The organism is Streptomyces sp. APSN-46.1 (assembly GCF_022815725.1).
Lineage (GTDB): Bacteria > Actinomycetota > Actinomycetes > Streptomycetales > Streptomycetaceae > Streptomyces.
Map to the genome: position 1 here is coordinate 293,401 of NZ_JALGRF010000005.1, position 55,200 is coordinate 348,600.

Below are 55,200 nucleotides of genomic sequence, written 5' to 3' on the forward strand. Positions count from 1 at the left end.
CGAACGCAGTCGTCCGCTGATCGGCGTCCGGCTTGGCGGCGGTACCCGGCTTGGCGGATTCCGACGGCTTCGTCTCGCCCGGCTTGGCGGCCGGCTTCACCGCACGGAACACCGCCGTACGCTCACTGTCCGACGGCTCATCAGCAGAAGCGGAACCCGGCTTCACAACACCGAACGCAGTCGTCCGCTGATCGGCGTCCGGCTTGGCGGCGGTACCCGGCTTGGCGGATTCCGACGGCTTCGTCTCGTCCGGCTTGGCGGTCGGCTTCACGGCGCGGAACACGGCCGTACGCTCACTGTCCGCCACCGGCGCGTCGGCAGCAGCCGAACCCGCCTTCGCGGAAGGGGAAGCGGAATCCCGCTCTGCCGGCTTTTGGTCGGACTCCGCCGGCTTGTCGGCCTCCGCCTTGACGGCTGGCTTGTCGGCCGGCTTCACGGCGCGGAACACGGCCGTGCGCTCGCTGTCCGCCGCCGCCTCATCGGCCCCCGCGTCATCGGAACCGTCGGAGCCGTCGGAGCCGTCACCGTCATCCGCGTCACCCGCGCCGTCGGCGTCATCCGCGTCATCGGAGGACGACGCGACCCACGCCGCCACCGCCTCCCGCAACGGGTCACCGGCCTCCGACTCCGGTTCGGGATCCCGCGGCCGGAACACCGACAGCCTCGGGTCGCGCCCGTCCCCCACCGCACCTTCATCTACCGACTTGTCGGGGGACTCGCCCGCCACCAGTTCCTCCTCGATCGCCGTCCGGCTGCTGTCCGAACCGTCTAACAGTGTCCCGTCTAGGGGGCATCGCCCACCCGCTAGACGAGAACGACATAGCTGATGGTTCCCCCACAAAGCGTCCAGGCGCTCTCGACAGATGAATGTGAGAGGCGTCACCCTGTCACTCATCCACGCGGGGAGGCATGGATGGGCAGGAGCCGCAGAACAATTCCGGAGGAGCTTCTGCTGCTCGCCTTGGACCCGACCACGGGAACCACGGCGCAGCCGCAGTCGCTCGACCTCGGCCTGGCCGGGGCACAGCTAGTGGAGCTGGCTCTGGCGGGACGGATAGCCCCTGATGGGGATCGTATCGCCGTGGTGATGCCACGGCCGACAGGAGATCCGACTTTGGACTCCGCACTGGAACTGCTGCGCAGACGCGGCAGCCCGGTGCGGGCCGTCCACTGGATAGGCGGACCCCGGCTGGGGCTCCGTCAGATTTACCTCGCTCATCTGGAGCGTTGCGGCATGGTGCATGCCGTCGCGGGACAGATGTGCGGAGTGTTGCCGACAACTCGCTACCAGGCGACGGACACGGAGATCAGCCGGGAGATCCGAGCCCGGCTCGACACTGCGATCCGCACCGGCGTACCGCCGGACCCGCGGACCGCGGCGCTTGCCGCACTGGCCCACGCGGTCGGACTCGGCAAGCACCTGTACCCCGGCAACGAGGGGCGGTCGTCCAGGTCCCGGCTGCGGGACCTGATCCGGCACGACCCGATGGGCGGTCTCGTGGCGCATGCCGTCATGGACGTCCAGAACGGTGTGGCGGCACAGCCACGCCGCGACCGCGCACCGGCACCGTCGGCCGCCCGGGCCACGGCGAGCGGTGTTCCGCTGCAGCCGCGCCGGACGGGTGCGATGGCCCGCGCGGCGGCACACTGATCCACGCACTGAGTCACGCGCTGAGCCGCGCACCAATCCACTCGCCGGCCAGTCGGCACCACCCGAACAGCAGTACCCGTACCACCCGCCACACCGCCTGCCACACCCCTTGACCCACGGCAGGCGCACGGCGACACCAGCACCACCGCAACGCCGTCACCGCGACCGACGTCCCCCAAAGACCCGGTTCCGGAGACGCCAGCGCGCGGGGTGGCGAGGCCGGTCACACCGGTCCCGCCGCCCCGCGCGTCTGCTTTTCCCGGCCGTTCTCCGGCGGCGCCGCGCCCTTCGGTGGCAGTCTGCTGAACGTCAGACACACACAGCGAGACAGAACCGACAGAACCAGAAGAAGAAGGCGGAGGTGCCGTTCAAGTGGCGTCCAATGTCAATCCCACCGTCCGACGCCGCCGACTGGGCATGGAGTTGCGCAAGCTCCGCGAAGACAAGGGCATGACGGCCGAGCAGGTCGCCGAGCGCCTCCTCGTCTCCCAGTCGAAGATCAGCCGACTTGAGAACGGCCGCCGTTCCATCAGCCAGCGCGACGTCCGCGATCTGTGCGACGTGTACGAGGTCGAGGACCGCAGGCTCGTCGACTCCCTCATGCAGATGGCCAAGGACTCCCGCCAGCAGGGCTGGTGGCACGCCTTCGGCGACATCCCGTACAGCGTGTACATCGGACTGGAGACGGACGCCGCCAGCCTGCGTACGTACGAGCCCCTGGTGATCCCCGGGCTGCTCCAGACCCCGGAGTACGCCCATGCCCTGGTCCGCGGCGCGTGGCCCGAGACCGCCCCGGCCGACGTGGACAAGCGCGTCCAGGTCCGCATGGCCCGCCAGAAGCGGCTCTCCGAGACCGACAACAACAACCCGGAGCTCGGGCCGCTGCGCCTGTGGGCGGTCATCGACGAGGCGGCGCTGCGCCGGTACGTGGGCGACACCCAGCTGATGATCCGGCAGCTGGAGTACTTGATAGAGCAGTCGGAGCAGCCGCACGTCACGGTGCAGGTGATGCCCTTCACGATGGGCGCGCATCCGGGCGTGAACGGCCAGTACGCGATTCTGGAATTCCCGGACGCTTCGGACTCGACCGTCGTCTACATCGAGGGCGTGACGAGCGATTTGTACCTGGAGAAGGCCAACGACGTTCAGAAGTACAGCGTGATGTACGAGCATCTGCGCGCGCAGGCCCTCAATGTCGACCAGACCCAGCAGTTCATCTCGGGAATCATCGACCACTATGCGGGCAAGGGGTAGTAAATCCGGAGGTAGCGACCCCAGTGGGGCGGGGCTTTGACGAGGGGAGCCGGTACGGTACACCGTCACTCCCCGGCCACGAAGGCTTGAATGGAATATGCCACTCGGTCGGGTGAACGCCCCCTTCGCCCGTCGAGTGCTGCGGGTAGCGTCGATCACGTCGGTCGGAGATACGGCCGACACGTCACCGGAACTACTCGCTGAACCGGAGAGAAACATGGCTATTCGTCAGGGCGCCACGGAAAACTGGACCAAGTCCTCCTACTCCGCGAACGGCGCCTGCGTCGAGGTCAAGTCCCCCGTCACGGAGGCGATCGCGGTGCGCGACTCGAAGGTGCAGGACGGCCCGTCCCTCACCTTCGCGCCGGGCTCCTGGACCTCGTTCGCCACCGCCGTCACCGAGGGCCGGCTGGGACGTCTCGCCTGAAGATCCGGGCGAACAACGTCCCAGCCACCGCCCTACGCACGATCAGCGCCATCAGCAGTACTGACTGGAGCCCTCTCGTCCGGCCCGCCGTCCTGGCCGAGGGGGCTCGGCCATGTTCCGCGGCCGCCTGGGCTGCCGGGGCCGCCTGAGCTACCGCTGCCGCTGCCGCCGCCCCCGGCTACCGCCGCAGCCGGTCCACGTACCGGTCCGTCCCCGGAACCGTCGGTACGAACGGCGCCACCAGCTCCACCCGCCCCAGCCCGGCCCCGGCCACCTCCGTGTCCAGCCCCTCGAAGCGGTCCCAGCACGCGCGGGGGTCGGCCTCCAGGAACCACAGCAGGGTCAGCCGGGTGTCCACCCCCTCGACCTGCTTCACGTAGGTCATCCTGTCGCCGGGCAGCGGCGTCGGCCGGAACACCGTCACCATCGCCGCGGGAGAGCCCGCCAGGCGCTTCGGCAGCGCGCGCGAGCGCAGCCGGTCCAGCAGCTCCGCCCGCTGCTCGGGCCCGTCGGCATCGACGACCTGGAGGACCAGCCCCTCGTACGGGTGATCCAGGGCGTGGAAGTCCCGCGGACCGGCGGCCCCGTCGCGGTAGACCGTCGCCACGTGGTCCTGGAAGGCCGTGAAGACGTGCGTACGGTCCTGGTAGACGCGTCCGTCGCGGTTCAGCCGCTTGTTGATCCCGACGGTCCACTTCATGTGCTCGTCGTAGCGGCCCTCGGTCACCCAGTACGTGGAGAGGTAGCACCCGGCGGTGACCGGCTGCGCGACCGCCGACTTCTCCGGGTAGCGCAGCTCCTGGAGCTCCCGGGTGGCCACCCAGCGGCGGCCGGCGTACATCCAGGGCATGGCCATCGCCCCGGCGTAGTAGTGGTCGTCCTCGTACCAGCGGTTGTACGCGTATTCGTGGCCCGGGTGGGGTTCGACCATGGTGATCAGCGCATGGCCGGGCCTGACCCCGTACGGCCCCACGGCCGCGAGCTCGGCGTACGCCTCGACACGGGTGTTCTGCTCTTCTGTCGCCATGGGACCGGTCTAGCTGATGCGGCGTCAGTTGGGGAGGGGCGCGGAGGGGGCGGGAGGGGCGGCCCCTCCTTCTCGCCCCTCGGAACCCGGCGCTAGGGTGCCTCCACATCACATTCAGGGGGGAAGCGCTTGATGCGCACAGCAATTCTTCGCGGGCTGACCGCCGGGCTCGGCCTCGCGATGACCGGCCTCGGCCTGGCCGCCGCCACCGCGGCGCCGGCCCGGGCCGCGGAGCCCAATTACTCGAACTGCCCGGCCGGCTATTTCTGCGCCTGGACGAACGAGGACGCCACCGGGCCCATGCTCAAGGTCAACACGGACCAGCCGACTCTCGGCGCGTTCGACAACAAGATGTGGGCCACGATCAACCGCACCAACAAGATCGCCTGCCTCTACTCGGAGCCGAACTACAAGTTCGGCACCTACTGGTCGGACAACCCGGACCAGGCCGGCGGCGGTTCTTCGGGCCCCGCCGAAGCCGATACGAGCTCGATCAAGTTCGTCCTCACCGAGCGCGAGTGCGGCCTCAACGCCTACCCGGACTGGCGTTCCGAGGTGTCGCCGGCCAAGGCCGGCTTCGGCGACCTCAACAACGACCGGCGCGCCGACGTCCTCGTCCGCGACAAGGTCGGCCGCCTCTGGTTCCTGCCCGGCGACGGCACGGGCAAGAAGGTCGGCACCGGCTGGAACGCCATGAGCGCCCTGACCCGGCACGGCGACTTCAACAGGGACGGCAACGAGGACCTCCTCGCGCGCGAGGCGTCCACCGGCAAGCTGTGGCTGTACCCGGGCGAGGGCGACGGCTGGCTGAGCGACCGCGTGCTCATCGGCCGCAGCGGCTGGAACGGGATGTCGCTGATCACCGCGTTCGGCGACCTCACGGGCGACGGCCGCGGCGACCTGGTCGCCCGCGAGACCTCGACCGGCAAGCTGTGGCTCTACCCGGGCACCGCCTCGGGCGGCCTGGCCGACCGGATCCTGATCGGCCGCAGCGGCTGGGGCGCGATGAACGCCCTCGTCGGCGCGGGCGACATGAACGGCGACGGGCGCCCCGATCTGCTCGCGCGCGAGGCCTCGACCGGGAAGCTCTGGCTCTACCCGGGCGTGCGCGGCGGCGTCGGCGACCGTGTGCTCATGGGCCGCAGCGGCTGGAACGTCATGGAGGACTTCATGGCGGTCGGCGACTACTCGGGCGACGGCATCAACGACCTCGCGACGGTCACGAACGACAAGTACACGGCCGACGGCTGGTCGGTATCGGGCCACCCGGGCTGGCTGCTGAAGTACGCGGGCCAGGGCAACGGATACCTGGAGGACCGCAGGCAGGACGACGGCGACTGGTACTACCTGAACGGCGCCTTCTAGCGGTACGGAGCACAACGCGCGCGGCCTGCGGCACGCGACGCGCGCCACGCGGCCCGCGCCCGCCAATTCGGTGGGCGCGGGCCGCAGTTCGTTTCCGTATCACTTGGCGGACAGGTAGGTGCCGTCTGCATCTTTCGGCGCTAGGCTGCGACTGTTTTTCGCCACCGAAGGAACGGAACGAAGGAAACGAAGGAGTCGTCATGCCGCCCGCGCAGCCGCCCCTGTTCGCCACCCGCGCGACCTCGGTGGGAGGTTCGGCCGTACGCGAGATCCTCGCGGTCACCGAACGCCCCGGGATGATCTCCTTCGCCGGCGGCCTCCCGGCGCCGGAGCTCTTCGACACGGCGGGGCTGCGCGCCGCGTACGACGCCGCGTTCACGCACTCGGCCCGCCGGGCACTGCAGTACTCGACCACCGAGGGCGTCCCGGAGCTGCGGGCGGCCGTGGCGCGGCGGCTGAGCGGGCGGGGGCTGCCGACGCGCGCGGACGAGATCGTGGTGACCACCGGCTCCCAGCAGGCCCTCGGCCTCATCGCCGCGGCACTGGTCGAGCCGGGTGACGCCGTCCTGGTCGAGAACCCGACGTACCTGGCGGCCCTCCAGTGCTTCCGCCTGGCGGGGGCCCGTGTGATACCCGTCCCCTGCGACGAGGAGGGCATCCTCCCGGACGCCCTGTCGGAGATCGTCGCCCGGGAGCGGCCGAAGCTCCTCTACACCGTGCCCACCTTCCAGAACCCGACCGGCCGCACCCTGCCGGCCCCCCGCCGGGCGGAGGTCGCGCGGATCGCCGCACGGCTGGGGCTGTGGCTGCTGGAGGACGACCCGTACGGGGAACTCCGCTACGAGGGGCCCGACGTGCCGTGGCTCGCGGCGCACCCGGGGGCGGAGGACCGTACGGCCCTGCTCGGCAGCTTCTCGAAGGTCCTGGCGCCGGGCCTGCGACTGGGCTGGCTCCGTGCCCCCCAGGCACTGCGGCGGGCGGCGGCGGTGGCGAAGCAGGCGGCGGACCTGCACACCTCGACGGTGGACCAGCTGGCGGCGGCGCACTACCTGGCGGAGACGGACCTGGACGCCCACATCGCGATGGTCCGCGAGGCGTACCGCGCACGGCGCGACGCCCTGCTCTCGGGCCTGGGCGCGGCGCTCCCGGCGGGGTCGGCCTGGAACCGCCCCGAGGGCGGCATGTTCGTCTGGGCCCGCCTCCCGGAGGGCCACGACGCGACGGCCCTCCTGAAGTCGGCGCTCGCCCACGACGTGGCGTACGTCCCGGGCGCCCCCTTCTTCACGGGCCCCCCGGACCCCCGCACGCTGCGCCTGTCGTTCACCACCCACACCCCGGCCGAGATCGCCGAGGGACTCAGCCGGCTGGGGCGGGGGGTGCGGGGGGAGGGGTGAGGGGTGAGGGGCTTCGCCTGGGCGGGGCCTCCGCCCCCCCAACCCCGCCCCGCCGTCGAAGCCCGCCGCGCTCAACCCGACGCCCCCGCCCCCGCCCCCGCCCCGCCCTTCCCTCCTCCGCCCCCACCGCCTACTCTGACACACCGTCAGGTTCCGCCCCGCCCCGCCCCCGCCCCGCCCCGTCCCGTGCGCCCCCAGGAGGCCCTTGCCATGACGCCGCCGACGCCGACGCCGACGCCGCTTCTTCGAGGCAAGACCGTCGTCGTCTCCGGCGTCGGGGCCGGGCTTGGGCATCAGGTTGCCGCAGCCGTGGTGCGGGACGGCGGGAATGCCGTGCTCGGGGCGCGGACCGAGGCGAATCTGGCCAAGGCCGCCGCCGAGATCGACCCCGACGGGGCCCACACCGCCCACCGGCCCACCGACATCACCGACGAGGCGCAGTGCGAGGCCCTCGTCGCCCTCGCGCAGGCGCGCTTCGGCGGGGTCGATGCCGTCGTGCACGTCGCCGCCTGGGACTCCTACTTCGGCGGGCTCGAAGACGCCGACTTCGGCACCTGGCAGCAGATCATCGATGTGAACCTGCTCGGCACGCTCCGGATGACCCGGGCCTGCCTGCCCGCCCTGAAGGCCAACCGCACCGGCGGGTCCGTCGTCATCATCGGCACCCAGTCCGCCGTCGCGTCCCCCTCCCAGGTCCAGCAGGCGGCGTACGCCGCCTCCAAGGGGGCGCTGACCTCGGCCATGTACTCCATGGCCCGCGAGCTCGGCCCCCACCGGATCCGCGTCAACACCGTGCTCCCGGGCTGGATGTGGGGTCCTCCCGTCCAGGCGTTCGTCACCTTCACCGCCCACTCCGAGGGCGTCCCCGAGGCCGAGGTGCGCGCCCGCCTCACCGAGCGCATGGCGCTGCCGGATCTCGCCACCGACGGGGACGTCGCCGACGCCGCCGTCTTCCTCGCCTCCGACCGGGCGCGGGCGATAACCGGCCAGTCCCTGCTGGTCAACGCCGGTGAGCTGATGCGGTGAGCGTCCCCGTGCCCGTACCACAGGATCGTATGCTCGGCCCATGACCCCTCCGCCCTCCGGTGCCGCCCCGACCGACAACGCGATGCGCCGCGCGCTCCGCCGTGCCCGTGACGGCGTCGCGCTCGACGCGACCGAGGCAGCCGTACTCCTCCAGGCACGCGGCGAGGACCTCGAAGACCTCGCCGCCTCCGCCGCCCGGGTGCGCGACGCCGGCCTCGCCGCCGCCGGGCGCCCCGGCGTCATCACGTACTCGAAGAGCGTGTTCATCCCGCTCACCCGGCTGTGCCGCGACAAATGCCACTACTGCACCTTCGCCACCGTCCCCGGCAAGCTTCGCCGCGCCGGCCACGGGATGTACATGTCCCCGGACGAGGTCCTCGACATCGCCCGCCGCGGCGCCGCCCTGGGCTGCAAGGAAGCGCTCATCACCCTCGGCGACAAGCCCGAGGACCGCTGGCCCGAGGCGCGCGAGTGGCTGGAGGCCGAGGGCTACGACGACACGATCTCCTACGTGCGGGCCATCTCCATCCGGATCCTGGAGGAGACCGGCCTCCTCCCCCACCTCAACCCGGGCGTCATGTCCTGGGCCGACTTCCAGCGGCTCAAGCCGGTCGCCCCGTCCATGGGCATGATGCTGGAGACCACGGCGACCCGCCTGTGGTCCGAGCCCGGCGGCCCGCACCACGGCTCCCCCGACAAGGAGCCGGCCGTCCGCCTGCGCGTCCTGGAGGACGCCGGGCGCTCCTCCGTCCCCTTCACCTCCGGCCTGCTCATCGGCATCGGCGAGACGTACGAGGAGCGCGCCGAGTCCCTCTTCGCGCTGCGCCGCACGGCCCGCTCCTACCACGGCATCCAGGAGCTGATCATCCAGAACTTCCGCGCCAAGCCGGACACGGCGATGCGCGGCATGCCGGACGCCGAGCTGGACGACCTCGTCGCCACCATCGCCGTCGCCCGGCACATCATGGGCCCCTCGGGCTGCCTGCAGGCCCCGCCCAACCTGGTCGACGGGGAGTACGCGCGGCTGATCCGCGCCGGCATCGACGACTGGGGCGGCGTCTCCCCACTGACCCCCGACCACGTGAACCCCGAGCGCCCCTGGCCCCAGATCGACCTGCTGGCCGAGCAGTCCCGGGCCGCCGGCTTCGAGCTGCGCGAACGGCTCTGCGTGTACCCGGAGTTCGTCCAGCGCGGCGAGCCGTGGCTGGACCCCCGGCTGCTGCCCCACGTACGGGCGCTCGCCGACCCGGAGACCGGGCTCGCCAACGAGGCGGCGACGGTCGAGGGCCACCCGTGGCAGGAGCCGGAGGAGGCGTTCGCCGCCACCGGGCGCACCGACCTGCACACCGCCATCGACACCGAGGGCCGTACGGGTGACCGGCGCGAGGACTTCGACCACGTCTACGGCGACTGGGAGGCCCTGCGCGAGGCGGCGGCCCCCGGGATGGTGCCCGAGCGCGTCGACACCGACATACGGGCGGCCCTCGCGCAGGCCGCCGACGACCCGACGAAGCTCACCGACGACCAGGCCCTGGCCCTGCTGCACGCGGACGGCCCGGCGCTGGACGCGCTGTGCCGGATCGCGGACGACCTGCGCAAGTCGGTGGTGGGCGACGAGGTCACGTACATCGTGACGCGGAACATCAACTTCACCAACGTCTGCTACACCGGCTGCCGGTTCTGCGCCTTCGCGCAGCGCCGTACGGACGCCGACGCGTACACCCTCTCCCTCGACCAGGTCGCCGACCGCGCGGCCCAGGCCTGGGACGTGGGCGCGGTCGAGGTCTGCATGCAGGGCGGCATCCACCCGGACCTGCCCGGGACGGCGTACTTCGACATCGCGCGCGCGGTGAAGAAGCGGGTCCCCGGCATGCACGTGCACGCCTTCTCGCCGATGGAGGTCGTCAACGGCGCGACCCGTACCGGGATGTCGGTACGGGACTGGCTGACGGCGGCCAAGGAGGCGGGGCTGGACTCCATCCCGGGGACGGCGGCGGAGATCCTGGACGACGAGGTGCGCTGGGTGCTCACCAAGGGCAAGCTGCCGACGGCGGACTGGATCGACGTGGTCACCACGGCGCACGAGCTCGGGATCCGCTCCTCCTCCACCATGATGTACGGGCACGTGGACCAGCCGCGGCACTGGCTCGGCCACTTCCGCACCCTGGCCCGCATCCAGCAACAGACGGGCGGCTTCACGGAGTTCGTGACGCTCCCGTTCATCCACACCAACGCCCCCGTGTACCTGGCGGGCATCGCCCGCCCGGGACCGACGGTCCGTGACAACCGGGCGGTGACGGCGATGGCCCGGATCCTGCTGCACCCGCACATCACCAACATCCAGACGAGCTGGGTGAAGCTGGGCGCGGAGGGCGCGGCCGAGATGCTGCGCTCGGGGGCGAACGACCTCGGCGGGACGCTGATGGAGGAGACCATCTCCCGGATGGCGGGGTCGAGTTACGGCTCGTACAAGTCCGTACGGGACCTGGTCGCGGTCGCGGAGGCGGCGGGGCGGCCGGCGAAGCCCCGCACGACGCTGTACGGGGAGGTGTCCGAGGAGCGCCGACAGGCGGCCCGCGCCTCGGACGGCCACCTGCCGGAGCTCCTGCCGGTGCTGGACTGAGGGACAGGCATGGCGTGAGCCCGGCCGGGTCGGTCCGGCCGGGCTCGGGCTCGGGCACGGCTGAAAGTGTTCGCATTCCGGCCGTTCTCCGGTCAGTTACACGCACCGTGGCGCTCCCCTTCCGGATACGACCGGACATGTCCATTACAGTGCGCGCCAGAGCCAGCGGGGGGATACGGCATGGACACGACGACAGCGGCGACGGCCGCCAAGGAAACGGCAGCGGCGGGGGCCACGGCATCGGTTGCGACTGCGGTCCTGACCGCAACCGCGGCTGCGACCGCGACCCCGTCGGGAATGACCGCCACTGCCACCGCCCTGTGGGGCCGCACCGAGCAGCAGGACTTCCGCAGCCGCGTGCGCGGCACCCTCCTCGGCTCCGCCATCGGCGACGCCCTCGGCGCTCCCGTCGCCGGCCTCTCCCTCCACGGCATCCGTGAGACCCACGGCCCGGAGGGCCTGGCCGGACTCGCCCCCGCCTACGGCCGCCGGGGCGCCGTCACCGCCTCCACCCAGCTCACCCTCTTCACGGTCGACGGCCTGATACGGGCCCACGTGCGCCGGGACACCGGCGCCTGGCACCCGCCCACCGACGTCCACCGCGCCTACCGCCGCTGGGCCGCGACCCAGCACGACTGGGGCCCCGACGAGCGGCGCGAGGACAACGGCTGGCTGGCCCAGGAGGAGTGGCTCTACGCCCGCCGCGGCCCCGCCCCGGCCTGTATGACCGGCTTCGCCGACGACGTCCTCGGCACCCTCGACCAGCCGAAGAACCCCACCGCCCGCGACGCCGCGGCCACCACCCGCTCGGCCCCCTTCGGGCTGCTGGTCGGCTGGGATCCCGCCCTCGTCCTCCAGCTCGCCGTGGAGTGCGCCGCCCAGAGCCACGGCCGCCCCACCGCGTACCTCTCCGCCGGGGCCTTCGCCGTGATCGTCCACGGCCTGACCCGGGGCGAGCCCCTGCACGCCTCGGTCCAGCGCGCCCTGAGCCTGCTGAGCACCCGGCCCGCCCACCAGCCCGTCACGGACGCCCTCCAGCGCGCGGTCACCGCCGTGACCGGCGCCGCCCCCGGCCCCAACGTCGTGGAGTCCCTCTCCCCCGGCGACGGCCGCGACGCCGAGGACACCCTCGCCGTCGCCGTCTACTGCGCCCTGGTCGCCGAGGACGTCCCGCACGGACTGCGCCTCGCCGTGAACCACGGCGGCGACTCCACCGCGACCGGCGCGCTGTGCGGGGCCCTGCTCGGCGCCCTCCACGGCGAGACCGCCCTGCCGCCCGCCTGGCTCGCCGACCTCGAAGGCCGCGCCGCGATCCTGGAACTGGCCGACGACTTCGCCCTGGAGATGACCCAGGGCCCGGCCCTGCACAGCCCGGCGATCTCGGCCCCGGGCTGGCTGTCCCGCTACCCTCGGGGCTAACGCCGGTCGCCTCCGGCGGTGTTCGCGTGGCCGCAGCGCGGTCGGCGTCGCCACCGCCCCGCACCCCGGGGCTCCGCCAGCGGCAGCGACGGCGCCACCGCCAAGCCCACCGCCGCCCCGACGTGCACCGGCACCTCCGCCGGCTCCGCCCCGCACCCGGCGCCTCACTGGCCCGCGCCCACCGGTACCGGCCGCAGCAGCCGCCCCGTGAGCGCGGCGGTCACCGCCCCGGCCGGGGCGGCCGTCGAGCAGCCGCCCGGCCGCGTTTCCCGGGCAGTCCGGCCCCCCGCCCCCGGGCTCCGCCCCGAACCCGGCGCCTCACCCGGCACGGCCGGATATGCCGGCACGGCCGGATCCGTCAGGCCGCACGCCTCCGGCCGTGTTCGCGGGGCCGCAGCGCGGTCGCGGCGGCACCGCCCCACGCCCCGGGGCTCCGCCCCGAACCAGGCGCCTCACTCGGCCCGGCCGGAGCCGCCAGACCCGCGCGCCTCCGGCCGGGGTCGCGGGACCGCAGCGCGGTCGCGGCGGCACCGCCCCGCACCGCGCCCCGAGACGCCGTGCCCTGCGCCACCGCGCCGCGCCCCGGGGCTCCGCCCCGCCCGGCGCCTCACGCGCCGGCGCGGCCGGATTCGTCAGGCGGCCCGGGGGACCACCCACAGCGCCTCGCCCACCGCGCACAGTTCCCCGGCCGCCGTGGCCAGGGCCGTGCCCACCCTGTACTTGCGCGGGGCGCTCTCCCGCATCCAGGCGTACGAGACCAGGCCCGCGCCCACCGGTACCGGCCGCAGCAGCCGCCCCGTCAGCGCGGCGGTCACCGCTCCGGCCGGGCGGCCGTCGAGCAGCCGCCCGGCCGCGTTCCCCGGGCAGTCCAACGCGCCCCACACCAGCTCGTACGGCAACAGTCCCGCCGGCGTGCCGAGTTCGGGTCCCGGGGTCCACGCGGTGGCGACCACGTCCCGCCCGGCCACCCGGCCGCAGTGCAGGCGCAGCCCGGTGTCCGGGGTGCGGTGCAGCCCGCACCCGAAACAGTCGACCTGCCCCTCCGGCGGAGCCGCCCGGTACGCCTCGGCCGCCACCGTCGCCTCCTCCCAGGACGGGACCGCGGGGAGTTCCCCGGCCTCCCACACGGCCGGGAGCGCGGCGGCCAGGAGCAGCTCGCCGTCCATCAGCGCGCTGCCGCCTTCCGGGGTCTCGGCGAACGTCACCGCCGTCGCGGTCGGCACGGGCCGCCGGAAGTCCACCCGTACGGCCCCCTCGGCCACCCGACCGGGCACCTGTAGGGCCTCCTCGGCCATCCGACCAGGCACCGGTACGGCCCCTTCGGCCACCCGGCCGGGCACCCCTACGGCTCCCTCGGCCATGCCACCGGCCACCCCGCCGGCCACCCGGCCGGTCACCCGACCGGCCAGGACTCCCGCCACATAGCCCCCGAACGCGACACCCGGATACCCGCGCAGCCGCTCCGGCACCGTGATCGTCTTCGCGTCCGTCCAGCCGCCCATGTCCACCACTGCCCCACTCGCCCCCTGCCGCGTTCGCGCGGAACGCCGTACGTTGGCCGCCTCACGTCTCGGAGGTGCCATCACCCATGCGGATCGCCACGACCATCTTCCTCACCGATCGCACCATCTCCCCCACCAGTCTCGCCCGCACACTCGAAGAGCGCGGTTTCTCCGGCCTCTACCTCCCGGAACACACCCACATCCCCGTCACCCGCGACACCGAAGCGCCCATGGGCGGGGAGCTCCCGGACATGTACGGGCGCACCCTCGACCCCTTCGTCACCCTCGGGCAGGCCGCCGCCGTGACCGAGCGGCTGCATCTCGGCACCGGCATCACCCTGGTGGCCCAGCACGACCCGATCGGCCTCGCGAAGCAGGTCGCCACGCTGGACCACCTCTCCGGCGGCCGCTTCACCCTCGGCGTCGGCTACGGCTGGAACGTCGAGGAGGCCGCCGATCACGGCGTCGACTGGCGCACCCGCCGCGAACTGGTCCGGGACCGGATGGCGCTGATGCGCGCGCTGTGGGCCCCCGAGCCCACGGCGTACGTGGGCCAGTACTCCTCCGTCCAGGCGAGCGCGGCGTACCCCAAGCCGGTTCAGGCCCCGCGCGAACTCGGCCCCGGCCAACCGCTGTACGGCCCGCGCACGCTGCTCGGCGGCGCGGCCGGCCCGAAGCTGTTCGCCGCGATCGCCGACTACGGCGACGGCTGGCTCCCCATCGGCGGGGGCGGCCTGACCGAGTCCCTCCCGGTGCTGCGCGAGGTGTGGGAGACGGCGGGCCGCGATCCGAAGTCGCTCCAGGTGGTCCCGTACGCGGTGCGGCCCACCCCGGGCAAGCTCGCCCACTACGCCGACCTCGGCATCGAGGAGGTCGTCCTCCAGCTCCCCTCCGGGCCGGAGCCGGAACTCCTGCGGGTGCTGGACGACTTCGCGCAGTACCTCTGACGGCGGCGCGCGGGTCGCCCTGGTAACTTGGCCTGCTTCGACGATCAACTCGCCTTCACCGGGGGACTACTTCTCGTGCTCAACAACATGCGTGTCTGTGTCGCCGCCGCCGGAGTCGCGGCCGCCCTCCTCCTGACCGGCTGCGGCAGCGACGGCGCCACCGACAAGAAGCCCACCGGCGCCCAGGCGGGCACCGGCGCCGCCGGAAGCACCGGAGCCACCGGCGGCGACGCGAAGCCCGGCAGCCTGGAGGGCGGCTGGATCTCGATGAACACCCCGGGCAAGGGAGTCGTCCTCACGGTCAAGGGCCCGGTGGCCATCGTGATCGAGACCGAGACCGGTGTGACCTGCCAGGGAACCGCGACCGGCAAGGACCTCACCCTGCAGTGCCCCTCCGGCGGCAAGCGCACGAAGGGCAAGGTCGAGTCGGTCGACGCCACCAGCCTGAAGGTCGCCTGGGACGGCGTGGGCACCGACACCTTCCAGAAGAGCGAGCCGGGCAAGCTGCCGTCGTTCCCGCCGGTCCCGAAGTAGTCCCGCCCCGGACCCGAGCTCGCGGCCCTCAGGGCGCCGCGAGCTCGGGTATTCCGTCCACCAGCACGACCACGCCGACGACCTCCCCGGCGGCCGAACGCCCCACCCACACGGGGTAGGTGCCGTCACCGCAGGTCGCGGAGGCCACCAGCTCGGCGCCGGAGGGCTGATCCGAGGTGCGCAGGATGTACATGGAGTCGGTGAGGTGCTCGCCGGCGTCCGGGTCTCCTTGGACCAGCGCCTTCTCGAAGAGCTGCTGGAGCGGCTCCCAGGCCCCGGCATCGGCGAAGCAGCCGGTCGCGCCGTCGGTGTCGAAGCCGAATATTCCGTCCTCGGCGAGGAGTCGTACGTCGTCGTCCGGGCCGATGGCCATCTCCCAGGACGCGGCGGGGGTCTCGCTCACGCGCAGCCGGACGGCCGTGGTGTCCGTACGCTCCACCCAGCCCCCGGTCCACTCGCTGTCGTAGCCGAAGGTGACACGCGCCTCTTCGAGTGCGTACTCCCCCGGCGGGACCGCGATGGTGATCTCCAGCCCGTCATCTTCCGAGGGGTCGGCGACGGCCAGCAGCCCGCTCGGCACCCGCAGCGTGCCGCACCGCTTCGGCTCCGCCACGGTCATCTCGGGGTAGTAGTCGGTAGACATGCGCGTACCCGGGCGGAACAGCGCGTCGATCGGCCCCGGCCGGGCCGGGCGGGGAGCCCGCCAGCACGTGGCGGGCTCCTCCCCGGCATCGGCCGCGACGGCCTCCGCCGCACGGAACTCCATCGGTTCCGTCAGCCCGTGCACCGTGGCCGAGAGCACGGGCCAGTCCCCGAACGCGGGCCGTTCCATCCAGCGCTCGTCATCGCGGACGGTGGGCACGGTGACGTACGTGCCCCCGCCCTCGCCTTGACGCTCCTCCGTCCGCCGGCCCTTCCCGTCCGGGAAGAGCTCTACGGTGATCCGCGGGCACGCCTTGTCGAACTCCGCCATCTCCGGGCCGGTGTATTGCCAGCCGACGGTGTGCCGACGCAGCAGCCGCCCCGGGGCGTCCAGCAGCCGCATGTCCAGGTCGTAGGTACGGCGGCCCTGGGCGTCGTAGACCCACAGGCCGACGTAGTGCTCCCGCCAGGACACGAGCCGGACCTCAAGCGGTATCTCCCGCCCCGGCACCCGGTACGCCGCGACGTACGGTAGCCCGGCTACGTCCCGCTCGCGCGCCGCCTCGGCGGACAGCGGGCCCCACAGGGCCCGGGCCGCGAGATCCCACCCCTGCGCGTAGGCCACCTCTACGACCATCGCCGCCTCCTGCCGCTGTTGCGTTCCGTAGTCCTGATTCGCAAGGTAGCGGCCGGGACTGACAGCGGGCCTCAGGGGGAGGGGCGGTGGGCCAGCTCCGCCCAAACCGTTTTGCCGATCACGCGGTCCATGACCCCCCAGTCGGTGGCGAGCGCATCGACGATACGGAGCCCGTAGCCCGACTCGGCCTGGTACTCCGGAGGGCGCAGCGCGGGACGCCGATCCCGGCGGGCGTCGGACACCTCGATGCGCAGGAACCTCTCCAGCAACGTCATCCGCAGCTCGAAGTCCCGCCCGAGGACGCGCCCGTGGGTGACGGCGTTGGCGGCGAGTTCCGCAACGAGGAGCCCGGCGTCGGCCGAGAGCGCCGTGCTCTCGGGGACGCCCCAGTCGTGCAGCTCGACGAGGGCCAGCTGCCGGGCGAGGCGTGCGCCGCGACGGGTGCAGCTGAAACGCTGCGTGAACACGCGTACGAGGGCCTGGGTAGGGCCGGAAGGTGCGGTCATGAGGGAGAACCTCCCGTGTGCGCTGGGGAGTTCCCAGCATCCCGACCGCTACTTTCCAACTGTACGAGTTCACTCTCTGGACAGTAAGGATAACCGTGAGTGAGCATGGTGGTGGGGAGGTGACCGCCATGGTGAGTACCGATGACCGCGGTAACGGCGAGGTCGAGCCCGATGAGAATCTACGCAGCTTCGGCGAGACGTTGAAGGCCTGTCGCAAACGGGCCGGACTGACACAGGAGCAACTGGCCCAGCGCGTCGGGTACTCCGTCCAGTACGTGGGGTCGGTCGAGCAGGGCCGCCGCCATCCGTCCCAGAAGTTCATCATCAAGGCCGAGCAGGTGCTGGATGCCTATGGGATCATCCAGATCGCGGCGAGGCAGCTGAATCGCAAGCGCGGGCTGGCGTCGTGGTTCCGGCGGTGGGCGGAGCTGGAGGAGGGGGCGATCGCCCTCAATACGTACGAGTGCCGGTCGATACCGGGGCTGTTGCAGACGGAGGCGTATGCGCGGGCGCTGGCTGCGAACGTTCCACCGATGGCCACCTCCGAGGAGGTCGAAACACGGATCGCGGCCCGGCTGGACCGGCAGAAGTTGCTGTACCGGACCCCGTACATCACCTTCAGCTTCATCATCGAGCAGGGGGTCATCGAGCGGCAGACGGGTGGCGTGGAGGTCACGCGGGAACTGATCGACCATCTGCTGGAATGCGCGAAACTGCCGAACGTCGACATTCAGGTCATGCCGACGATCAGCCCGGAACACGCCGGTACCGACGGCCCCTTCCAACTCCTCGAATCATGGGAGCACGAGTGGCTGGGGTACAGCGAGGGACAGCAGTCAGGCGTGGTGATTACGGACCCGAAAGACATAAGCCTGCTCCACCAGCGGTATGCCAAACTTCGTATCCAGGCCCTCAATCCTGCGGACAGCGTGGGCCTGTTGATGCGATTGCGAGGATCCCTGTGAACAGCTCCCAGCTCCGGTGGTTCAAGAGCAGCTACAGCGGCAGTCAGGGTGACAGCTGCGTCGAGGTCGCCCTCTCCTGGCACAAGTCCACCTACAGCGGCAGCGAAGGCGACGACTGCGTCGAGGTCGCCGCCTGCGCCGACACCGTCCACATCCGCGACTCCAAGCTCAGCGCGAGCCCCGAGCTGGCGGTCGGTCCCGCCAGCTGGACCGCCTTCCTCGGCGGCGTCACCGCCTAGGAACTGACCGCGTCAAGCAGCAGTTTCGCGGCCACCGTCGCCCCGTCGGTGGTGCGGATCGTGTCGGCCACGGCGGTTGCTCGTGCGCGGGTCTCGGGGGTCAGGGCCGTTGTGAGGGCGGCTGACAGGGATTCGGTGGTCGGGGTCGGGCCGTCGTGTGCCGCGCCGATGCCCAGGTCGGCCACCCGGCCGGCGAAGTACGGCTGGTCTGCCCCCTGGGGTACCACCACCTGAGGTGCGCCGGCCCGGGTGGCGGTCGTCGTCGTGCCCGCGCCGCCGTGGTGTACGACGGCGGCCATCCGGCGGAACAGTGCCTGGTGGTTGACCTCGCCGACGAGGAAGCAGTCGTCCTGGTCGTCGATCAGGGCCAGGTCGGCCCAGCCACGGGAGACGACCACGCGGCGGCCCTGCGCGCGGATCGCCTCGATGGCCACCCGGGCGACGTCCTGCGGAGCGCTCATGGGCATGCTGCCGAAGCCCACGTACACCGGTGGCGTGCCGGCGTCCAGGAACGCCACCAACTCGGCGGGGAGCGGGCGTTCGTCCGGCAGGACCCACGCGCCGGTCTGCACCACGTCGAGGTCCGCCGGCCGCTGCCACGGGGCCAAGGTCGGGTCGGCGGCCAGCCACGGGCGGTCGGTGAAGGCGTAGTCGCGGACGTTGTCCACCGGTGGCAGGCCGAACGACGCCCGCTGGGTGTTGAGCATCTCGCCGAACATCGCGTTCGCGATCTGGGCGTCCAGGTCCCACAGTGCCCGGTTGTCGGTCACGTCCGGTGGCAACGGCTGGCCCCGCCGCGCGGGCGGGCGGCGGTGCGGCGACGGCAGGCTGACCGGCTGGTGGCTCACGTGCACGTAGCGGATGCCCAGTTTCTCGGCCACCGACCGCGCGCCGGCCGTGGCCGGCAACGGGCCGGTCGCCACCAGCGCATCACAGCCCTCGGCCGCCGCGGCGACCGTGTCGAACTGCGCGGCCATCAACTCGGCCGCACGCTGCGCCAGTCCCACCGCCGACCCCGGCGTCACCGTGGTCACCAGCGGGCGCACGGGCCGGCCGGTCGGCACCGTCTCCACGCCCACCTCGGCCAGCCGCTGCGCGAACTCCTCGTCCGGCGGCGCGCACACCCGCACCTCCGCGCCGAGTTCCCGCAACCGCACCGCGAGTCCCGCTATCGGTTCGACGCCCCCGCGCGATCCGTACGTCGACAACACCACACGCATTCGTGATTCTCATTTCCGCTGGTCCTGGCTTCGGGCTTCGGTGGGTGATTCTGCGGTACGACGAGGGTCTTCGCGCGCCTCAAGGCGGCGGAACCGGTCCCGGGGCGGTCACGCCCACCGCCGGGCGCCAAAAACGCCCGTCAGGCAAGGCCTGACGGGCGCCGAGGAAGTAGTCGACTTCACGCTGGAATCCGAAGCCCGGGACGGTCCGCGACAGGTGCGGCCAGATGCTCGGCGCGACGTGGTACTCGCCGGCCACCATCCACGGGTCGTCGCCCAGCACGAACAGGTGCCGGATCTCAAGGAACTGGTCTCTGGAGAGCGAGACGGAGTGCGCTATCTCCTCGTCCGCGCCGAAGCCGGTCAGATCCCAGACGAGGTTGTACCCGTCGGCGAATGGATAGTCGCTGCTCACGGCCTCAAGCTAGGCCGCATCCCCTCCGCACCGCACCTGTTTTTCCGGGCCGGTCAGTGGTTCGTGTCGATTCCGCAGCCGCTACGAGACCGGCCAGAACTGCGCCAGCGCCGCCTCCTTGTAGGGCGCCGGGCTGACGCTCAGCTCCCCCGCGAAGGGACGGTCCAGCGCCATCACCAGCAGCAGGCTGAAACCGATCAGCCCGGCCACCGCCGACACGAACAGCAGCTGCATCTTCAGGCTCCGCAGCCCGAACAGGAACGTCAGCGGCAGGATCACCAGCGCGCCCCCGTACACCAGCACCTGGAGCAGCACCGGCAGGGATGTTTCCGCCATCGTGACCCGCGCCCGGCGCTGCGCCGCGACGTCGTTGAGGCGGGTGGCGGCCTCCCCGTAGAAGGTCTCGCTGCGCGTGCCGACCGGCTCGTACGCCTGGAGCGCCGTGTACATGGCGTGCGTCTGCGTGGCGGTCGCCTCGTAGCTCGGCTTGCCCTTGCGCATCAGCGGCCACTGGACATCGACGACGGCGTGGACGTAGTCCCCCACCGCCCGTTCCACGCGGGCGCGCTCGACGGGCGGGAAGGCCTCGGCGCTGCGCACGACGAGGGCCAGGTCGGTGGCCTCGTTGGCGACGATGTTCTGGGTGTTCTCCAGCTGCGTCCAGAGCGTGACGACGACGAACGCGAGGATGATCCCGTAGATCGCGCCGAACATGCCGAGGGCGACGCCGACCATCTCGTTGTGCTCCCCGCCCGCGAGGTGCGGGAAGCGGCGACGGGCGGCGAGGCTGCCGACGGCGGCGAGGGAGACGACACCGCCGACGAGGAGCACGCCGAGCTCGAACGTGCTGAGGTTGTTGAGTAGCCAAAGGATCATGCCGTGCTCAACGACCACCCCCGCGGAAGGGCCCGCCTTTGAACGGTCAGGAGGCTGAACCGGTTCCGCGCCACCAGCCGTTGCGCCGGCGGTCTTGTGCCCGAGCGGCTTCGTTGATGGTGATACTGCCGCCCGCCTGGATGACGCCTGCCCGGCCCGAGGCGTTGGCGGTCTGCTGCACAGCGCCGGAGTGCGGCGGACTGTCAGGGGGAGGCAGGAGCGGAGCAAGCTCCTGCTCCAAGAGCCGCTGAAGCTCCCTTGCCAGGGCGGGATCATCGCGCACCAGCCGCTGGAACTTGAGCTGCCAGCCGCCCGTCAGCCTCTCCTCGGCGGCGACATCATGCGTTCGGCGCGCTTCCAGTACCTCGTCCCGTACGTCGGTCAGCTCATCCTCGATGGCCGGAACGTGCTCCGGATGGGCGCGCTGCCACAGCGCGACCGTGGAGGAACGCGCCTGCTGCCAGGCGTCCGTCGCCATCGCGCTCACGAGGGCGGTCGCGACCGCCAGTACCACCGGATCCACAAGGCCTCCCCTACGTCGCAAATCCCGTACGTGTCATCACCGCGCGAGGCCCCAGACCACGGCGTCGAACCGGATGGCGAAGGCGAGGGCCTCCGGCAGCTTCTCCACCTGGAGCCGGGCGATGCGTCCGCCGTCCGTCCGCACGCAGACCACGGTGCCCACACTCACGGGTGCACCCGAGGAACCGGTGGTGTCCACCAACTCGGCGCAGGCCGCTTGGTCCGGTAACTCTCCCTGTCCCTCCCACGGCGCCACGGCCCCGCCGCTCCCCGCCAGGACCAGATACCGGTCGCCCAGCCCGAGATTGATGTCGCCGCTGGCCAAGAGGACGGTCGTGTCCACCGAAGTGGGCCGCTTGCCGTCCAGTTCCATACCACCGTCGGTGTCCAGGACCAGGGTGCCCCGCCATTGCTCGGCGGGAGCGGTGGCCACACGGGCGCTGCCCGTGCTGTCGCCACCTGCTTTCGGACTGGGAACGCCCGGCCCCGAAGTGCCCTGTGGCGGGGCTGAAACGCCCTGCCCCGAAGGGCTTCCCGATGTGTCGGCCATGAGGGAGTACGTGCCCACCGCACCGACGACGACGGCGATCAGGCTCACGAGGCCGAGCCACGGACCGATCCGAATATTGGTGCTGACGGTGGTGCTGTGGGTGGTGTGGTCGCGCCCCGCCTGCTGGACCGAGCCGTTTTCGCTCGCACTGCCGCTCATGCTCCGATAGGACCCGGATCCACCGGATCCCCAGGGGGCGTTGGAGTCGTCGCCGGACGCTGCTGCCACAAGGTCCCCCTGTCCACATGGCTTAAGGAGCCATGAGCGTAGCGGCACACACCTGACGCTCGGCCAGGATTACGTGCATTCACCCATCCCGCACACCATCTAAGCCTCGGTGCCCGCCTCCTGGGCGTCGATCAGCTCGTCCCAGTGCTCCCTCGTCCACGCGCACGCCGCGTCCAGCGGGCCCAGCAGGCCGCGGCCGAGTGGGGTGAGCGCGTACTCGACGCGGCGCTCGGGGGTTTCGTACGCGGTGCGCGTGACGAACCCGTCGCGCTCCAGCCCGCGCAGGGACTGCGTCAGGGACTTGGAGGTGATGCCGCGGATCGGGACCTTGAGTTCGGAGAAGCGGCGTGGGCCGTCCTGGAGACATCGCAGGATCAGCGTGGCCCACTTGTCCCCGACGCGGAACGGAACCAGGGGCGAGGGGCAGACGGGGTCGAACATCTCCGGATCCAGCGGCTGCGTCGGTTGCGTCGGCTGCGTCATGATCCACACGGTAGGCCGGTATCCGATCGGTAACCAGCCCTTTCCTTAGGCTCGCCCACATGACGAACCAGAACCAGGGCCAGGACCAGAAGCAGAAGGTCATCGTGTTCGGCGCCGGAGGGCGCGTGGGGCGGGCCGCCGTCGCGCGGGCGCGCGCACAGGGGTACGAGGTGACGCGGGCGGGCCGCGCCGACGGGGACGTGACCTCGGCGGCGGACGTGGCCCGGCTGGCGGCGGGCCATGATGCCGCCGTGGTCGCGGTGTACGACGCCCAGGCGGCGCCCGGGGTGTTCTTCCCGGCGGTGGCGCGGGCGCTCGCCGAAGGACTCCCCGAGGCCGGGGTACGGCGGCTGGTGTCCGTCGGGCTGGCCTCCGTACTGCCCACCGCCTCCGGAATCCTGCTGATGGACGGCCCGGGGTATCCGCAGGACTGGCGGGAGTTCTACGAGGGCCACGCGGCCGGCACCGAGGCCCTGCGGGCGGCGGCGCCGGCGGGGCTGGACTGGGCGGTGCTGTCCCCGGCCGGTGACTTCGCAAGTGACGCGCCGGAGGCCGGCGGGTACGCCTTCGCCCCGGCCGACGCCGCGAGCCGGATCACCCACGCGGACTTCGCCCGGGCCGTGGTGGACGAGGCCGTGGCGCCGTCGCTGCACCGCACGCACGCGGGGGTGCGGCCGGTATGACCGGTATGACCGCCGAATCCGTGACCGACAGCCCCAACCCCTGGGTCGCCGGGCACATCCGCAGCTTCGAGGCGACCGCCGGGCGGCCGCGGCCCGGGATCTCGGATCTGCTGCTGACCACGCGGGGCCGCCGCTCGGGGCTGCTGCGCCGCACCGCGCTGGCCTACGTACGGGACGGGGACGGGGTCGCGTACGTGCTGACGGCGTCCAACGCCGGATCGGACCGCCACCCCGCGTGGTACCTGAACCTGACGGCCGACCCTGCCGTCACCCTCCAGGTCGGCGCCGAGTCCTTCCCGGCGACCGCACGCCGCGCCACGGCGGCCGAGGCGGACCGCCTGTGGCCGGTGGTGGTGGCCGCGATGCCCTCGTACGTGGCCTACCGCGAGGCGACGGCCCGTGAAATCCCGCTGGTCCTGGTCACCCGTACCCGTACCGGCTGAGGTCAGCCGACCTTCGGGGCGTTCGGCAGCCCGGCCCGCAGGGCCGAGTCGGCGCCCGCGAGGGAGGGTCCGGTGGCCCCCGTGGCGGACCCGGCGGCCTTCGCGGTCACTCCCACCGCCGTCTTCGTGTCCTGGACGGCCTGCCCGGGGTGGTCGACGATCTCGCCGACGCGCTGGGTGATCGGGGCCCCCTGGACGGCGGGCTCGTCGGCGTGCGCGGCGACGGGGGTCAGGGCGAGGGCGGCGCCCCCGGAGAGGACCAGAGCGGCAAGGCTGCGCTTGATGGGGTTCATACCCTGCGAACGACCCGCCCGTGCCCCTGGTCACTCGCGCGTCAGGCGTTCCGCGAATCGGGTTACTCCGGCCTTGCCCAGCCGGGCCACGAGCTCGTCCCGCGTCGTGGGCGGATTCCGCTTGCCCGCTGCCACTCTCGCCAAGGTGTCGGCGACCTCGCGCGGTACTTCCCCGAACAGGTCGCACAGGTAAGTGTCCGGGTCCACCACCCTGACGCCGAGGCGCGCCATGGCCTCGGCCGGGAAATCCGCAAGGTTCCAGGTGATCAGCGCATCGGCCCCCGCCGCCACGGCGGCCGCCGCGTGATGGCGGTCGTCCGGGTCGTTGCCCGGCATGCCGTCCACCAGGTGTCCGTAGTCGGACTGAGCGACCTCGCAATCTCCGAAGTAGTCGCGGACCGCCCGTGTGACGGCAGCCGCCGATTCCGGGGAACGCCGCCCTTCCCGGACGATCACCCGCTCCCACTCATCGAGCAGGCAGTCCGACCAGACGATGCTGTGTACGGAGTCCTCCGTCAGCGCCAGCATGAGGTCCATGACGGAGAACGGGAACAGCACGTTCGTGTCCACGAAGACGCGCACGGAATCACCCCCTCCAGCAGGCGCTCAGTAGGGCAGCCCTGCCTCGTCCGCGGCTTCGGCGATGCGCAGGCGGCCTTCCCGGCGGCGGGTGCGCCGCTCCTGGAAGGCGAGGGCGTCCGCCAGCCGAACGATGCGGTGGCGGCTGCCCGGCAGGTGACTGGACGCGATGTCACCCGAGTCCAGCAGGCGGACGACGAACGGCCGGGACAGACCCAGCAGCTCAGCCGTTTCCGCCGGCGTCAGATGGACCTCGGAGGCGAGCAAGGTCACGGCGTGACCAGCCGCCAGTTCGTGCGCGGAGGCGCTGAGAATACGCACGAGCTCCTCAGGCAGGACCTGCTCGCTGCCATCGGCCGCCCGCAGTATCACGGTGACCTCTCCGGGAACCAGCCGCCCCGCTTCGGCAAGGGCGTCCTGGATTTCTGCGCGCGGTTCCACGGTGGTGGCGTTCGCGAGCACGCTCGTACGTGTCATGACAGCCTCCTCACTCAACTGAAATAACTGTAACCGGGTGAGGCGGTGTGCGCCACCACGCCCGCGGCCCCGGATCGGGGGCGATCCGGGGCCGTGGGGATGACTCGGCGGGAGGTGCGGCGGGGGCTGGGTCAGTCCTCGACGACCAGTGCCGGGGTGGACTTCGTCAGGACCTCGCCGCGGAAGAAGGCCGGGCTGCGGCGCTCCGTGACGAACATGATCACCAGGCCGAGCGCCAGCAGGCCGACGCCGATGACGAACACGCTGCCGACGCCGAGGACGGTGGAGCCGGAGCCGTACGACGGATTCCACATGTCGATCAGCGTCTTGCCGAAGACCGCCGCCAGCAGCAGACCGCCGAGGACCGGGAAGACGCCCTTGAAGAACAGGTCGCGGGCGGACCGGCGGAGCTCGCCCCGGAAGTACCAGGCGCAGGCGAAGGCCGTCAGCGAGTAGTAGAAGCAGATCATCAGGCCGAGCGCGAAGATCGTGTCGGTCAGGACGTTCTCGCTGACCAGGGTCATCACGGTGTAGAAGACGCCGGTCGCGACGCCCGCCATGACGGTGGCGCGGCCGGGGGTCTTGAAGCGCTCGTGGACCTTGGCGTACGAGGGCGGCAGCGCCTCGTAGGTGGACATGGCCAGCACCGTACGGGCCACCGGGATGAAGGTGGTCTGGAGCGAGGCGGCCGCCGAGGCCAGGACGGCCACGAAGAGCAGGATGCCGAGCACCGGGCCCATCACGGGGCCGGCGAGGGCGGCGAAGACGTTGTCGGAGGTCTCCTCGTTGGCCAGGCCGAGGCCCTCGCCGCCCGAGCCGACGGCCATCTGCGCGGCGACGCCGGTGGCCAGGTACGAGCCGACCAGGACGACCATCGCGACGAGCGCGGCGCGGCCGGGGGTCTTGGCGGAGCCGCTGGTCTCCTCATTGGTGGACAGGCAGGCGTCCCAGCCCCAGTACATGAAGATCGAGAGCGAGAGTCCGGCGGTGAAGGCCGCCATGGACTCGACGGCGAAGGGGTTCATCCACTGCCAGGAGAAGTCCAGGCCGGTGTCGAACGTGCCGGCCGAGGCCTTCTGGAAGGCCATGGCGACGAAGATGGCGAGCACCGCGAGCTGGAGGCCGACCAGCGCGTACTGGACACCCTTGGTGGCGGTCATGCCGCGGTAGCTGATGGCGGTCGCGATGGCGATCAGGGTCAGGCAGGTGGCGATGTGGACGAGCTTGTTGTCGTCCAGGGCCGCGATCGACGGATTGTTCGTGACCTCGCCGGCCAGCAGCCAGAAGTACGAGGTGGCGACGCCGGCCAGGTTGGAGAGCACGATGATCGTGGCGATCACCAGGCCCCAGCCGCACATCCAGCCGATCCGCGGACCGAAGGCCTTCACGGTCCAGGTGAAGGAGGTGCCGCAGTCCGGCATGGCCTTGTTGAGCTCGCGGTACGCGAAGGCGACCAGGAGCATCGGGAGGAAGCCGGCGAGGAAGACCGCCGGCATTTGCAGGCCGACCTCGCCGGCGGTGGAGCCGAGGGTCGAGGTGAGGCAGTAGACGGGGGCGACGGTGGAGATGCCGATGACGGCGCTTCCCACCAGGCCGACGGACCCCTTGCCGAGTCCCTTGCCGCGAACGTCGCCCTCGGCGACGCCGCTTACCGTGTCTCCGGCCTGAGGCCGAACGTCCAGCTGAGTCATGGGTCAGGACGTTAGATGCTGCGGTTTCCACATCCGGAGGTTTTAAGTCCGCATCGGCGCACGGCCGAAGGCCTTTGAATTTCCAGGTTGAGACGATTAACGATCGCGTAATACAAGGTTCACTTTGGCGCCGGGCCATGGTTCAGGAGGCGCCGAACAGGCTGTTCCGGTATACGGAAACCGCAGCTCTGTCCGTTTTGGGCGTTTCTAAACTTTCCCGTGCGAGTTTTCGAAGGCGATTTTGTCGCGGACACGGCAACCGCCCTAGAGTCTCTGCCGATCATGATCGTCTACGGGGGACTCACGCACATGCGCATCACACCACTCCTCGCCGCGGCCACCGCCGTCGCGGCCTTGTTCGCCCTCACCGCCTGCGGGGGCGACGACGCGGCCGCCCCGGCCGACGGCGATATCGCGATGATCGGCGGTGTCACCGGCGGCGCGGGCGCGGGGGCCGGCGGCGGCGGCGCCAAGGCCCCCAAGAAGGGGACCGGCTTCAAGGGGCTGCCCAAGGCGGGCTCCATGGCCGGAGCCGCCCGCATCATCAACGGATTCACCCCGTGCGGCCAGGTCAGCACCACGCGCTCGGGGTACGGGGGCAACCCGAGCAGCGATCCGGACGCCAAGTACGGCACGTCGTACTCCGTTACCGAGCGCGGCTACTGCGGTGGCAGGAGGGAGCGGAGCGCGATCTTCATGATCAAGGACCCGAAGGCCTTCCAGGCCGCCATCAAGGCCGAGATCGAAGCGGAGGAGGGTGGTGGGAACCCCAACAGCGGGCCCATCATCGGGCAGGACTTCGCCACCGGATCCGAGAGCGCCGACGCCAATAGCGCGCTGCTCTCCCCGCAGAGCGGACTCCTCATGCTCAACTGCCACCCGGACTTCAAGCCGCCGAGTGGCTACCGGAAGGAGCCGGCCCTGGTGAAGGGCTGCGTCCTCACCGACTACTACAAGGACTGAGGCACCGGCCCGCCACTCCGGCCTCGCCGGCGTTTGAGGCGCGGGTCCGGGCGGAGCCCGGTGCCCGGCGGAGCCGGGTTCCCTGGGGCTCCGCCCCAGACCCCGCGCCTCAAACGCCGGCGAGGCTAGATGTGCCCGGGCCCCCGCCTCAAACGCCGGCGAGGCTGAAGGTGCCCGGCGGGAGCCTCAAACGCCAGCGGGGCTGGTCAGCCGGCAAAGCTGGAGTGGGGCCGGCGAGGCCGGAGTGGGGCGGGCGAGGCTGAAGTGGCGCCGGCGGGGCTGGGTGGGCCCGGCAAAGGCTGGAGTTGCGCCCGCGAGGCGGAGTGGGGCCGGCGGGGCTGGAGATGGTTCAGCTCGGCCAGACGATCGACTGGGTCTCGCTGTAGGCGTGCAGGGCGTACGAGCCCACGTCGCGGCCGACGCCGGACCGCTTGAAGCCGCCGAACGGGGCCTCCATGTTCCGGCCGATGGTGTTGATCCCGACGCCGCCCGCCCGCAGCCGCCGGGCCACGCGGAACGCGCGCGCCGAGTCCCCGGACCAGACGTAGCTCAGCAGGCCGAAGTCGCTGTCGTTGGCCAGCCGGACCGCCTCGTCCTCGTCCCCGTCGAAGGGGACCACGACCACGACCGGGCCGAAGATCTCCTCCCGGACCACCCGCATGTCGTTCGTGCAGTCCACCAGGAGGGTGGGGGCGACGTAGAAACCCCTGCCCGCCTCCCCGACCACGGGGCGCTCGCCGCCGTGCGCGATCCGCGCGCCCTCCTTCCTCCCCAGCTCGACGTACGACTCGACGCGGTCCCGGTGGGCCGCCGAGATCACCGGGCCGACCACCGTGCCCCGCTCCGCCGGGTCCCCGACCTTCATGAACGCCAGGTACCCGGTCAGCTTCTCCACCAGCCGCCCGTAGACCGCCCGGTGGACGATCACCCGGGTCGGGGCCGTGCAGATCTGGCCGCTGTAGAAGGAGAAGGTGGTGCCGATCCCCATCACCGCCGCGTCCAGGTCCGCGTCCTCGAAGACGATCGCCGCGCCCTTGCCGCCCAGCTCCATCAGCTGCCGTTTCATGGTCCGCCCGCAGACCTCGGCGATGCGCTGGCCGACGCCCGTGGAGCCGGTGAAGGACACCATGTCCACGTACGGGGAGTCCACGGCCGCCTCGCCCACCTCCACCGAGGCGCCGCCGACCACGTTGACCACGCCCGCCGGAACACCCGCCTCGTGCAGCGCCCACGCCATCTTGAACACCGAGAGCGGGTCCTGCGGGGCCGGCTTCACCACCACCGTGTTGCCCATGGCCAGGGCCGGGGCCACCTTGCCCGCCGGGTTCGCCCACGGGTTGTTGTACGAGGTGACGCAGGTGACCACGCCGACGGGCTGGCGCACCTCCAGCGCGCCCAGGATGGCCGCCTTCCCCATCGGGCCGGCCTCGGTGACCTGCGGCGGGAGGCCCCGTTCCACCGGTTCCAGGGCGCCCTTCGCGTAGCGCCGGAAGCGCGCGACCCCGACGCCGACCTGCATCCCGCGCGCGATGCCCGTCGGCGCGCCCGTCTCCGCCCGGGCCAGCGCCGCCCACGGCTCGAACTCGCGCTGCATGACGTCGGCGGCCCGGTCCAGGATCGCCGCCCGCTCCTCGGGCCGGGTACGGGACCAGCCCTCGAACGCCTCGGAGGCGGCCCGCGCCGCCTCCGCCACCTGGTCGCGGGTCGCCTCGGGGGCCAGGCCCACCACCGACTCGTCCGCCGGGTTGACCACCTCGTAGTACCCGCCGGCGGGCTCCACCCACTCGCCGCCGATGTACAGCCGGGTCGGATCGGTCATCGTCAACGCGTACTCACCGTCCTCGTGTCCCGGCCGGAGCGCAGCACCTTCCCGGGGATCGCGCCCGTCACCTCGTCGTCGCGCACGGTCTCCACGCCGTTGACCCGTACGGACACGATCCCGATCGCCCGCGCGTCCAGCCGGGGGCTGTCCCCGGGCAGGTCGTGCACGAGCGTCGCCGGTGCGGCCTCGATCCGCTCCGGGTCGAAGAGCACCAGGTCTGCGTGGAACCCCTCGGCGATCCGCCCGCGCTCGCGCAGCCCGAACAGCCGCGCCGGATCGTCGGTCAGCATCCGTACCGCCCGCTCCAGCGGCACCAGCTTGCGGCCGCGCAGGCAGTCTCCGAGGAAGCGGGTCGTGTACGGGGCGCCGCACATGCGGTCCAGGTGCGCGCCCGCGTCGGAGCCGCCCAGCATGACGTCCTCGTGCTGCCAGGTCTCGGCGCGCAGGGCCCAGCTCGCCCGGTCGTTGTCGGTCGGCATCGGCCAGAGCACCGTACGCAGGTCGTCGTTGGCGCAGATCTCGACCAGGCACTGGAAGGCGTCCTGGCCGCGCTCGGCGGCGATGTCGTTCACGACCCGGCCCGAGAGGCCCTCGTTCTCCTTGCTGTACGTGTCCCCGATGACGTAGCGGCCGAAGTGGGCCAGGCGCCGGAAGACCCCGGCCTCCTTGCTGTCGGCGCGGCGCAGCATCTCGGCGCGGACGTCCGGGTCGCGGAGCCTGTCGATCCGCTCGGGGACGGGGAGTCCGAGGATCTCGCCCCAGCCGGGGATGAGGTTGAGGGCGCAGAACGTGCCGAGGGACATGTTCATGGGGGTCAGGATCGGCATGGTCAGCGCCACGATCCGGCCGCCGGCCTTACGGGCCCGCTCGCTCGGTATGAGCTGGCGCGGCACCCGTTCGGGGACGGAGGCGTCGATGGTGAGGACGTTCCAGTTCAGGGGCCGTCCGGCGGCCGCGCTCATCTCGACGAAGAGGTCGATCTCCTCGTCGGAGAACTGGTCGAGGCAGCCGGCGACGATCGCTTCGAGCTGGGTGCCCTCGTGTTCGGCGACGGCGCGGGAGAGGGCGAAGAGTTCGGCGGGCCGGGCGTGCCGGGAGGGGACGGGCGCGCCGTCGCCGTCGGAGTGGGTGGAGGACTGGGTGGTGGACAGGCCCCAGGCGCCGGCGTTCATGGCGTCGTGGAAGAGGTCGAGCATCTGCCGGAGCTGCTCCTCGGTGGGCTGTCCGCCGACGGCGTCCTCTCCCATCACGTGCCGGCGCAGGGCGCAGTGGCCGACCATGAAACCGGCGTTGACGGCGATCCGGCCCTCCAGGGCGTCGAGGTACTCGCCGAAGGTCGACCAGCTCCAGTCGACGCCCTCTTCGAGGGCCTTGAGGGCCATGCCCTCGACCTTGCTCATCATCCGGCGGGTGTAGTCGGCGTCCTGGGGGCGGGCCGGGTTGAGCGGGGCGAGGGTGAAGCCGCAGTTGCCGCCGGCGACGGTGGTGACGCCGTGGTTCATGGAGGGGGTCGCGTAGGGGTCCCAGAACAGCTGGGCGTCGTAGTGCGTGTGCGGGTCGATGAACCCGGGGGTGAGGACGAGCCCGGCGGCGTCCTCGCTCGTCCGGGCCTCCTCGGTGACGGTTCCGGGGGCGGCGATGGCAACGATCCGCCCGTCCCGAATGCCGATGTCTGCGACGCGGGCGGGGGCGCCGGTGCCGTCCACGACGGTCGCGCCCTTGATCAGGTGGTCGAGCATGACGTCCCTTCACTTACAGCCCCGCCGGCGTTTGAGGCGCGGGTCCAGGCGGAGCCCGGTGCCCGGCGGAGCCGGGTTTCTCCCCCAGCTACCGCTGGGAGGTGCCCCCAGGGGCTCCGCCCCAGACCCCGCGCCTCAAACGCCGGCGAGGCTGAATTTGCCGGCGCGGAGCCTCAAATGCCGGCGAGGCTGGAGTTGCCCGGCGGGGCCTCGAACTCCAGCGGAGCTGGAAGGGGCCCGGCCGCCGGCCAGGCAGGCCCCGTTCCCCCGCCGGGTCAGACGGCCTGACGGAAGCGGGTCGTGCGGTGGATCGGGTCCGTGTCGATCTGCGGGATCACGTGTTCCCCGATCAGCTTGATCGTGGTCATCGTGTCCTCGTACGAGACCCCGGTCGGCAGGCCGAAGGACAGCTGGTCCGCGCCCGCCCGCTCCCAGCGCTTGCACTGCGCGAGGACCTCCGACGGGTCACCGCAGATCAGCAGTTCCTCGGCGATGAGGAGTTCGATGATCTCGGCGTTGTACTCCGGCAGGATCTCCGGCCACTGCGGGATCGCCTCGGGCCGCGGGAAGGTGTCGTGGTAGCGGAAGACCAGCGACTGGAAGCGGTTCATGTTCGCGTTGACCGCGATCTCGATCGCTTTGTCGTGGGTCTCGGCGCAGATCGCCGTCGAGGTGACCATGACGTTGTCGTTGACGAAGGCGCCGATGGCCTTCGCCTCCTGGATGGCCGTCTTGTACTGGTCGAGGACCCACTCCATGTCCGAGACCTTCTGCACGCTGAAGCCCAGTACGCCCAGGCCCTTCTTCGCCGCCATGGCGTACGAGGAGGGGGAGCCGGCGGCGTACCACATGGCCGGGTGGGCCTTCCCGTACGGCTTGGGGAAGATCTTCCGGGGCGGCAGGGACCAGTGCTTGCCCTGGAACCCCTCGTATTCCTCCTGGAGGAACATCTTGGGGAACTCGGCGATGGTCTCTTCCCAGATCTCCTTGGTGTGGTTCATGTCCGTGATGCCGGGCAGGAATCCGAGGATCTCGTGGCTGCCCGCGCCGCGGCCGGTGCCGAACTCGAAGCGGCCCTTGGAGAGGTGGTCGAGCATGGTGACCTTCTCGGCCACCTTGACCGGGTGGTTCACCGGGGCGAGCGGGTTGAAGATGCCGGAGCCGAGGTGGATGCGCTCGGTGGCGTGGGCGAGGTAGGCGAGGAACACCTCGTTCGCCGACAGGTGCGAGTACTCCTCCAGGAAGTGGTGCTCGGAGGCCCAGGCGTACTTGAAGCCGGACTTGTCGGCCTGGATGACGTACTCGGTCTCCTCGACCAGCGCCTTGTGCTCTGCCTGGGGATCGGCCTTGGACCGCGCCTCAGGCACGTATCCCTGCACGAAGAGCCCGAATTCCAAGGGGTTCACCGTCCTTAAGTTTCTGACGTGACGTCAGATTTGATGTCCCGACTGTTCCACCGCGAAGGCCGGAGCGTCAATACCTGACGCCTCATCAGATGCCGCTAGAGGATGCTCACACCGGCCATCCAGCCACCGTCGATGACGAACGGCTGGCCGGTGATGTACGAGGAGTCCTCGCTGGTCAGAAAGAGGGCGAGGCGCGCGATCTCCTCCGGCTGCCCCACCCGCCCCATCGGCACGACCCGCTTGTAGAGCTCGGCCATGGCGTCCCGGGCCTCCTCGGTCATCCCGGCCGGATCCAGCAGACCCGGGTTGGCCATCGGGGTGTCCACGGCGCCCGGGCACATGGCGTTGACCCGGATGTTCTTGGCCGCCAGCTCCAGCGCGGCGACGCGCGTCAGCCCGAGGATCGCCGCCTTGGTGGCGGCGTACGCGCCGACGTACGCCATGCCCGTGAGCCCCGTGTAGGAGGACGTGTTGACGATCGCGCCGCCGCCGGCCGCCTCGATCTCGGGGGCGACGGACCGGATGCCGAGGAAGGCGCCGACCTGGTTGACCTGGACCACCTGCTGGAACTCCGCCAGCGGGGTCGAGGTCAGCTCGTTGAAGCGGAGGATGCCGGCGTTGTTGACCAGGCCGTTCACCGGGCCGAAGGCCTCCTTCGCGGCGGCGGTGGCGGCGGCCCAGTCGTCCTCCCGGCTCACGTCCAGCCGTACGTACCGGGCGCGGTCCTCCCCGATCTCCTTGGCGACGGCGGCGCCCCGCTCGTCCAGTACGTCGCCGAGCAGCACCTTGGCGCCCTCGGCGGCGAAGAGGCGGGCCTCCTGCTCGCCCTGGCCGCGCGCCGCCCCGGTGATGATGACGACGCGCCCGTCCAGCTTCCCCGTGCCCGTGCCTATGCCCGTACCTGTGCCCGTACCTGTGCCCGTGCCCATGCCCGTGCCCCTAATCGTTGAGGAGGGGGGCCACCTCGGCCCCGAACGCGGTGATCTGGTCGGTGAGTTCGGCGCGGTCGCGGTTGCGGAAGCGGACCTGGATCTGGTCCACGCCCAGCGCCTTGTACTCCCGCAGGGACGCGGCGAGCGCCTCCGCCTTGCCGGTGAGGGCCCGGCGGCCGGTGTCCCAGCCCGGTTCGCCGACGTAGAGCGGTTCGGTGATGGCGCCGATCTCGATGGGGCCGGTGACTCCGGCGGCCTCTCTGAGCTCCCTGATACGGGCGATCCGCGCCGGGATCCGCTCGCGCGGGTCGCCCTGCGGGAGCCAGCCGTCACCGCGTACGGCGGCGCGGCGCAGGGCGGCGGGCGAGGAGCCGCCGATCCAGACGGGGATCCGCGCCTGGGCGGGCCGGGGCAGCTGGCCGAGGTCCTTGAACGAGAACAGCTCACCCTCGAACTCCGGGTACTCCTCGGGGCCGAGGGCGGCGCGCAGGGCGTCGAGGGTCTCGTCGAGGACGGCCCCGCGGCGCTCGAAGCCGACGCCGAGGGCCTCGAACTCCTCCTGGACGTGGCCGGCGCCGACGCCGAGGATCAGGCGGCCGCCGGAGAGGTGGTCGAGGGTCGCGTACTGCTTGGCGCTGATCAGCGGGTGGCGCAGGCCGACGATGGCGACATGGCTGAGCAGCCGGACGTTCTCGGTGATCCCGGCCAGGAAGGACAGGGTGGCGACCGGGTCGTACCAGACGGTGCCCATGGGCCCGGCGAGCCGGCGCGGGATGGCCACGTGGTCGCAGGTGGCCACGTACCCGAACCCGGCCCGGTCGGCGGCCCGCGCCACCTCGGCCAGATCGGCGGCGGTGGCCGAGGCCTCCCAGGGCTCGGCGTAGAGGGTGCTCTGCGACTGGATCGGGAGCTGCATCCCGTACACCAGCCGGCCTTCCGGAAACACGCGCGCCATGCCGCACCCGCCTCGCCTTCGCTTCGCCCGCGTCTGCCGATGCGTCATATCGGCACCGGGGGCCATCGTCGTAGCTGACGGTCCGTCAGGCAAGTGGTGCGGGCGCTGTCGCGCAAAGGGATGGCGGGTACGGGTGCGTACCCGTACCCTGGGCCTATGGGAAGGAGTACGACGATGCCCGATGCCAACATCCGTATCCCCGAGGAAGCCAAAGACAGACTCGCCGCCATAGCGGCAGCCGAGGGCCTGTCCCTGCGCGCCTATCTGGCCCGGCTCGCCGAAACCCTGCTGACCCCGGTCGAGCGTGCCGAGCGCGCCGAGCGCGCACGCGCCGCTCTGCGGGAGTGGAACGGCTACGCGCCGACGGCCGCCGAGCAGCGGGAACTCGACAGCGAACTGGACCGGCGCCTGCACAGGGCGATGCCCCGGTGACCGAGCCCTTGCACATCGTGCTGGACGAGACAGCCATGACCGCCGCCGGTCAGGGCAACGTCCTCGCCTCCCGTCTCATCCACCGCGCGCACGCCGAGCCGGGCTGGTTCCTGTACGCGCCCACCTGCGCGCTGGTCGAGGCCGACCGGGCCCGCCCCGGTACCGCGGAGCACCTCGCCGCCCTCCCCGGCGTCATCGTGCTCGACCTCGACCTTCCGGCCGTTTTGGCCGTTGCCCGCCAGGAGACCTGGGGCGCGGCGCATTGCGCCCACGCGGCTCAGCCCACTGCGGAGCGGCCCGATGGAGCGATCATCGCCACCACCGAACCGAAGCGGTGGGAGGGCGAACCGGTGCGCGTGCTGGACCTCACGCCGTAGCCCCGGGGGGCGGACGCGAATCGTCAGGGGCGGGCGGGGCCGCGAGGGTCCCGCCCGCTGGGGTCCCGCCCTCTATCGCCGGATCAGAGGCCGCCGGTGTAGAGCAGCTGGTTGGGGCTGCCCGAGCTGATGTTGGTCACGACGTCCTTGGTGGACTCGGCGTCCAGGAACGCGGCGACCTCCGCGGGCAGCGCGGTGGGGTGCGCCTGCTTGTAGAGGGCGGCGACACCGGCCACGTGCGGCGACGCCATGGAGGTGCCGTCCAGGGCGACGGAACCGCCGCCGAGCCTGGCCGAGTCGATGGCCCGGCCAGGGGCGTAGATGGATACGCACGTCCCGTAGTTGGAGAAGGACGTCTCCTCGTCCCAGCGGTTGGTCGCCGCCACCGTCACCACCCGGAAGGCGGAGGCCGGGGAGACGTTGCAGGCGTCCTGCGCCTCATTGCCCGCCGCGATGACCGGCAGGACGCCCGCGTCGGACAGAGCGGTGGCCGCGTTGTTGACCGCCGTCGCCCTCGGTCCGCCGAGCGATCCGTTGAGCACCGCCGGCTGCTTGGCGTTCCTCGCCACCCAGTCCATCCCGGCGATGATCCCCGACCACGTGCCCTTGCCGTCGCAGCCCAGGACGCGGACGCTGACCAGGCTGGCCTTGCGTGCCACGCCGTACGTCGAGCCGGCGACCGTACCGGCCACGTGGGTGCCGTGGCCGTTGCAGTCCTGGCCGGCTCGCCCGTCGCCCATCGCGTCGAAGCCGAATTTCGCGCGGCCGCCGAACTCGGTGTGGCTGTAGTCGATGCCGGTGTCCAGGATGTACGCCGTCACTCCCGCGCCGCTGCCCTCGGTGGTGAAGTTGTTGTCGAGCGGGAGCTGCCTCTGGTCGATCCGGTCCAGCCCCCAGGTCGAGGCCGGGGCCCTGACCTGGGACGCGGCGGTCGGCACCGGCGCCGAGGAGACCTGGGCGTCCTCCTCGACCGACTTCACACCCGGGCTCACCCGGACGGCGTCGAGCTGGAGCCGGGTGAGCGGGACGGCGAAGCCGTTCATCGCCGAGTGGTAGACGAAGGACGGCTTGAGCTGCAGTTTCTTCACGAGCTTGGCCGCGTCCACGCCCTTGCCGAGGGTCACGATGTACTTGCCGGGCACGGCGTTGGGCGCGGTGTGCAGCGGTACGGGTACGGGGGTCGGCCCGGGCCCGCCGGAGGCACTGGCCGAGGAGGCGGCCAGGGGGCCGACGAGGGCAAGGGCAGCGGTGACGGCGGTCGCGAGCGCGACCTTGATGCGAGTGGTCATGGCGGTGAGGCCATCATGCAGAAACGATCTTTGCCTACGACATCACGCGGGGGTTCGGGTGAAGTTGGAGGCCCGCCGCAATGCGCTCCCCCGATGAGGTGATATTCGCCGGAACCAGGTTTGGGCCGCTCAGCGGCGAGAAGCGGCCCGGGCGAGAGGGGCCGCGCCGGCGGGGCGAAAGTGGCCGCACCCGCTGCCGCCCCGCTCTCGCTCCCCCTCCCGGCCTCGCACCATGCGCCGTACCCTGCCCTGATGAGATCAAGAAACAGAACCCGAATCCCCCGCCAGGCAGCGCGACTTGTCGTCCTCTCCCCCAGCGGCTCCGTGTTCCTCTTCCGGGAGGACAACGTCGAGGTCGGGATCCACTGGCTGCCGCCCGGCGGCGGGATCGAGCCCGGCGAGAGCCCCGAGGACTGCGTGCGGCGTGAGCTGCTGGAGGAGACCGGGTGGAGCGACCTCGCCCCGCAGCGGCTGCTCTGCACCTGGGAGCACGACTTCACCCACCAGGGCGTTCCGGTGCGCCAGCACGAGCACATCTACCTCGCCAGCGGCCCGCACCGCGACCCCGTCCCGGAGTCCGCGGACGCCCACTGGCGCTGGCTCTCCCCGGACGACCTCGCCTCCCTCGGCGAGCCGCTCTGGCCCCCGCGCCTGCCGGACCTGCTGGCCGACCCGACGGCCGAGCCGGTGCACCTGGGGCTGGTGAGCCCCAGGTCTTGAGCCCCTTCCAACGCCGCGACCCGGCCGCCGCGGGGTCTACCGCCGCGACCCGGCCGCCGCCTTCTCGTAGAGGGAGGCCGCGTAGCCGCCCAGCACCGTGCTGGTCGAGACGTCGTCGGTGTCGCCGCCCGTGAGGATGCCGATGATCTTGCCGTCGCGGGCGATCCACGCGCTGCCGCTGGTGCCGCCGGGGAAGTCCGCGCAGTCGAAGCGCTGCTCCGCCGCTCCCTGGCGCACCGCGACCGCCGTGCAGCTGCGGCTCACCTTGCGGTCGGCGGGGTAGCCCGTCACCGTGACCTCCTCGCCCGCGCGGCCCGAGGTGTCGAGGTCGGCTCCGCCGGTGAGGTCCTCGATGTTGCGGCCCGAGGCGTCGGGGGCCAGGCGGGCGAAGGCGAGGTCGTAGGCCTTGTCGCCGCCGGAGGACCAGCGCGCGTCCTCGTAGACCTCCTCCACCTGCCACGTGCCGTACGGGGCCTCCCCGTTCGCGTACGCGGGTGCGAAGACCGCCCCGCCCGCGCCGGAGGTCCCGGCCGACAGGCAGTGGCCGGCGGTGACGATCAGGTTGTGCCCGGGGCTGCGTACGACCGTGGCCGTGCAGAAGTGATCTCCCTCCAGGCTGCCCGCGAAGAGCGCTCCGGTGAAGGCCGCGGGGCCGCCCGGCGGGGGTGCGGGCACCGATGCCTGGGCGCCCGGCGAGGCGGGCGGCGCGCTGGACGGCGTACTGGACAGCTGCGGCTGCTTGGGTGCTTGCGATCGCGAAGGTATGCCCGAGGGGACGGCATCCGCCGCCCCGGCCTCCGGCCGCGCCTTCGCGCCGCCCTCCACGGGCGGTACCACCTTCGTCATGGCCGCCGACGCCCCCAGCGCCGCCGCCACACACAACACCGCGGTCAGCGCGGTCCGCTTGTCCACCACAGACACCCCTCCAGCTTTGCTCTGGCGAAGCATGCCTTGACGGCACTTCCGCCGCAAGGCGCAGTCAGGCCAGAACCGGCGCCGGCCGCCGCGCCCCTCGCCCGCCCTCACCATCTCACCCCCTACACACGGGCGTTGACAGGACGAGACCACCGCCCCACAATAAACCGCATACGTCGGACACCGTTTTGGGGGAAACAATGATCAGCGAGGCTCTCGCCACCGTCATATCCGCCGCGGGCGTCCTCGCCGTATCCGGCGCCGGTCTGTTCGGCCACCGCGCGTTGCGGCGGTCCCGGAACGCCCGACTGATGCGGATCGACTCCCCCGACGGCATCGACGAGCAGGGCTTCGTCCGGATCGGCGGCATCGAGCAGTGGATCTCGATCCGCGGCGAGGACCGGTCCAACCCGGTCATCGTGGAGATCCACGGCGGCCCCGGCGCCACCAACTCCCCCTACGGCATGCGCACCCGCTCCTGGGAGCGGCACTTCACCATCGTCCGCTGGGACATGCGCGGCGCCGGCAAGACCTTCGGCCGCGGCGGCCCCGAGGGCCAGGGCGAGACCACCTTCGACCGGCTCTACGAGGACGCCGTCGAGGTCACGCACCACGCGCGGCGGCGGCTGGGCGTGGAGCGGGTCCTGCTGCTCGCCAACTCCTTCGGCACCACCTTCGGCCTGCGCCTCGCCCGCGACCACCCCGAGCTGTACTCGGCGTACGTCGGCACCGACCAGAACGTCCACGACGGCGGCCGCGACACCACCGGCTACCGGGCGCTGCTGGAGCGGCTGCGCGCGGCCGGAAAGACGAAGGACGTCGCGGCGGTGGAGGCCATGGGTTCCGGCCGGCACCGCTGGACGGCCAAGCAGCGGGCGACGTACGACAGGCTCTGCACCGCGAGCGACCCGCTGACCCTGGACACGCTCAAGAGGGTGGTCCTGGGTTCGATGTGGCTGTCCCCCCTGCACACGCTCCGCGACCTGCGGGACTTCTTCAAGGGGCAGCGCTTCTCCGAGCGGATCACCCCCGGCACCGCCGCGTTCGACGACTGGGCCGACGGGACCGTTTTCGAGTTGCCCTTCTTCCTCTTCCAGGGCGACAGCGACGTGATCACCCCGACGGAGCGCGCCCGGGCCTACTTCGACGACGTCGAGGCCCCGGTCAAGGAGTTCGCGCTGATCGAGAACTCCAGCCACTGGGCCGCCTTCCGCCACCCGGAGGTCTTCCTGGACCTCCTCCTGACCCACGTCCGCCCGGCCCTCACGGACCGGTCCCTCACGGACCGGACCCGCACCACCGCCGCGTAGCGCCGCCCCGGCCGGTCAGTCGGCGCTTCCACTGGGCACGACCCAGCGCATCGGCTGACCGGTCACGGCGGCCGTTCACCGCGCCTGCCCCCGACCCGGCTCCGGGGTTTCTCCGGTCAGGGGCGGGCCCCGGCTACACTCACGCCCCCGCCCACAGGCCGTCCGGGGTCAGGCCCAGGAGGGCTATGGCGTTGCCGCGGACGATGCGGTTCACCGCGTCCGGGGCCAGGTGGGCCATCTGGGCCTCGCCGACCTCGCGGGACTTCGGCCACGTCGAGTCGGAGTGCGGGTAGTCCGTTTCGTAGAGGACGTTGCCCACGCCGATCGAGTCCAGGTTCCGCAGCCCGAAGGCGTCGTCGAAGAAGCAGCCGAAGACGTGCTCGGCGAACAGTTCCGACGGCGGGCGCAGCACCTTGTCCGCGACCCCGCCCCAGCCGCGGTTCTCCTCCCACACCACGTTCGCCCGTTCCAGGATGTACGGGATCCACCCGATCTGTCCCTCCGCGTACATGATCCGGAGGTTCGGGTAGCGCTCGAACTTGCCGCTCATCAGCCAGTCGACCATCGAGAAGCAGCAGTTGGCGAAGGTGATCGTGGAGCCGACGGCCGGCGGGGCGTCCGCCGAGGTGGACGGCATGCGCGACGAGGAGCCGATGTGCATGGCGATCACCGTGCCGGTCTCGTCGCACGCCTGGAGGAACGGGTCCCACGCGTCGGTGTGGATCGAGGGCAGGCCCAGGTGCGGGGGTATCTCCGAGAAGGCCACCGCGCGCACGCCCCGCGCCGCGTTGCGGCGGACCTCGGCGGCGGCGAGGCGGGCGTCCCACAGCGGGATCAGGGTGAGCGGGATCAGCCGGCCCGCCGCCTCGGGGCCGCACCACTCCTCCACCATCCAGTCGTTGTACGCCCGTACGCCGAGCAGCCCGAGCTCGCGGTCCCGGGCCTCGGTGAAGGTCTGGCCGCAGAAGCGCGGGAAGGTCGGGAAGCAGAGGGCCGACTGGACGTGGTTGACGTCCATGTCCGCGAGCCGCTCGGGAACCGAGAAGGAGCCCGGGCGCATCTGCTCGTACGTGATGACCTCCAGCTTGATCTCGTCGCGGTCGTAGCCGACGGCGGTGTCCAGCCGGGTGAGCGGTCGGTGCAGGTCCTCGTAGACCCACCAATCGCCTATCGGGCCGTCGTCGCCCTTCGCTCCCATGACGGGGGCGAACTTGCCTCCGAGGAAGGTCATTTCCTTCAAGGGGGCGCGGACGACGCGCGGACCGGTGTCCCGGTACTTGGACGGGAGCCGGTCCCGCCAGACGTGGGGGGGCTCCACCGTGTGGTCGTCCACCGAGATGATCTTGGGGAAGGTCTCCATGTGCTCTACGGTAGCGCTGATCTGACGAACCGTCAGCTAGTTGGGAAGGGCTCCCTCCGCCACGGGCTGACGTGTACGAGCAAGACAGGGCAGACTGACCCTTACACCGACGGAAGGCAGGGGGGACGACAGATGGACGGCATACCGGCCATCCCGCACCAGCGGAACCACCCCGAGGCAGCCCCCACAGCCCAGACAGCTCCGACCCGCGCGCGCAAAGCTTCCGAATCCGCCCCGAAGATCCCGCCCGAAGCCGAAGCCGCGCCGAGGCCCGGGGCCGACACCCCGCCGGCGCCCGAGGCCCCGCCGGCGCCCGGGGCCGGCGCCCCGCCGAGGCCCGAAGCCGAAGCCGAAGCCGCGCCGGGGCGCGGGGCCGGAGCCCCGCCCGGGGACAGCACCGAAACCGCCGGAGGCAACCGCACCCGGTTCGCCGTCCTCGGCCCCATCCGCGCCTGGCGCGGCAGCGAGGCCCTGGCCTCCGGCAGCCCCCAGCAGCGGGCCCTGCTCGCCGTGCTCCTGCTCCGCAACGGCCGTACCGCCACCGCGCCCGAGCTCATCGACGCGATCTGGGGCGAGGACCCGCCCCAGCAGGCCCTCGCCACCATCCGTACGTACGCCTCCCGCCTGCGCAAGGTCCTCGACCCCGGCGTGCTCGTCAGCGAGTCCGGCGGATACGCCATCCGGCTGCGCCACATGGAGGCCCTCGACCTCGGCGTCGCCCGCGCCCTGGCCGCCGACGCCGAGAAGGCCCGCGCCGCAGGCGACCGCGCCCTCGCCCGTACGCTGCTGGCCCGGACCCTGGACCTGTGGGACGGCGAACCCCTCGCCGGAGTCCCCGGCCCGCACGCCGAGACCGAGCGCGCCCGGCTCGCCGAGTGGCGCCTCCAGCTGCTGGAGACCCGCCTCGACCTCGACCTGGAGGTCGGCCACCACGCCGAGGCCGTCTCCGAACTCACCGCGCTCACCGCCGCCCACCCCCTCAAGGAGCGGCTGCGCGAGCTGCTGATGCTCGCCCTCTACCGCAGCGGACGCCAGGCCGAGGCCCTCGCCGTCTACGCCGACACCCGCCGCCTCCTCGCCGACGAACTCGGCGTCGATCCACGGCCCGAACTCGCCGCCCTCCAGCAGCGCATCCTGCGCGCCGACGCCGAACTCGCCCGCGCCGAGGACCCGGCGCCGGCCGCGGCCGCCGTCCACGTCAGGCCCGCCCAATTGCCCGCGACCGTGCCGGACTTCACCGGCCGCACCCCCTTCGTCACGGAGCTCGGCGAGATCCTGGCGGGCGCCGAGGGCCAGGTCATGGCCGTCTCCGCCCTCGCCGGCATCGGCGGCGTCGGCAAGACCACCCTCGCCGTGCACGTCGCGCACGCCGCCCGGCCGCACTTCCCCGACGGCCAGCTCTACGTGGACCTCCAGGGCACCGAGCCGCGCCCCGCCGAACCCGAAGCGGTGCTCGGCTCCTTCCTCCGGGCGCTCGGCACCCCCGACACCGCCATCCCGGACTCCCCCGCCGAACGGGCCGCGCTCTACCGCTCCACGCTCGACGGCCGCCGCGTCCTGGTCCTGCTCGACAACGCCCGCGACGCCGCCCAGGTTCGACCGCTGCTGCCGGGCACGGCGGGCTGCGCCGCCCTCGTCACCAGCCGGGTCCGCATGTCGGGCCTCGCCGGTGCCCATCTCGTCGACCTCGACGTGATGAGCCCCGAGGAGGCCCTGCAACTGTTCACCCGGATCGTCGGCATCGAGCGGGTCACCGCCGAACGGCAGGCCGCCCTCGACGTGGTCGGCGCCTGCGGGTTCCTGCCGCTGGCCATCCGCATCGCCGCCTCCCGGCTCGCCGCCCGCCGCACCTGGACCGTCTCCGTACTGGCCGCCAAACTCGCCGACGAGCGCCGCCGGCTGGACGAGCTCCAGTCCGGGGACCTCGCCGTCAAGGCCACCTTCGAACTCGGCTACGGCCAGCTGGAACCCGCCCAGCAGCGCGCGTTCCGCCTCCTCGGCCTCGCCGACGGCCCCGACATCTCCCTGGCCGCCGCGGCCGCCGTCCTGGACCGGCCCGAGCACGACACCGAGGACCTCCTGGAGGCCCTCGTCGACTGCTCCCTCCTCGAATCCGCCGCGCACGGCCGCTACCGCTTCCACGACCTCGTACGGCTCTACGCGCGTGCGTGCGCCGAACGCGACGAACAGCCGGCGAGCGAGCGCGACGCCGCCCTGTCCCGGCTGCTGGACTTCTACCTGGCCACCGCCGCCCGGGTGTACGCCCTTGAGCGCCCGGGCGACCGTACGGTGGACCACCTGCCGTCCACCGACCGCGCCGGACTCGTCTTCGGCGGCCGCAGCGCGGCGCTCGACTGGCTGTACGTCGAGGCCGACTGCCTGCTCGCCTGCGTCCAGCAGTCCGTGGGCCGGGGGCAGCTCGACCGTTCCGTCGGCCTGCTGATGGCCGCCAAGGACCTCGCCGAGTCCGGGGCCAGCTCCCGTACGTACGAGAACGCGGCGGTCACCGTCCGGGACGCCGCGCGCTCCCTGGGCAACGCGCGCGCCGAGGGCCGCGCCCGTACGACGCTGGCGCAGGCCCAGATCACGGCCGGCCGCTTCGACGCGGCCGCCGCCGAAGCCGTCACCGCCATGGACCTGGGCCGGTTCGCCGACGACCCCTGGACCAGCGGCAACGCCCCCAACGAGCGGGGCATCATCGCCATCTACCGCAAGGAGCACTCGGCCGGCGAGGAGGCCCTGAGCCAGGCGCGGGAGGCCTTCAGGGCCGACGGGAACCGCCCCGGCGAGGCCAGCGCCCTGTGCAACCTCTCCCGGATCCACCTCGCCCAGGGCCGGACGGGCAGCGCCGTGGAACTGGCCCGGCAGGGCATCGAGATCTACGCCGAACTCGGCCTGGAACTCCGGCTCGCCAACGGGCGCTACGCGCTGGGACTGGCGCTGAGCCAGGCCGGCCGCTTCCCGGAGGCCCTCTCCGAGTTCACGCAGGCACTGGAGATCTTCCACGACAACCGCCAGCCGCTGTGGGAGGGCGTGACCCACTTCCGGCTGGCCGAGGTGCACCTGGCGGCGGGCCGGGCCACGCTGGCCGCCTCGCACGCGGAGCAGGCCATCGCGCTGCGCGGGATCGGCGGCGTGTGGCGGCGCGGCACCGTGCTCCAGGTCCTGGGCAAGGCGCTCATGGAGCTGGGGCAGCCGGACCGGGCGAGCGCCTGCTGGCGCGAGGCGCTGGCGATCTACGAGGGTCTGGGGTCGCCGGAAGCGGCCGAGGTCAGGATGCTGCTGGCGCTCGCCGCGACCTCGTGAACGCGCGCGTTCATCATTCGTTTATCGCCGTGCGACACGCTGTACCTGTCGATCCGCGGAGACGGCGGGTGGACGGCTCGGCCACCGGAGGGCACTACTAAAGTGCCGACTCCATGAAGATCCGTCCGGCGACCCTCGGGGGAGTCGCCGGCCGGATCGTGCCGAACGACGACACACACTTTCAGGAGTGCGCCATGACTGATGCGACCACGCCGCAGACGCCGAAGAACCCGGCCAAGCCGCTCGACAGCCACGCCTCGGGTGCTGAGGCCGTCGTGGACATCCAGACGCTGGACAGCCACGCCTCGGGCGAGCCGATCGACGCGCCGGTTCCGCCGGTGACGCCGCTGGACAGCCACGCGTCGGGCGAGCAGGTGCTGAGCATGGACAGCCACGCGTCGAGCGAGCCGTTCAAGCCGTAACGGCGGTAACGGCGGGCACCGGCCGGCCGCAGGGGGGCTGCGGGCCAACAGACCAACGGGGGTAAGCGCCTCGGGTCCTACGGGGGGACCGACGGGACCACGAGGTGACGGGGGAAAACGACGATCGCGGTGGCCCGGAGGGGGAGCCACCGCGGTCGTCGTATGCGCATGTCCGCCGGAGTCGGCCCGCACGTCATCCCGCACGTCATAGGGTGAAGGCGTGTTCACCTCACAGGGGCCGACCGTCCGCGAGCTGGCCGTCCAGGCCCTCTCCTCCATCGAGCGGGGCTACGACCTGCTCTCGCCCAAGTTCGACCGGACGCCCTTCCGCACCCCGGACCGGATGCTCGACGCCGTCGAGGAGACCCTGGCCCAGCGGGAGGGCTCCTTCGGCTCCGGGCTCGACGTGTGCTGCGGCACCGGCGCGGGGCTGGGGATGCTGCGGCGGCTGTGCCGGGACCGGGTCACCGGGGTGGACCTCAGCGCCGGGATGCTGACGGAGGCCGCGCGGGCGCACCCGGACGGCGTGGACTTCGTACGGGCCGACGCGCGGGCGCTGCCGGCCGCGCTCGGGAACTCGTACGACCTGGCGGTGAGCTTCGGGGCCTTCGGCCACTTCCTGCCGGCCGAGCGGCCCGCCCTCTTCGCCGGTGTCCGTTCCGCCCTGCGCCCCGGCGGGCTCTTCGCGTTCCCGATCGGGGCACCGATCCCGCCGACCGCCCCGCTGTGGTGGGCGGTGGCCGGCTTCGACGCCGCGATGCGGGTGCGGAACGCGGTGTGGCGGCCGCCCTTCGTCATGTACTACCGGACGTTCCCGCTCAGCGGCGTCCGCGCGGACCTGCACGCGGCCGGCTTCACCGTGGAGACCGTCCCGCTGACCCCCTTCGGCCGCCGCCCCGACGGCAGCCCCCACTGGCGCCTGGTCCTGGCCCGCCGCGCGGGAGAGATCTAGGGGGTGTTTCGCGCCCGCAGGTCCCGCTTTAGGACCTTGCCGCTCGCGTTGCGCGGTAGTTCGGTGACGAACTCGACCTCGCGCGGGACCTTGTAGTTGGCCATCTCGCGGCGGGACCAGGCGATCAGGTCGTCGGCGGTGAGCGTGGCGCCCGGGCGGCGTACCGCGTAGGCCTTGCCGACCTCGCCGAGGCGCGGGTCGGGGACGCCGACCACCGCGACGTCCGCGATGTCCGGGTGGAGGCCCAGGAGTTGTTCGATCTCGGCGGGGTAGGCGTTGAAGCCGCCGACGATGAACATGTCCTTGATCCGGTCGGTGATGCGCAGGTTGCCGTCCGCGTCGAGGACCCCGACGTCGCCCGTGCGCAGCCAGCCCTCCGGGGTGATGGCCCGCGCGGTTTCGGCCGGGTCCTCGAAGTAGCCCCGCATGACGTGGTGGCCGCGTACCCACACCTCGCCCGCCGTGCCGGGGGCCTGGGCGGTCCCGTGCCGGTCCACGATCCGCACCTCCGTGCCCGGGATGGCCCGCCCCGAGGTGGCCGCGACGACCTCGGCCGGGTCGCCGCGCCGGCACATGGTGACGATGCCGCTCGCCTCGGACAGTCCGTACGCCGTGAGCACGGTCGCGATCCGCAGCTCGCCGCGCAGCCGCTCGACGAGCCGGAGCGGGACCACGGCCGCGCCGGTGACGACCAGGCGGAGGGCGGAGAGGTCGTGGTGGTCGCGCTGGGGGTGGTCGAGGAGCGACTGGTGCAGGGTGGGCGGGCCGGGGAGTACGGAGATCCGCTCGGCGGCGATGTTCGCGAGGACGGTGTCCACGTTGAAGACGGGCTGCGGGACCATCGTCGCCCCGCGCATCAGGCAGGCGATGATCCCGGCCTTGTAGCCGAAGGTGTGGAAGAAGGGGTTCACGATCAGGTAGCGGTCGCCCTCGCGCAGTCCGGCGAGCTCGCTCCACACGTCGTAGCAGCGCAGGGACTGGGCGTGGGTGATGACGGCGCCCTTGGGACGGCCGGTGGTGCCGGAGGTGAAGATGATGTCGGAGGGGGCGTCGGCGCGTATCGACGCGGCGCGCTCGTGAACGGCCTCGACCGGTACGCGGTCCCCGCCGGCCAGGAAGTCCTTCCAGGTGCGGAAGGACTCCGGGGCGTCCTCGGCGAGGACGACGACCTGCTCCAGGTGCTCCAGGCCCGGCAGCGGGCCGGTGCCGGGGCCGTCGGCGGCGGCGCGGCGCAGGGAGGCGACGTAGGAGGTGCCGAGGAAGGTGCCGGTGACGAAGAGCAGCCGGGCCCGGCTGTGCTGGAGGACGTACGCCGCTTCGGCGCCCTTGAAACGGGTGTTGAGCGGGACGAGGACGGCGCCCGCCGAGACGGCCCCGAGGGCGGAGACGATCCACTCCAGGGTGTTGGGCGCCCAGACGGCGACCCGGTCCCCGGGTTCGACGCCGGCCGCCATGCAGGCGGCCGCGGCGCGCTCGACGCGGGCGCCGAGCTGCGCGTAGCTGATCCGGACGCGGCCGTCGACGACGGCCTCGCGGTCGGCGTACCGCGCCGCCGCCGCGCGTACCAGCCCGGCGATGCTGCCCCAGCGCAGATCCCCGCGCCCGTCTTCGCGCCCGTCCTCGCGCCCGTCTTCGCTCATCGCGCACCCCTCCCCGTAGCCGACCAGCCGCAGCCGCACTACTAGCTGACTATCCGTCAGATTAGCTGTAGCCTTCGCGGCTGTCAGTACCGGTGCACCGCACCCTCGGAGGTGGCGATGGCGGCAACGCTCAAGGACGCGACGGCGATCGTCGGGATCGGCCAGACCGCGTTCGCCAGACAACTCCCCGCGAGCGAGAAGGAACTGGCCTGCCGGGCAGTCCTGGCCGCCCTCGCGGACGCCGGGATCGCGCCCTCCGAGGTCGACGCCTTCGCCTCGTACACCATGGAGGAGACCGACGAGGTCGAGGTCGCCAAGGCCATCGGCGCCGGCGACGTCACCTTCTTCTCGAAGGTCGGCTACGGCGGCGGCGGTTCCTGCGCCACCGTCGGCCACCTCGCGGCCGCCGTCGCCACCGGGCAGGCGAGCGTGGGCGTCGCCTGGCGCTCGCGCAAACGCGGCTCCGGCCCGCGCCCGTGGAAGAACACGGCCGCGCAGCTGCCCACCCCCGGCCAGTGGACCCGCCCCTTCGGGCTGCTGCGCCCGGCCGACGAGATCGGCATGCTGGCCCGCCGCTACATGCACGAGTACGGCGCCACCCGCGACCACCTCTTCAACGTCGCGATGGCCTGCCGCAACCGGGCCAACGAGAACCCGGCCGCGATGATGTACGAGCGCCCGCTGACCCGCGAGATGTACATGACCTCCCGCATGATCAGCGACCCGCTCTGCCTCTTCGACAACTGCCTGGAGACGGACGGGGCGCTGGCCTGCGTGATCGTCTCCGCCGAGCGGGCCCGGGACTGCCGGCAGAAGCCCGTGTACGTGCACTCCGTGGCCCAGGGCCTGCCCGCCCAGCACCACGGGATGGTCAACTACTGGAACGACGACCCGCTGTCCGGGCCCGCGTGGACCGCCGCCCGCCACCTGTGGAAACAGGCCGACTTCGGGCCGCAGGACGTGGACGTCGCCCAGATCTACGACGCCTTCACGCCGCTGATCCCGCTGTCCCTGGAGGGCTACGGGTTCTGCGGGCGCGGCGAGGGCGCCGCCTTCACCGAGGGCGGGGCGCTGGAGATCGGCGGCCGGCTGCCGATCAACACGGGCGGCGGCGGGCTCAGCGAGGCCTACGTGCACGGCTTCAACCTGATCAACGAGGGCGTCAAGCAGCTGCGCGGCAGCTCCACCGCCCAGGTGCCGGACGCCGCGACCTGCCTGGTGACGGCGGGCGAGGGGGTCCCGACGTCCGCGATCCTGCTGCGCCGCGCCTGAAGCCGAAGCCACGAAGCCCGCCCGGGGCCTGAAGCCCGACGCCTGACGCCTGATGCCCGACGCCTGATACCTGAAGCCCGACGCCCGACGCCCGAGGAGGCTCATCATGACCGCCGCTCCTTCGGAAGACCTCCTGCTCCCCGTCCCGGACGAGGACGGCGCCCCCTTCTGGGAGTACGCCGCCCGAGGGGAACTCCGCATCCAGGCCTGCGCCTCCTGCGGCAGACTCCGCTTCCCGCCGAGGCCGTGCTGCCCGCACTGCCAGTCCTTCGACTCCGAGTGGCGGCCGATGAGCGGGCGCGGCCGCATCTGGTCCTACGTCCGCCCGCACCCGCCCCTGCTGCCCGCGTACGCCGCGCAGGCCCCGTACAACGTCATCCTCGTGGAGCTCGCCGACGCCCCCGGGATCCGGCTGGCCGGGAACCTGGTGGCCTCGGCCGATGCCCCGCTGAACTCGGTGGACCCGGCCCGGCTGCGGATCGGCGCCAAGGTCCAGGTGGCGTTCACCGAGGTCGGCGGGGTCGCCGTACCGCGCTGGCTGCTGGAGCGGTCGTGACGGTGCGGGTGGAGCGGGACAAGGCGAGCGGGGTCGCGGTCGTCACCCTGGACCGGGAGCGCCGGCACAACGCGATCGATGTGGAGACGGCCGCCGAACTCGCTTCGGTATGGCGGGAGTTCCGGTACGAGGAGGAGGTACGGGCGGTCGTGGTGACGGGCGCCGGGACGGCCGCCTTCTGCACCGGCATCGACCGCGGGGTGGAGGTGCCGCAGCCGAGCTCCCCGTACTCGATCGACGACCCGCTCGTAGCGATCGGCCCGAAGGCCAACGACCTGTGGAAGCCGGTGATCGCCGCCGTCAACGGCATGGCGTGCGGCGGCGCCTTCTACATCCTGGGCGAGGCGGAGTTCCTGATCGCCTCGGAGACGGCGAGCTTCTTCGACCCGCACACCACGTACGGGATGGTCAGCGCCTACGAGGCCGTCTACATGGCGCAGCGGATGCCGTTCGGCGAGGTCGCCCGGATGTCCCTGATGGGCACGGCGGAACGGCTCTCGGCGCGCCGGGCGTACGAGATCGGCCTGGTCTCCGAGCTGACGGCGCCCGCGGAGCTGCTCCCGGCGGCGCTGCGCGCGGCGGAGACCCTGTCCGGGTTCCCGACGGAGGGCGTGCAGGGCACCGTACGGGCGCTGTGGTCGGCGAAGCGGGCCGCGCTGCGACAGGCGCTGGACCAGGCGCCGGCGCTGATCACGCTGGGGAACCTGCCGCCGGAACGGCAGGCCGCGCTGTTCGCGAACCGGCGGGAGGCGCCGGAGCCGCGGGTGCGGTGACGGCGCTCCGGCGCTCCTGGCGCTCCTGGACCTCTAACGCGTGCGCTTCGGCTTGGGCTTGGCTGCCGGGGTGCGGGTGGAGCCGCCCTTGGGGATCCCCACGGAGGTGGAGGCCGTGGACGTCGGGCGGGAGGCGGCGGCCGAGACGGTCTGGATCCGCCCGACGACGCAGCTGCGCACGTCCCCGGCCTGGTCCGCGAGGAGCATCGGCACCTCCACGGTCCGGCTCTCGCGCGCCTTCAGTACGACCTCGACGGAGGTGGAGTCCACGCGGCCCGTCGCGCCCTCGAAGACCAGCGGCACACGGAACGTGCGGTCGCCGGCCACGTCGGAGGTGACCTTGAGGGTGGCCTTCGCCCGGCCCGGGCCGGCGCAAGTGACGACCTCGGCGTGGGCGGGCGGGGTGGTCTCGGTGGGGGTGGAGGTGGGCGAGGCCGTCGCGTTGCCGCCGGAGTGGCTGTTGGAGGACTTCTTCTTGGAGCTCTTGGAGCTCTTGCTCTTCGAGCTGGAGCAGCCGCCCCCGCCACTGCTCTTGCTCTTCCCGCTCTTCCCACTGCCGCTGCCACTGCCATTGCTTCCGTGGCCGCCGCTCGACGAGAACCCGGTCAGTGCGAGCACGACGACGGCGAGCACCGCGGCGAATCTGATGCGACGTCCGGCCACCATGACGGGAACCCCTCCCCCTTGGACAACGGCGGGCCACGCTACCAGGCGCCGCCGCGGGCGTACCGGGTGAGGAACAGATCGACGCCGAAGGCCGCCTGGGCCCGCAGTTCCGCCTCCGTCAGCCGGTACGCCGGGTCGAAGGCCTTGGCGAGCTGCGGGACGGAGACGGTGACCGCCACCAGCTGCCGTACGGCGAGTTCCACGTCGGGTACGTCGAGCACCCCGCGCGCGGCGAGCACCCGTACGGCTTCCACGAGGGGGGCGTTCATGGCGGCGTAGCTGCGCAGGTACCAGAGGCGGCCGAGCTGCGGGAAGCGCTCGACCTCGCCGATCACGAGGCGGCGCAGCGACATCAGCCGGTCGCAGAGCTGGAGCCGCATCCAGTCGCTCTGGACCGCGATCAGGGCGCCGCGCAGGTCGGGGGCGCCGGTGAGCACGGCTCCGCAGGGCTCCAGGCCGGCGTACGCGTTGCCGAGGACACCGCCGATGACGGCGAGGAACAGCCGCTCCTTGTTGCCGAAGTGCTTGTACACGGTCGGTTTGGAGACACCGGCGCGGGAGGCGATGGCGTCGACTGAGGCCGCGCTGTAGCCGCTGCCGAGGAACGCGGCGACGGCGGCCTCGGTGATCGCTCTCCGCTTGAGCCGGGAGGAGCCGGCCGCGACGGGCAGGACCGGGATCCCGTAGGCGTCGTAGGCATCGGTCGCGGAGGTTGAGGCGGAGGCGCTCATGGACCCACCCTAACCCAAGAACTAAACGAAACGGTGTAGTTGCGAGATTGAACTACACGGTTTAGTCTCATCCCCGTCGAGCCGCCACGGCCCGCTACCGCAGCCGAAGTCACCCGTCGATGTCACCCCAGGGGGAACTCCCATGTCCGAGTACAAGATCCTCGCCATCTCCGGCAGCCTGCGCGCCGGCTCGCACAACACCGCCCTGCTGCGCGCCGCGCAGAAGCACCAGCCCGGCGGCCTGAACATCGAGATCTACGAGGGCCTGCGCGAGATCCCGCCGTACGACCAGGACCTCGACAACCCGCAGGACCGCCCGGCGGTCGTGGGCGAGCTGCGCCGGCTCGTCAGCGAGGCCGACGGCCTGCTCCTCGCGACCCCGGAGTTCAACTACTCCATCCCCGGCGCCCTGAAGAACGCCATCGACTGGCTCAGCACCGACTGGAGCAAGAGCGAGGGCCTGCCGCTGCTGCGCAAGCCGATCGCGATCTCGGGCGCGGCGCCGACGAACTTCGGTTCGGTGCGGGCTCAGCTGGCGCTGCGCCAGGTGTTCGTGTGGACGGACAGCGACGTCGTTGTCAAGCCCGAGGTGATCATGTTCCGTTCGTACGAGCGCTTCGACGAGGGCGGCAACCTGACGGACGAGACCTCGATCGAGCTCCTCCAGGGCCTGCTCGGCGCACTGAAGACCAAGATCGAGACGGCGGCCGCCGCGCGATAGTGGTGTTCCCCTCCTGACGACCTGACGACGACGTGCCCCCGGCCCCGGCCGGGGGCACGCGCGTTGAGCCCTCGACCGCGGTGAGGTTCCGGGGAATTCACGCGCGCAGCAAGCCGCGTTGCTGCGCGCGCCACATGCCGCCCCTGCACTGGGAGACGCAACTCCTCACCCCCAGGGAGAGCCGTATGCGTCAGACTCCGCACCTCGCCGTCTCGTCCGCCGTCGCCGCCGCCGTCCTCGCCTTCTGCGCGCTCACCGCTCTCGGCGCGGCACCGGCGACCGAAGCCGCCGGACGGCCGACCGCGGCCCCGCGCCCGGTGACGGCCGCCGGCCCCGAGCCAGAGCCCGAGCCAGCGCCCGTCACGCTCCCGTTCACCCGGTCGGCGCGGTCCACCGTGATCGCCCCCGGGGTCACCCAGACCTCCCTCGTCCTCGGCCGGACCGACGCCGGCGCCGACGACGTCTGGACCGTCCACGTGAACCAGCCCCTGACCGACGACGGCCCCTACAGCCGGGCCACCGGCGCCCTCGGCCCCGAGGCGCGCGCCGGCCGGCTGGCCGCGGCCCTGCGGGCCAAGGGCTTCGAACCCCGCGTGGAGGAAGTCCGTACCCCCGCCTACGCCGACCGCCCGGCCGGCACGCTGGGCTGGACCGTGCGGGTCGGCCGGTACGCCGACCGGTCCGCGGCGGCGACCGCGCTCGCCAAGGTCCGGGCGGCCGGGTTCGCCGGGGACAACCGGTACACGGCGCAGGACGGCACGGACGCCGAAGCCCTCCAGCGGGTGTTCGTCGTCCAGGTGGACTTCAAGCAGTTCACCGGCCGTCTGGCCAGCGACTTCGGGCCGAGCGTCGACGTCTTCGAGCAGCTGCCCGACCTGGTGAGCGCCACCGGGGCACTGGCGGGCATCAACGCCCAGTGGTTCGCGGACAGCGGCGCGCCGCTCGGCCTGTACGTCAAGGACGGCCGGCTGCTGAGCTCCGCCACCCAGGGCCGCGGCGGGATCAGGATCGCGCGCGGCGGGCGGGAGGTGGACGTCGATACGTACTCCACGCGCATCACGGTCAGCGTGGGCAAGGCCACCCGGGAGGTCGACGGCATCAACCGGACACCCGGCGAGATCTGGAACTGCGGGGGCGTCGGTGGCGACCTGCCCACCCAGCATCCGCAGCAGGACTTCAAGTGCACCGACGAGAGCGAGCTCGTCCGCTTCACCCGCGAGTGGACCACTCCGCCGGCCGGACCGGGCGCCGAGGTGGTCCTCGACCGCGACGACCGGGTGACGGCGGTGAACCGCACGCGCGGGGCCAAGCCGCCCGCGGGCGGCTCCACCCTCCAGGCCGTCGGCGAGAGCGCCCGATGGCTGATCGCGCACGCGCGCCCCGGCATCCGGCTGGGGTTCACCCAGCGCGTCCTGGACGGCGGCGGGAACACCGTCCCGCTGACCGCGGACACCACGATCGTCCAGGTCGGCCCGACCCTGGTCCGGGACGGCCGCGTCGCGGTGAACGCGGTCGGCGACGGCATCATCCGCGAGGGGGTCGACCAGACGCACCCCTACAACTGGGTGGTCCGCGGCAACCCGCGCTCCATGATCGGGGTCGACGACCAGGGGCGGCTCCTGCTGGTCGTCGTGGACGGACGCCAGGTCGGCTGGAGCTCGGGCCTGAGCATCACCGGTGCCGCGGAGTTGATGAAGTCCCTGGGAGCCCGGGAGGCGCTGAACCTCGACGGCGGCGGATCGAGCGTGATGGTCACCACCGGGTCGGGCATCGTCAACCGCCCCTCGGACGCCACGGGTCCGCGGACGCTGGGCAACGTCCTGCTGCTGCACCGGACCGCGACCGGCCGCTGAACGGGCCCCGGCCAACAGGCCCCGGCCCGCCGGCCCGGCCCCGGCATGACGGCGGCCCCGTCCCCCGAAGGGGCGGGGCCGGCCAGCCGTGACGGGCGGGGTGGGGATCAGGCGGCGTCGACGACGCCCGAGGCGGCGATCTTGATCTCGCCGCGGGTGGAGCCCGAGGGGGTGCCCAGCTTCTCGATCCGGTCCACGACGTCCTGGCCCTCGACGACCTCGCCGAAGACGACGTGCTTGTTGTCCAGCCACGGGGTGACGACGGTGGTGATGAAGAACTGCGAGCCGTTGGTGTTGCGGCCGGCATTCGCCATCGACAGCAGGTACGGGCGGTCGTGCTTCAGCGTGAAGTTCTCGTCGGCGAACTTCTCGCCGTAGATGCTCTTGCCGCCGGTGCCGTTCTGCTTGGTGAAGTCGCCGCCCTGCAGCATGAACTGCGGGATGACGCGGTGGAACGGCGAGCCCGCGTAGCCGTAGCCGTGCTCGCCGGTGGCCAGCTCGCGGAAGTTCTTGGCGGTCTTCGGGACGACGTCGTCGAAGAGGTTGAAGACGATGCGGCCGGCGGCCTCACCGTCGATGGTGATGTCGAAGTAAACGTTGCTCATGGGGTCCATCCTGTCACTCCCGGTGCCGTACACGACTCAGCGGGGCCCTGGGCCCCGCCGGTCGCTCGATCGGGTGAGTGCTGCGCATGTGCCAGCGGCACATGCCAGCACGCCGCTAGGTTCCGGGCATGGTCACTTCGAACCACGAGGCGTCCCACCGGATCTTCCAGGACCGCCCGGAGCTACTCGCCCCGGTGTTCCGGATCCTTGGTGTGCCGCTACCTGCCAACGCCACCGTTGAGGTGCTGTCCGCCGATGTCACGGAGACCCGTCCCCTGGAGCGGCGCGTGGACAGCGTCCTGCGGATCACACCGCCCCATGGGGACGGCGGGTTCCTGCTGGCGATCGAGGCGCAAGGCCGCCGCGATCCCGACAAAGCGGTCAGCTGGTCGTACTACCTGTCGTACCTGATGGCGAAGTACACCTGTCCGGCGCTGCTTCTCGTCGTCTGTCAGGACAAGAGCACCGCCGACTGGGCAGCAGGGCCGTTCCGTCTCGGCGGGGCGGGCTGGACCGCTCTGTCGCTGCACCCGCTGGTGCTGGGTCCGGGCAACGTCCCGGTGATCATCGATGCGGAGGAGGCCGCCCAGGACCTGACCCTCGCGACCTTCTCCGCCATGACTCATGGCCGCGACCGGAACGCCATGGCCATACTGGAGGCACTGGCTGAAGCACTCGAAACCTCTGCCCCCGAGTCCATCGCGTACTACGCGGAACTACTGGAAATCGGCCTGGGAAACACCCCGGCCAGAGACATCTGGAGGGATCTCATGCCCCGCACCTACTTCCCCGGTCGAGGGACGCTCATCGAGGAGACCTACCTGGAGGGCGAGGCCAAGGGCAGGGTCGAAGGCGAAGCCATAGG

54 protein-coding genes and 1 pseudogene (1 of these 55 only partly in view) are annotated in these 55,200 nt (G+C 72.0%); 28 read left to right on the forward strand and 27 right to left on the reverse strand.

The features are described from left to right. A pseudogene (locus MTF65_RS17600) lies at positions 1–607 on the reverse strand (hypothetical protein); the annotation flags it as partial. 306 nt (positions 608–913) lie between these two features. Here MTF65_RS17600 and MTF65_RS17605 point away from each other — a divergent pair. From MTF65_RS17605 to MTF65_RS17615, 3 genes are all read left to right on the forward strand, one after another. Then, positions 914–1,651, forward strand: coding sequence for a GPP34 family phosphoprotein (locus tag MTF65_RS17605; protein WP_243629652.1), 738 nt, complete (start codon positions 914–916; stop codon positions 1,649–1,651). Positions 1,652–2,023: 372 nt separating this feature from the next. Further along, entirely contained in the window at positions 2,024–2,905 is an 882-nt protein-coding gene (locus tag MTF65_RS17610) for a helix-turn-helix transcriptional regulator (protein ID WP_243629653.1), read from the forward strand. Positions 2,906–3,122: 217 nt separating this feature from the next. After that, positions 3,123–3,332, forward strand: a complete 210-nt coding sequence (locus MTF65_RS17615; protein ID WP_243629654.1) for a DUF397 domain-containing protein — start codon at positions 3,123–3,125, stop codon at positions 3,330–3,332. Positions 3,333–3,510: 178 nt separating this feature from the next. Here MTF65_RS17615 and MTF65_RS17620 read toward each other — a convergent pair whose 3' ends face one another. Beyond that, entirely contained in the window at positions 3,511–4,359 is an 849-nt protein-coding gene (locus MTF65_RS17620; protein ID WP_243629655.1) for a hypothetical protein, read from the reverse strand. A 132-nt stretch (positions 4,360–4,491) separates the two neighbouring features. Here MTF65_RS17620 and MTF65_RS17625 point away from each other — a divergent pair, with 132 nt between their 5' ends. The 5 genes from MTF65_RS17625 (at position 4,492) to MTF65_RS17645 (ending at position 12,186) form a co-directional block, all read left to right on the forward strand. After that, complete coding sequence (locus MTF65_RS17625) at positions 4,492–5,724, forward strand: FG-GAP-like repeat-containing protein (protein WP_243629656.1); 1,233 nt, start codon at positions 4,492–4,494, stop codon at positions 5,722–5,724. Between the two features lie 200 nt (positions 5,725–5,924). Next, positions 5,925–7,118 carry a PLP-dependent aminotransferase family protein gene (locus MTF65_RS17630; RefSeq protein WP_243629657.1) on the forward strand — a complete coding sequence of 398 codons (1,194 nt, stop codon included), beginning with the start codon at positions 5,925–5,927 and terminating at the stop codon, positions 7,116–7,118. A gap of 210 nt (positions 7,119–7,328) precedes the next feature. Continuing rightward, a complete protein-coding gene (locus MTF65_RS17635) occupies positions 7,329–8,144 on the forward strand; it encodes an SDR family oxidoreductase (RefSeq protein ID WP_243629658.1) in 816 nt (271 codons plus the stop codon). A gap of 40 nt (positions 8,145–8,184) precedes the next feature. Further along, positions 8,185–10,767 carry a bifunctional FO biosynthesis protein CofGH gene (locus MTF65_RS17640; RefSeq protein WP_243629659.1) on the forward strand — a complete coding sequence of 861 codons (2,583 nt, stop codon included), beginning with the start codon at positions 8,185–8,187 and terminating at the stop codon, positions 10,765–10,767. Positions 10,768–11,064: 297 nt separating this feature from the next. Beyond that, on the forward strand, positions 11,065–12,186 hold the full coding sequence (locus tag MTF65_RS17645) for an ADP-ribosylglycohydrolase family protein (RefSeq protein ID WP_243629660.1): 1,122 nt from the start codon (positions 11,065–11,067) through the stop codon (positions 12,184–12,186). 632 nt (positions 12,187–12,818) lie between these two features. Here the strand turns inward: MTF65_RS17645 and MTF65_RS17650 are convergent. Next, complete coding sequence (locus tag MTF65_RS17650; RefSeq protein WP_243629661.1) at positions 12,819–13,688, reverse strand: hypothetical protein; 870 nt, start codon at positions 13,686–13,688, stop codon at positions 12,819–12,821. A gap of 86 nt (positions 13,689–13,774) precedes the next feature. Between MTF65_RS17650 and MTF65_RS17655 the strand changes: the two genes are divergently transcribed. Together MTF65_RS17655 and MTF65_RS17660 are read left to right on the forward strand one after the other, a co-directional pair. Beyond that, positions 13,775–14,635 carry an LLM class F420-dependent oxidoreductase gene (locus MTF65_RS17655; RefSeq protein ID WP_243629662.1) on the forward strand — a complete coding sequence of 287 codons (861 nt, stop codon included), beginning with the start codon at positions 13,775–13,777 and terminating at the stop codon, positions 14,633–14,635. Between the two features lie 27 nt (positions 14,636–14,662). Continuing rightward, complete coding sequence (locus tag MTF65_RS17660; protein ID WP_243629663.1) at positions 14,663–15,169, forward strand: hypothetical protein; 507 nt, start codon at positions 14,663–14,665, stop codon at positions 15,167–15,169. A 28-nt stretch (positions 15,170–15,197) separates the two neighbouring features. On the opposite strand, the gene MTF65_RS17665 is transcribed toward MTF65_RS17660, so the two are convergent. Continuing rightward, positions 15,198–16,448, reverse strand: a complete 1,251-nt coding sequence (locus MTF65_RS17665) for a DUF4241 domain-containing protein (RefSeq protein ID WP_243629664.1) — start codon at positions 16,446–16,448, stop codon at positions 15,198–15,200. 71 nt (positions 16,449–16,519) lie between these two features. After that, on the reverse strand, positions 16,520–16,954 hold the full coding sequence (locus MTF65_RS17670; protein WP_243629665.1) for an ATP-binding protein: 435 nt from the start codon (positions 16,952–16,954) through the stop codon (positions 16,520–16,522). A 128-nt stretch (positions 16,955–17,082) separates the two neighbouring features. On the opposite strand from MTF65_RS17670, the gene MTF65_RS17675 reads away from it, so the two are divergent. Next, positions 17,083–17,919, forward strand: a complete 837-nt coding sequence (locus MTF65_RS17675; protein ID WP_243629746.1) for a helix-turn-helix transcriptional regulator — start codon at positions 17,083–17,085, stop codon at positions 17,917–17,919. Continuing rightward, entirely contained in the window at positions 17,916–18,158 is a 243-nt protein-coding gene (locus MTF65_RS17680; protein ID WP_243629666.1) for a DUF397 domain-containing protein, read from the forward strand. Before MTF65_RS17675 ends, MTF65_RS17680 begins: the two co-directional genes overlap by 4 nt. On the opposite strand, the gene MTF65_RS17685 is transcribed toward MTF65_RS17680, so the two are convergent. From MTF65_RS17685 to MTF65_RS17710, 6 genes are all read right to left on the reverse strand, one after another. Continuing rightward, entirely contained in the window at positions 18,155–19,378 is a 1,224-nt protein-coding gene (locus tag MTF65_RS17685; protein ID WP_243629667.1) for a glycosyltransferase, read from the reverse strand. The two genes, MTF65_RS17680 and MTF65_RS17685, sit on opposite strands and share 4 nt — an antisense overlap. A 79-nt stretch (positions 19,379–19,457) precedes the next feature. Continuing rightward, positions 19,458–19,793, reverse strand: coding sequence for a hypothetical protein (locus MTF65_RS17690; RefSeq protein WP_243629668.1), 336 nt, complete (start codon positions 19,791–19,793; stop codon positions 19,458–19,460). An 81-nt stretch (positions 19,794–19,874) separates the two neighbouring features. Further along, the gene (locus MTF65_RS17695) at positions 19,875–20,669 is read right to left on the reverse strand and encodes a DUF4239 domain-containing protein (RefSeq protein ID WP_243629669.1); all 795 of its coding nucleotides are present in this window, start codon (positions 20,667–20,669) and stop codon (positions 19,875–19,877) included. Between the two features lie 46 nt (positions 20,670–20,715). Further along, entirely contained in the window at positions 20,716–21,192 is a 477-nt protein-coding gene (locus tag MTF65_RS17700; RefSeq protein ID WP_243629670.1) for a hypothetical protein, read from the reverse strand. Between the two features lie 36 nt (positions 21,193–21,228). Beyond that, entirely contained in the window at positions 21,229–21,900 is a 672-nt protein-coding gene (locus MTF65_RS17705; RefSeq protein WP_243629671.1) for a hypothetical protein, read from the reverse strand. 168 nt (positions 21,901–22,068) lie between these two features. Continuing rightward, complete coding sequence (locus MTF65_RS17710; protein WP_243629672.1) at positions 22,069–22,452, reverse strand: helix-turn-helix domain-containing protein; 384 nt, start codon at positions 22,450–22,452, stop codon at positions 22,069–22,071. Positions 22,453–22,511: 59 nt separating this feature from the next. Between MTF65_RS17710 and MTF65_RS17715 the strand changes: the two genes are divergently transcribed. Continuing rightward, a complete protein-coding gene (locus tag MTF65_RS17715) occupies positions 22,512–23,135 on the forward strand; it encodes an NAD(P)-dependent oxidoreductase (RefSeq protein ID WP_243629673.1) in 624 nt (207 codons plus the stop codon). Beyond that, positions 23,132–23,578, forward strand: a complete 447-nt coding sequence (locus tag MTF65_RS17720) for a nitroreductase/quinone reductase family protein (protein WP_243629674.1) — start codon at positions 23,132–23,134, stop codon at positions 23,576–23,578. Before MTF65_RS17715 ends, MTF65_RS17720 begins: the two co-directional genes overlap by 4 nt. A 2-nt stretch (positions 23,579–23,580) precedes the next feature. On the opposite strand, the gene MTF65_RS17725 is transcribed toward MTF65_RS17720, so the two are convergent. The 4 genes from MTF65_RS17725 to MTF65_RS17740 all read right to left on the reverse strand — a co-directional run bounded on the left by MTF65_RS17725 (position 23,581) and on the right by MTF65_RS17740 (position 26,618). Next, positions 23,581–23,871 (reverse strand): hypothetical protein, encoded by a 291-nt coding sequence (locus MTF65_RS17725; RefSeq protein ID WP_243629675.1) that lies wholly within the window; start codon positions 23,869–23,871, stop codon positions 23,581–23,583. Between the two features lie 30 nt (positions 23,872–23,901). Then, on the reverse strand, positions 23,902–24,453 hold the full coding sequence (locus MTF65_RS17730) for a PIN domain-containing protein (protein ID WP_243629676.1): 552 nt from the start codon (positions 24,451–24,453) through the stop codon (positions 23,902–23,904). 24 nt (positions 24,454–24,477) lie between these two features. Beyond that, a complete protein-coding gene (locus tag MTF65_RS17735; protein ID WP_243629677.1) occupies positions 24,478–24,927 on the reverse strand; it encodes a helix-turn-helix domain-containing protein in 450 nt (149 codons plus the stop codon). 131 nt (positions 24,928–25,058) lie between these two features. Then, positions 25,059–26,618 (reverse strand): APC family permease, encoded by a 1,560-nt coding sequence (locus tag MTF65_RS17740; RefSeq protein WP_243629678.1) that lies wholly within the window; start codon positions 26,616–26,618, stop codon positions 25,059–25,061. A gap of 309 nt (positions 26,619–26,927) precedes the next feature. Here MTF65_RS17740 and MTF65_RS17745 point away from each other — a divergent pair, with 309 nt between their 5' ends. Further along, entirely contained in the window at positions 26,928–27,581 is a 654-nt protein-coding gene (locus tag MTF65_RS17745) for a hypothetical protein (RefSeq protein ID WP_243629679.1), read from the forward strand. 349 nt (positions 27,582–27,930) lie between these two features. Here MTF65_RS17745 and MTF65_RS17750 read toward each other — a convergent pair whose 3' ends face one another. From MTF65_RS17750 to MTF65_RS17770, 5 genes are all read right to left on the reverse strand, one after another. Next, the gene (locus MTF65_RS17750; RefSeq protein ID WP_243629680.1) at positions 27,931–29,400 is read right to left on the reverse strand and encodes an aldehyde dehydrogenase family protein; all 1,470 of its coding nucleotides are present in this window, start codon (positions 29,398–29,400) and stop codon (positions 27,931–27,933) included. 2 nt (positions 29,401–29,402) lie between these two features. Continuing rightward, the gene (locus tag MTF65_RS17755) at positions 29,403–31,142 is read right to left on the reverse strand and encodes an amidohydrolase family protein (RefSeq protein ID WP_243629681.1); all 1,740 of its coding nucleotides are present in this window, start codon (positions 31,140–31,142) and stop codon (positions 29,403–29,405) included. Positions 31,143–31,417: 275 nt separating this feature from the next. Next, positions 31,418–32,539 (reverse strand): LLM class flavin-dependent oxidoreductase, encoded by a 1,122-nt coding sequence (locus tag MTF65_RS17760; protein WP_243629747.1) that lies wholly within the window; start codon positions 32,537–32,539, stop codon positions 31,418–31,420. Positions 32,540–32,643: 104 nt separating this feature from the next. Beyond that, complete coding sequence (locus MTF65_RS17765; RefSeq protein WP_243629682.1) at positions 32,644–33,477, reverse strand: SDR family NAD(P)-dependent oxidoreductase; 834 nt, start codon at positions 33,475–33,477, stop codon at positions 32,644–32,646. A 10-nt stretch (positions 33,478–33,487) separates the two neighbouring features. Then, entirely contained in the window at positions 33,488–34,435 is a 948-nt protein-coding gene (locus MTF65_RS17770) for an LLM class F420-dependent oxidoreductase (protein ID WP_243629683.1), read from the reverse strand. 174 nt (positions 34,436–34,609) lie between these two features. Here MTF65_RS17770 and MTF65_RS17775 point away from each other — a divergent pair, with 174 nt between their 5' ends. Together MTF65_RS17775 and MTF65_RS17780 are read left to right on the forward strand one after the other, a co-directional pair. Further along, positions 34,610–34,867: a hypothetical protein gene (locus MTF65_RS17775; RefSeq protein ID WP_243629684.1), complete on the forward strand. Its 258-nt coding sequence runs from the start codon at positions 34,610–34,612 to the stop codon at positions 34,865–34,867. After that, the gene (locus MTF65_RS17780; RefSeq protein WP_243629685.1) at positions 34,864–35,244 is read left to right on the forward strand and encodes a hypothetical protein; all 381 of its coding nucleotides are present in this window, start codon (positions 34,864–34,866) and stop codon (positions 35,242–35,244) included. The genes MTF65_RS17775 and MTF65_RS17780 overlap by 4 nt, the downstream gene beginning before the upstream one ends. Before the next feature lie 83 nt (positions 35,245–35,327). Here the strand turns inward: MTF65_RS17780 and MTF65_RS17785 are convergent, their stop codons facing one another. Further along, positions 35,328–36,533, reverse strand: a complete 1,206-nt coding sequence (locus tag MTF65_RS17785; RefSeq protein WP_243629686.1) for a S8 family peptidase — start codon at positions 36,531–36,533, stop codon at positions 35,328–35,330. A 252-nt stretch (positions 36,534–36,785) separates the two neighbouring features. Between MTF65_RS17785 and MTF65_RS17790 the strand changes: the two genes are divergently transcribed. Continuing rightward, the gene (locus MTF65_RS17790; protein WP_243629687.1) at positions 36,786–37,253 is read left to right on the forward strand and encodes an NUDIX hydrolase; all 468 of its coding nucleotides are present in this window, start codon (positions 36,786–36,788) and stop codon (positions 37,251–37,253) included. A gap of 36 nt (positions 37,254–37,289) precedes the next feature. On the opposite strand, the gene MTF65_RS17795 is transcribed toward MTF65_RS17790, so the two are convergent. Next, the gene (locus MTF65_RS17795; protein WP_243629688.1) at positions 37,290–38,168 is read right to left on the reverse strand and encodes a trypsin-like serine protease; all 879 of its coding nucleotides are present in this window, start codon (positions 38,166–38,168) and stop codon (positions 37,290–37,292) included. Positions 38,169–38,368: 200 nt separating this feature from the next. Here MTF65_RS17795 and MTF65_RS17800 point away from each other — a divergent pair, with 200 nt between their 5' ends. Next, complete coding sequence (locus tag MTF65_RS17800) at positions 38,369–39,478, forward strand: alpha/beta fold hydrolase (RefSeq protein ID WP_243629689.1); 1,110 nt, start codon at positions 38,369–38,371, stop codon at positions 39,476–39,478. 139 nt (positions 39,479–39,617) lie between these two features. On the opposite strand, the gene MTF65_RS17805 is transcribed toward MTF65_RS17800, so the two are convergent. Continuing rightward, positions 39,618–40,838, reverse strand: a complete 1,221-nt coding sequence (locus tag MTF65_RS17805) for an amidohydrolase family protein (RefSeq protein ID WP_243629690.1) — start codon at positions 40,836–40,838, stop codon at positions 39,618–39,620. 132 nt (positions 40,839–40,970) lie between these two features. Here MTF65_RS17805 and MTF65_RS17810 point away from each other — a divergent pair, with 132 nt between their 5' ends. The 3 genes from MTF65_RS17810 (at position 40,971) to MTF65_RS17820 (ending at position 45,518) form a co-directional block, all read left to right on the forward strand. Continuing rightward, positions 40,971–44,144, forward strand: a complete 3,174-nt coding sequence (locus tag MTF65_RS17810) for a BTAD domain-containing putative transcriptional regulator (protein ID WP_243629691.1) — start codon at positions 40,971–40,973, stop codon at positions 44,142–44,144. Between the two features lie 194 nt (positions 44,145–44,338). Next, positions 44,339–44,566 (forward strand): hypothetical protein, encoded by a 228-nt coding sequence (locus MTF65_RS17815; RefSeq protein ID WP_243629692.1) that lies wholly within the window; start codon positions 44,339–44,341, stop codon positions 44,564–44,566. 220 nt (positions 44,567–44,786) lie between these two features. Then, positions 44,787–45,518, forward strand: a complete 732-nt coding sequence (locus MTF65_RS17820; RefSeq protein WP_243629693.1) for a class I SAM-dependent methyltransferase — start codon at positions 44,787–44,789, stop codon at positions 45,516–45,518. On the opposite strand, the gene MTF65_RS17825 is transcribed toward MTF65_RS17820, so the two are convergent. After that, positions 45,515–47,158, reverse strand: a complete 1,644-nt coding sequence (locus MTF65_RS17825; protein ID WP_243629694.1) for a FadD3 family acyl-CoA ligase — start codon at positions 47,156–47,158, stop codon at positions 45,515–45,517. The genes MTF65_RS17820 and MTF65_RS17825 overlap by 4 nt on opposite strands. A gap of 117 nt (positions 47,159–47,275) precedes the next feature. Here MTF65_RS17825 and MTF65_RS17830 point away from each other — a divergent pair, with 117 nt between their 5' ends. From MTF65_RS17830 to MTF65_RS17840, 3 genes are all read left to right on the forward strand, one after another. Further along, positions 47,276–48,430 (forward strand): lipid-transfer protein, encoded by a 1,155-nt coding sequence (locus MTF65_RS17830; RefSeq protein WP_243629695.1) that lies wholly within the window; start codon positions 47,276–47,278, stop codon positions 48,428–48,430. A gap of 106 nt (positions 48,431–48,536) precedes the next feature. Continuing rightward, positions 48,537–48,986, forward strand: a complete 450-nt coding sequence (locus MTF65_RS17835) for a Zn-ribbon domain-containing OB-fold protein (protein ID WP_243629696.1) — start codon at positions 48,537–48,539, stop codon at positions 48,984–48,986. Further along, complete coding sequence (locus tag MTF65_RS17840; protein ID WP_243629697.1) at positions 48,983–49,759, forward strand: enoyl-CoA hydratase/isomerase family protein; 777 nt, start codon at positions 48,983–48,985, stop codon at positions 49,757–49,759. Before MTF65_RS17835 ends, MTF65_RS17840 begins: the two co-directional genes overlap by 4 nt. Positions 49,760–49,792: 33 nt before the next feature. On the opposite strand, the gene MTF65_RS17845 is transcribed toward MTF65_RS17840, so the two are convergent. Together MTF65_RS17845 and MTF65_RS17850 are read right to left on the reverse strand one after the other, a co-directional pair. Beyond that, on the reverse strand, positions 49,793–50,425 hold the full coding sequence (locus MTF65_RS17845) for a hypothetical protein (protein WP_243629698.1): 633 nt from the start codon (positions 50,423–50,425) through the stop codon (positions 49,793–49,795). Between the two features lie 38 nt (positions 50,426–50,463). After that, positions 50,464–51,156, reverse strand: a complete 693-nt coding sequence (locus MTF65_RS17850; protein WP_243629699.1) for a TetR/AcrR family transcriptional regulator — start codon at positions 51,154–51,156, stop codon at positions 50,464–50,466. Between the two features lie 142 nt (positions 51,157–51,298). Between MTF65_RS17850 and MTF65_RS17855 the strand changes: the two genes are divergently transcribed. Next, on the forward strand, positions 51,299–51,877 hold the full coding sequence (locus MTF65_RS17855; protein ID WP_243629700.1) for an NADPH-dependent FMN reductase: 579 nt from the start codon (positions 51,299–51,301) through the stop codon (positions 51,875–51,877). A gap of 185 nt (positions 51,878–52,062) precedes the next feature. After that, positions 52,063–53,730, forward strand: coding sequence for a phosphodiester glycosidase family protein (locus MTF65_RS17860; RefSeq protein ID WP_243629701.1), 1,668 nt, complete (start codon positions 52,063–52,065; stop codon positions 53,728–53,730). A gap of 107 nt (positions 53,731–53,837) precedes the next feature. On the opposite strand, the gene MTF65_RS17865 is transcribed toward MTF65_RS17860, so the two are convergent. Then, positions 53,838–54,335, reverse strand: coding sequence for a peptidylprolyl isomerase (locus MTF65_RS17865; RefSeq protein WP_243629702.1), 498 nt, complete (start codon positions 54,333–54,335; stop codon positions 53,838–53,840). Positions 54,336–54,463: 128 nt separating this feature from the next. Here MTF65_RS17865 and MTF65_RS17870 point away from each other — a divergent pair, with 128 nt between their 5' ends. Beyond that, positions 54,464–55,200, forward strand: the 5' portion of a protein-coding gene (locus MTF65_RS17870; RefSeq protein WP_243629703.1) for a hypothetical protein. Its footprint extends 178 nt past the window's final position; 737 of the gene's 915 nt are visible here — the first part of the coding sequence; the start codon lies at positions 54,464–54,466; its stop codon lies off the right edge, out of view.

What these genes read in the sequence shown, in the direction of transcription:
- MTF65_RS17815 (WP_243629692.1), top strand. Translation starts at nt 44,339, where the DNA reads ATGACTGATGCGACCACGCCGCAGACGCCGAAGAACCCGGCCAAGCCG.
- MTF65_RS17615 (WP_243629654.1), top strand. Translation starts at nt 3,123, where the DNA reads ATGGCTATTCGTCAGGGCGCCACGGAAAACTGGACCAAGTCCTCCTAC.
- MTF65_RS17860 (WP_243629701.1), top strand. Translation starts at nt 52,063, where the DNA reads ATGCGTCAGACTCCGCACCTCGCCGTCTCGTCCGCCGTCGCCGCCGCC.
- MTF65_RS17720 (WP_243629674.1), top strand. Translation starts at nt 23,132, where the DNA reads ATGACCGGTATGACCGCCGAATCCGTGACCGACAGCCCCAACCCCTGG.
- MTF65_RS17670 (WP_243629665.1), bottom strand. Translation starts at nt 16,954, where the DNA reads ATGACCGCACCTTCCGGCCCTACCCAGGCCCTCGTACGCGTGTTCACG.
- MTF65_RS17705 (WP_243629671.1), bottom strand. Translation starts at nt 21,900, where the DNA reads ATGAGCGGCAGTGCGAGCGAAAACGGCTCGGTCCAGCAGGCGGGGCGC.
- MTF65_RS17620 (WP_243629655.1), bottom strand. Translation starts at nt 4,359, where the DNA reads ATGGCGACAGAAGAGCAGAACACCCGTGTCGAGGCGTACGCCGAGCTC.
- MTF65_RS17630 (WP_243629657.1), top strand. Translation starts at nt 5,925, where the DNA reads ATGCCGCCCGCGCAGCCGCCCCTGTTCGCCACCCGCGCGACCTCGGTG.
- MTF65_RS17785 (WP_243629686.1), bottom strand. Translation starts at nt 36,533, where the DNA reads ATGACCACTCGCATCAAGGTCGCGCTCGCGACCGCCGTCACCGCTGCC.
- MTF65_RS17650 (WP_243629661.1), bottom strand. Translation starts at nt 13,688, where the DNA reads ATGGGCGGCTGGACGGACGCGAAGACGATCACGGTGCCGGAGCGGCTG.
- MTF65_RS17810 (WP_243629691.1), top strand. Translation starts at nt 40,971, where the DNA reads ATGGACGGCATACCGGCCATCCCGCACCAGCGGAACCACCCCGAGGCA.
- MTF65_RS17850 (WP_243629699.1), bottom strand. Translation starts at nt 51,156, where the DNA reads ATGAGCGCCTCCGCCTCAACCTCCGCGACCGATGCCTACGACGCCTAC.
- MTF65_RS17725 (WP_243629675.1), bottom strand. Translation starts at nt 23,871, where the DNA reads ATGAACCCCATCAAGCGCAGCCTTGCCGCTCTGGTCCTCTCCGGGGGC.
- MTF65_RS17770 (WP_243629683.1), bottom strand. Translation starts at nt 34,435, where the DNA reads ATGGCGCGCGTGTTTCCGGAAGGCCGGCTGGTGTACGGGATGCAGCTC.
- MTF65_RS17855 (WP_243629700.1), top strand. Translation starts at nt 51,299, where the DNA reads ATGTCCGAGTACAAGATCCTCGCCATCTCCGGCAGCCTGCGCGCCGGC.
- MTF65_RS17665 (WP_243629664.1), bottom strand. Translation starts at nt 16,448, where the DNA reads ATGGTCGTAGAGGTGGCCTACGCGCAGGGGTGGGATCTCGCGGCCCGG.
- MTF65_RS17625 (WP_243629656.1), top strand. Translation starts at nt 4,492, where the DNA reads ATGCGCACAGCAATTCTTCGCGGGCTGACCGCCGGGCTCGGCCTCGCG.
- MTF65_RS17710 (WP_243629672.1), bottom strand. Translation starts at nt 22,452, where the DNA reads ATGACGCAGCCGACGCAACCGACGCAGCCGCTGGATCCGGAGATGTTC.
- MTF65_RS17745 (WP_243629679.1), top strand. Translation starts at nt 26,928, where the DNA reads ATGCGCATCACACCACTCCTCGCCGCGGCCACCGCCGTCGCGGCCTTG.
- MTF65_RS17715 (WP_243629673.1), top strand. Translation starts at nt 22,512, where the DNA reads ATGACGAACCAGAACCAGGGCCAGGACCAGAAGCAGAAGGTCATCGTG.
- MTF65_RS17865 (WP_243629702.1), bottom strand. Translation starts at nt 54,335, where the DNA reads ATGAGCAACGTTTACTTCGACATCACCATCGACGGTGAGGCCGCCGGC.
- MTF65_RS17675 (WP_243629746.1), top strand. Translation starts at nt 17,083, where the DNA reads ATGGTGAGTACCGATGACCGCGGTAACGGCGAGGTCGAGCCCGATGAG.
- MTF65_RS17765 (WP_243629682.1), bottom strand. Translation starts at nt 33,477, where the DNA reads ATGGGCACGGGCACAGGTACGGGCACAGGTACGGGCATAGGCACGGGC.
- MTF65_RS17835 (WP_243629696.1), top strand. Translation starts at nt 48,537, where the DNA reads ATGACCGCCGCTCCTTCGGAAGACCTCCTGCTCCCCGTCCCGGACGAG.
- MTF65_RS17605 (WP_243629652.1), top strand. Translation starts at nt 914, where the DNA reads ATGGGCAGGAGCCGCAGAACAATTCCGGAGGAGCTTCTGCTGCTCGCC.
- MTF65_RS17775 (WP_243629684.1), top strand. Translation starts at nt 34,610, where the DNA reads ATGCCCGATGCCAACATCCGTATCCCCGAGGAAGCCAAAGACAGACTC.
- MTF65_RS17805 (WP_243629690.1), bottom strand. Translation starts at nt 40,838, where the DNA reads ATGGAGACCTTCCCCAAGATCATCTCGGTGGACGACCACACGGTGGAG.
- MTF65_RS17790 (WP_243629687.1), top strand. Translation starts at nt 36,786, where the DNA reads ATGAGATCAAGAAACAGAACCCGAATCCCCCGCCAGGCAGCGCGACTT.
- MTF65_RS17685 (WP_243629667.1), bottom strand. Translation starts at nt 19,378, where the DNA reads ATGCGTGTGGTGTTGTCGACGTACGGATCGCGCGGGGGCGTCGAACCG.
- MTF65_RS17640 (WP_243629659.1), top strand. Translation starts at nt 8,185, where the DNA reads ATGACCCCTCCGCCCTCCGGTGCCGCCCCGACCGACAACGCGATGCGC.
- MTF65_RS17735 (WP_243629677.1), bottom strand. Translation starts at nt 24,927, where the DNA reads ATGACACGTACGAGCGTGCTCGCGAACGCCACCACCGTGGAACCGCGC.
- MTF65_RS17655 (WP_243629662.1), top strand. Translation starts at nt 13,775, where the DNA reads ATGCGGATCGCCACGACCATCTTCCTCACCGATCGCACCATCTCCCCC.
- MTF65_RS17750 (WP_243629680.1), bottom strand. Translation starts at nt 29,400, where the DNA reads ATGACCGATCCGACCCGGCTGTACATCGGCGGCGAGTGGGTGGAGCCC.
- MTF65_RS17740 (WP_243629678.1), bottom strand. Translation starts at nt 26,618, where the DNA reads ATGACTCAGCTGGACGTTCGGCCTCAGGCCGGAGACACGGTAAGCGGC.
- MTF65_RS17800 (WP_243629689.1), top strand. Translation starts at nt 38,369, where the DNA reads ATGATCAGCGAGGCTCTCGCCACCGTCATATCCGCCGCGGGCGTCCTC.
- MTF65_RS17825 (WP_243629694.1), bottom strand. Translation starts at nt 47,158, where the DNA reads ATGAGCGAAGACGGGCGCGAGGACGGGCGCGAAGACGGGCGCGGGGAT.
- MTF65_RS17635 (WP_243629658.1), top strand. Translation starts at nt 7,329, where the DNA reads ATGACGCCGCCGACGCCGACGCCGACGCCGCTTCTTCGAGGCAAGACC.
- MTF65_RS17645 (WP_243629660.1), top strand. Translation starts at nt 11,065, where the DNA reads ATGACCGCCACTGCCACCGCCCTGTGGGGCCGCACCGAGCAGCAGGAC.
- MTF65_RS17755 (WP_243629681.1), bottom strand. Translation starts at nt 31,142, where the DNA reads ATGCTCGACCACCTGATCAAGGGCGCGACCGTCGTGGACGGCACCGGC.
- MTF65_RS17845 (WP_243629698.1), bottom strand. Translation starts at nt 50,425, where the DNA reads ATGGTGGCCGGACGTCGCATCAGATTCGCCGCGGTGCTCGCCGTCGTC.
- MTF65_RS17830 (WP_243629695.1), top strand. Translation starts at nt 47,276, where the DNA reads ATGGCGGCAACGCTCAAGGACGCGACGGCGATCGTCGGGATCGGCCAG.
- MTF65_RS17695 (WP_243629669.1), bottom strand. Translation starts at nt 20,669, where the DNA reads ATGATCCTTTGGCTACTCAACAACCTCAGCACGTTCGAGCTCGGCGTG.